The organism is Streptosporangium sp. NPDC020145 (assembly GCF_040631275.1).
Classification (GTDB): domain Bacteria; phylum Actinomycetota; class Actinomycetes; order Streptosporangiales; family Streptosporangiaceae; genus Streptosporangium.
This window is the reverse complement of record NZ_JBEXZT010000001.1, coordinates 457234-514904: the sequence shown is the minus strand read 5'-3', so window position 1 is coordinate 514904 and position 57671 is coordinate 457234. Positions and strand designations below refer to the sequence as shown.

41 protein-coding genes, 1 tRNA gene and 1 pseudogene (2 of these 43 only partly in view) are annotated in these 57671 nt (G+C 70.3%); 8 read left to right on the top strand and 35 right to left on the bottom strand.

Annotated features, from left to right (window positions below; genetic code table 11):
- The 3 genes from ABZ463_RS02075 to ABZ463_RS02065 form a co-directional block, all read left to right on the top strand.
- Positions 1 to 1360: the 3' end of a polymorphic toxin-type HINT domain-containing protein gene (locus tag ABZ463_RS02075; protein WP_362772042.1), read on the top strand. It extends 5528 nt beyond the left edge of the window; the window shows 1360 of its 6888 coding nt (coding positions 5529-6888); its start codon lies off the left edge, out of view; its stop codon occupies positions 1358 to 1360.
- A 5-nt stretch (positions 1361 to 1365) separates the two neighbouring features.
- Positions 1366 to 1752, top strand: a complete 387-nt coding sequence (locus ABZ463_RS02070; protein WP_352012689.1) for a hypothetical protein — start codon at positions 1366 to 1368, stop codon at positions 1750 to 1752.
- Positions 1753 to 2189: 437 nt separating this feature from the next.
- Positions 2190 to 2774, top strand: a complete 585-nt coding sequence (locus ABZ463_RS02065; protein WP_362772040.1) for a hypothetical protein — start codon at positions 2190 to 2192, stop codon at positions 2772 to 2774.
- Between the two features lie 157 nt (positions 2775 to 2931).
- Here ABZ463_RS02065 and ABZ463_RS02060 read toward each other — a convergent pair whose 3' ends face one another.
- The 3 genes from ABZ463_RS02060 to ABZ463_RS02050 all read right to left on the bottom strand — a co-directional run bounded on the left by ABZ463_RS02060 (position 2932) and on the right by ABZ463_RS02050 (position 4199).
- Positions 2932 to 3435, bottom strand: coding sequence for a DUF6653 family protein (locus tag ABZ463_RS02060; RefSeq protein WP_362772038.1), 504 nt, complete (start codon positions 3433 to 3435; stop codon positions 2932 to 2934).
- The gene (locus ABZ463_RS02055; protein ID WP_352012692.1) at positions 3432 to 4028 is read right to left on the bottom strand and encodes a TetR/AcrR family transcriptional regulator; all 597 of its coding nucleotides are present in this window, start codon (positions 4026 to 4028) and stop codon (positions 3432 to 3434) included. The genes ABZ463_RS02060 and ABZ463_RS02055 overlap by 4 nt, the downstream gene beginning before the upstream one ends.
- A gap of 78 nt (positions 4029 to 4106) precedes the next feature.
- Positions 4107 to 4199, bottom strand: a tRNA-Sec gene (locus ABZ463_RS02050).
- Between the two features lie 116 nt (positions 4200 to 4315).
- Here ABZ463_RS02050 and selD point away from each other — a divergent pair.
- Positions 4316 to 5353: a selenide, water dikinase SelD gene (selD, locus tag ABZ463_RS02045; RefSeq protein ID WP_362772036.1), complete on the top strand. Its 1038-nt coding sequence runs from the start codon at positions 4316 to 4318 to the stop codon at positions 5351 to 5353.
- A 117-nt stretch (positions 5354 to 5470) separates the two neighbouring features.
- On the opposite strand, the gene nrfD is transcribed toward selD, so the two are convergent.
- The 7 genes and pseudogenes from nrfD to ABZ463_RS02010 all read right to left on the bottom strand — a co-directional run bounded on the left by nrfD (position 5471) and on the right by ABZ463_RS02010 (position 13809).
- The gene (gene nrfD, locus ABZ463_RS02040) at positions 5471 to 6466 is read right to left on the bottom strand and encodes an NrfD/PsrC family molybdoenzyme membrane anchor subunit (RefSeq protein ID WP_362772034.1); all 996 of its coding nucleotides are present in this window, start codon (positions 6464 to 6466) and stop codon (positions 5471 to 5473) included.
- Complete coding sequence (locus tag ABZ463_RS02035) at positions 6463 to 7380, bottom strand: 4Fe-4S dicluster domain-containing protein (protein ID WP_362772032.1); 918 nt, start codon at positions 7378 to 7380, stop codon at positions 6463 to 6465. Before ABZ463_RS02035 ends, nrfD begins: the two co-directional genes overlap by 4 nt.
- A 194-nt stretch (positions 7381 to 7574) precedes the next feature.
- A complete protein-coding gene (locus tag ABZ463_RS02030) occupies positions 7575 to 9704 on the bottom strand; it encodes an MMPL family transporter (protein ID WP_352012696.1) in 2130 nt (709 codons plus the stop codon).
- Positions 9705 to 9767: 63 nt separating this feature from the next.
- Positions 9768 to 11411 (bottom strand): BTAD domain-containing putative transcriptional regulator, encoded by a 1644-nt coding sequence (locus tag ABZ463_RS02025; protein WP_352012715.1) that lies wholly within the window; start codon positions 11409 to 11411, stop codon positions 9768 to 9770.
- A gap of 18 nt (positions 11412 to 11429) precedes the next feature.
- Positions 11430 to 11570, bottom strand: a pseudogene (locus ABZ463_RS02020) (winged helix-turn-helix domain-containing protein); the annotation flags it as partial.
- Positions 11571 to 11792: 222 nt separating this feature from the next.
- Entirely contained in the window at positions 11793 to 13088 is a 1296-nt protein-coding gene (locus ABZ463_RS02015; RefSeq protein WP_362772030.1) for a sensor histidine kinase, read from the bottom strand.
- Positions 13078 to 13809, bottom strand: a complete 732-nt coding sequence (locus tag ABZ463_RS02010) for a DUF4097 family beta strand repeat-containing protein (RefSeq protein ID WP_362772028.1) — start codon at positions 13807 to 13809, stop codon at positions 13078 to 13080. The genes ABZ463_RS02015 and ABZ463_RS02010 overlap by 11 nt, the downstream gene beginning before the upstream one ends.
- 241 nt (positions 13810 to 14050) lie before the next feature.
- On the opposite strand from ABZ463_RS02010, the gene ABZ463_RS02005 reads away from it, so the two are divergent.
- Complete coding sequence (locus tag ABZ463_RS02005) at positions 14051 to 14719, top strand: response regulator transcription factor (RefSeq protein WP_362772026.1); 669 nt, start codon at positions 14051 to 14053, stop codon at positions 14717 to 14719.
- 326 nt (positions 14720 to 15045) lie between these two features.
- On the opposite strand, the gene ABZ463_RS02000 is transcribed toward ABZ463_RS02005, so the two are convergent.
- The 8 genes from ABZ463_RS02000 to ABZ463_RS01965 form a co-directional block, all read right to left on the bottom strand.
- Positions 15046 to 16707 carry an acyl-CoA dehydrogenase gene (locus ABZ463_RS02000; protein ID WP_362772024.1) on the bottom strand — a complete coding sequence of 554 codons (1662 nt, stop codon included), beginning with the start codon at positions 16705 to 16707 and terminating at the stop codon, positions 15046 to 15048.
- Complete coding sequence (locus tag ABZ463_RS01995) at positions 16704 to 17621, bottom strand: ornithine carbamoyltransferase (RefSeq protein ID WP_362772022.1); 918 nt, start codon at positions 17619 to 17621, stop codon at positions 16704 to 16706. Before ABZ463_RS01995 ends, ABZ463_RS02000 begins: the two co-directional genes overlap by 4 nt.
- Positions 17618 to 22420: an amino acid adenylation domain-containing protein gene (locus ABZ463_RS01990; RefSeq protein ID WP_362772020.1), complete on the bottom strand. Its 4803-nt coding sequence runs from the start codon at positions 22418 to 22420 to the stop codon at positions 17618 to 17620. Before ABZ463_RS01990 ends, ABZ463_RS01995 begins: the two co-directional genes overlap by 4 nt.
- Complete coding sequence (locus ABZ463_RS01985; RefSeq protein WP_352012703.1) at positions 22417 to 22590, bottom strand: MbtH family protein; 174 nt, start codon at positions 22588 to 22590, stop codon at positions 22417 to 22419. Before ABZ463_RS01985 ends, ABZ463_RS01990 begins: the two co-directional genes overlap by 4 nt.
- A 44-nt stretch (positions 22591 to 22634) precedes the next feature.
- Positions 22635 to 23651 (bottom strand): 2,3-diaminopropionate biosynthesis protein SbnB, encoded by a 1017-nt coding sequence (gene sbnB, locus ABZ463_RS01980; protein WP_362772018.1) that lies wholly within the window; start codon positions 23649 to 23651, stop codon positions 22635 to 22637.
- Between the two features lie 2 nt (positions 23652 to 23653).
- The gene (gene sbnA / locus ABZ463_RS01975; RefSeq protein WP_352012705.1) at positions 23654 to 24646 is read right to left on the bottom strand and encodes a 2,3-diaminopropionate biosynthesis protein SbnA; all 993 of its coding nucleotides are present in this window, start codon (positions 24644 to 24646) and stop codon (positions 23654 to 23656) included.
- A 134-nt stretch (positions 24647 to 24780) separates the two neighbouring features.
- A complete protein-coding gene (locus tag ABZ463_RS01970; RefSeq protein WP_362772016.1) occupies positions 24781 to 26073 on the bottom strand; it encodes an MFS transporter in 1293 nt (430 codons plus the stop codon).
- Positions 26074 to 26090: 17 nt separating this feature from the next.
- Positions 26091 to 37943, bottom strand: coding sequence for an amino acid adenylation domain-containing protein (locus ABZ463_RS01965; protein ID WP_362772014.1), 11853 nt, complete (start codon positions 37941 to 37943; stop codon positions 26091 to 26093).
- 246 nt (positions 37944 to 38189) lie between these two features.
- Between ABZ463_RS01965 and ABZ463_RS01960 the strand changes: the two genes are divergently transcribed.
- From ABZ463_RS01960 to ABZ463_RS01950, 3 genes are all read left to right on the top strand, one after another.
- Positions 38190 to 39167: a hypothetical protein gene (locus tag ABZ463_RS01960; RefSeq protein WP_352015724.1), complete on the top strand. Its 978-nt coding sequence runs from the start codon at positions 38190 to 38192 to the stop codon at positions 39165 to 39167.
- Positions 39168 to 39316: 149 nt separating this feature from the next.
- A complete protein-coding gene (locus ABZ463_RS01955) occupies positions 39317 to 41107 on the top strand; it encodes an FtsX-like permease family protein (protein ID WP_362772011.1) in 1791 nt (596 codons plus the stop codon).
- Positions 41108 to 41127: 20 nt separating this feature from the next.
- Positions 41128 to 41856 (top strand): ABC transporter ATP-binding protein, encoded by a 729-nt coding sequence (locus ABZ463_RS01950; protein ID WP_362772009.1) that lies wholly within the window; start codon positions 41128 to 41130, stop codon positions 41854 to 41856.
- Positions 41857 to 41980: 124 nt separating this feature from the next.
- Here the strand turns inward: ABZ463_RS01950 and ABZ463_RS01945 are convergent, their stop codons facing one another.
- From ABZ463_RS01945 to ABZ463_RS01865, 17 genes are all read right to left on the bottom strand, one after another.
- Positions 41981 to 43750, bottom strand: a complete 1770-nt coding sequence (locus ABZ463_RS01945) for an AMP-binding protein (RefSeq protein WP_352015726.1) — start codon at positions 43748 to 43750, stop codon at positions 41981 to 41983.
- Between the two features lie 305 nt (positions 43751 to 44055).
- Complete coding sequence (locus tag ABZ463_RS01940) at positions 44056 to 45417, bottom strand: condensation domain-containing protein (protein ID WP_362772007.1); 1362 nt, start codon at positions 45415 to 45417, stop codon at positions 44056 to 44058.
- The gene (locus ABZ463_RS01935) at positions 45417 to 45662 is read right to left on the bottom strand and encodes an acyl carrier protein (RefSeq protein WP_352015728.1); all 246 of its coding nucleotides are present in this window, start codon (positions 45660 to 45662) and stop codon (positions 45417 to 45419) included. The genes ABZ463_RS01940 and ABZ463_RS01935 overlap by 1 nt, the downstream gene beginning before the upstream one ends.
- Before the next feature lie 12 nt (positions 45663 to 45674).
- Positions 45675 to 47312, bottom strand: a complete 1638-nt coding sequence (locus ABZ463_RS01930; RefSeq protein ID WP_362772005.1) for an acyl-CoA dehydrogenase family protein — start codon at positions 47310 to 47312, stop codon at positions 45675 to 45677.
- Positions 47309 to 49033, bottom strand: coding sequence for a fatty acyl-AMP ligase (locus tag ABZ463_RS01925; protein ID WP_362772003.1), 1725 nt, complete (start codon positions 49031 to 49033; stop codon positions 47309 to 47311). Before ABZ463_RS01925 ends, ABZ463_RS01930 begins: the two co-directional genes overlap by 4 nt.
- A 54-nt stretch (positions 49034 to 49087) precedes the next feature.
- Entirely contained in the window at positions 49088 to 49735 is a 648-nt protein-coding gene (locus ABZ463_RS01920; protein WP_362772001.1) for a DsbA family protein, read from the bottom strand.
- A gap of 22 nt (positions 49736 to 49757) precedes the next feature.
- A complete protein-coding gene (gene fabG / locus ABZ463_RS01915) occupies positions 49758 to 50498 on the bottom strand; it encodes a 3-oxoacyl-[acyl-carrier-protein] reductase (protein ID WP_362771999.1) in 741 nt (246 codons plus the stop codon).
- Entirely contained in the window at positions 50495 to 50986 is a 492-nt protein-coding gene (locus ABZ463_RS01910; protein ID WP_362771997.1) for a hypothetical protein, read from the bottom strand. The genes fabG and ABZ463_RS01910 overlap by 4 nt, the downstream gene beginning before the upstream one ends.
- Positions 50983 to 51339 carry a hypothetical protein gene (locus tag ABZ463_RS01905; protein WP_352015734.1) on the bottom strand — a complete coding sequence of 119 codons (357 nt, stop codon included), beginning with the start codon at positions 51337 to 51339 and terminating at the stop codon, positions 50983 to 50985. The genes ABZ463_RS01910 and ABZ463_RS01905 overlap by 4 nt, the downstream gene beginning before the upstream one ends.
- A complete protein-coding gene (locus ABZ463_RS01900; RefSeq protein ID WP_352015735.1) occupies positions 51336 to 51602 on the bottom strand; it encodes an acyl carrier protein in 267 nt (88 codons plus the stop codon). The genes ABZ463_RS01905 and ABZ463_RS01900 overlap by 4 nt, the downstream gene beginning before the upstream one ends.
- A 66-nt stretch (positions 51603 to 51668) precedes the next feature.
- Positions 51669 to 52733 (bottom strand): beta-ketoacyl synthase N-terminal-like domain-containing protein, encoded by a 1065-nt coding sequence (locus ABZ463_RS01895; RefSeq protein WP_352015736.1) that lies wholly within the window; start codon positions 52731 to 52733, stop codon positions 51669 to 51671.
- A 9-nt stretch (positions 52734 to 52742) separates the two neighbouring features.
- Entirely contained in the window at positions 52743 to 53573 is an 831-nt protein-coding gene (locus ABZ463_RS01890; RefSeq protein ID WP_352015737.1) for an SDR family oxidoreductase, read from the bottom strand.
- Positions 53567 to 54553: a beta-ketoacyl synthase N-terminal-like domain-containing protein gene (locus tag ABZ463_RS01885; RefSeq protein WP_362771994.1), complete on the bottom strand. Its 987-nt coding sequence runs from the start codon at positions 54551 to 54553 to the stop codon at positions 53567 to 53569. Before ABZ463_RS01885 ends, ABZ463_RS01890 begins: the two co-directional genes overlap by 7 nt.
- Positions 54550 to 55689 carry a beta-ketoacyl synthase N-terminal-like domain-containing protein gene (locus ABZ463_RS01880; protein ID WP_352015739.1) on the bottom strand — a complete coding sequence of 380 codons (1140 nt, stop codon included), beginning with the start codon at positions 55687 to 55689 and terminating at the stop codon, positions 54550 to 54552. Before ABZ463_RS01880 ends, ABZ463_RS01885 begins: the two co-directional genes overlap by 4 nt.
- Positions 55686 to 56591, bottom strand: a complete 906-nt coding sequence (locus tag ABZ463_RS01875) for a thioesterase family protein (protein WP_352015740.1) — start codon at positions 56589 to 56591, stop codon at positions 55686 to 55688. Before ABZ463_RS01875 ends, ABZ463_RS01880 begins: the two co-directional genes overlap by 4 nt.
- The gene (locus ABZ463_RS01870; protein ID WP_362771991.1) at positions 56588 to 57343 is read right to left on the bottom strand and encodes an alpha/beta hydrolase; all 756 of its coding nucleotides are present in this window, start codon (positions 57341 to 57343) and stop codon (positions 56588 to 56590) included. Before ABZ463_RS01870 ends, ABZ463_RS01875 begins: the two co-directional genes overlap by 4 nt.
- Positions 57340 to 57671, bottom strand: the end of a protein-coding gene (locus ABZ463_RS01865; protein WP_362771989.1) for a beta-ketoacyl synthase N-terminal-like domain-containing protein. Its footprint extends 598 nt past the window's final position; the window shows 332 of its 930 coding nt (coding positions 599-930); its start codon lies off the right edge, out of view — the gene reads right to left on this strand; its stop codon occupies positions 57340 to 57342. The genes ABZ463_RS01870 and ABZ463_RS01865 overlap by 4 nt, the downstream gene beginning before the upstream one ends.

Here is a 57671-nt window from a genome sequence, read left to right as displayed (position 1 = left end):
CGGCGCACAGCCCTGCCCGTCCTGCCGTGTCACCCCCATCAAGAACCCGGGTGGCAGCGGTGGCGGCATCTACGTCTGGTACACCCCGCCGCCCCCGCCGAGCAACCCGCCGCACTGCGGCCGCTGGAGCTTCGGCTGCAAGACGAAGCACTTCTGGACCAAGCACAAGGCGACCATCGTCAACGTCACCGTCACGGTCGTCGTCACGGTCGGATGCGAGGTCGCCACAGGAGGCGCGGGCAGTATCGGCTGCGTCGCCGCGGGCGGCGCGGCAGGAGGTCTGGCGGGCCACCTCGTCTCGACGCCACGCGACGAGTGGAGCGTCGGCGGCGCGTTCAAGGCCGCGGCGGTCGGCGCCATCACGGAGGTCGCGGGGTACGGCCTGGGCAAGGGAGCCGGCCTGGTCCTCGGCAAGCTCGCCACCACCGCGGCGGGCAGGGTCGTCGCGGAGGCGGCGAGCAAGGCGTCGGGCAAGGTCAGGAACGCCCTCGGCCGGGGCGGTGGCGCGGCGGCCAGAAACGCCGACTCACCGGCCGGTGCGGCCCGTCCTCGTGGCGAGACGGGAAACCCCAAGGCGGAGCCCGGAGGCGGTTCGCCCTGCAACAGCTTCGTCGCGGGCACCCTGGTCAAACTGGCCGACGGCACCTCAAAGGCCATCGAGAAGATCAAGGCGGGCGACAAGGTCCTCGCCACCGACCCGAGAACGGGCAAGACGGAGGCCAAAACCGTCCTGGCCGCCTTCTCCGGCCTCTCCTACCTCGGCCTCGTCCAGATCACCGTGGACACCGACGGCGTCCGGGGAAACGCCACAGGAACCGTCACCGCCACCGAACACCACCTGTTCTGGGACGAGATCACCCACACCTGGATCAGGGCCGACCGGCTTCAGCGGAACGACCACCTCAGAACCCCCAATGGCAAAACCGCAAACGTCCTCACCACGACCTCCGGGCGAACCCACCCCACCGTCTACGACCTGACCGTCGCCGACGTCCACACGTACTACGTGCTGGCGGGACAGAACCCCGTCCTGGTGCACAACTGTGGACCTGAGGCGGAGGTCATCAACCTTCCGGAGGTCACAGCCCCCAAACCCCTCAAGCCATCACAGGCATATGAGGCATGGACTGATTTCCTGGGACCTGGACCGTACACAAACATCCACCCGCGAACCGGGAAGGTGGATCCCAACCGTCTCGTATCCTCCGATGGGCGCCGTAGCATCCGCATGGGGGATCACGAGATGAACAGCAAGCCTACGAAATTCCACTTCCACATGGAGACGTGGGATTGGAACTCCGTGACAAACACATGGACGATCGGCAACACCATGCAGCGAGTTCCCTTGGGGGTGAAATGATGCGAGTGGAAATCCTGCAGGTCCTGGACCCAGCGCAGGGAATCGTACAATTCAGATGCGAGTCCGGCACCGCGTCCGGCCGATGGATGGGAAAGCGCCCTGCAAAACCAGGGCACTTCGATATAGAGATCGAAGTACCAGAAGAGGTCACAGAATGGACTTTCGCCTCTTCAGGCACCACTTCCCTTTCGGAGGCCACCGGAGCAGGGACTGCCACCATAATTGTGGGTTCGGTTATCCGATTCGACGACGGCGATGATTCAACAGTAGAGATCGGAGTGGGGAAGGACATCCTTCTGATCGAAATCACGAATCGCAGGTCGGAGCTTCCCGTGGAAGGTCAGATTTCCTTCTGCGCCCCCGAAATCCAGCTCTATCCGTACGATCTTTAACCGACCCGTCGAATGACACAAGGACGGATTCCGGCAGATTCACCCCGGATGGCCCCGTACGAACTCTCACCCGAACGGCCGACGACCACGACGTGGCGAGCGACTGGAAAATTTCCACCGCAAAGGACAACGAATCGGAACCTGTGATAAACGTCTCAACCGTGCCGGGAGATGACGACCCCTCCACGCCACCGCACCGGAAAGCCGCCTCCGGACACCGCCGACGAAACCGGTCAGCGTGAGTGGTTCTCCGGCTCGATCCGCCGCGGCGGGGGATGCACACGGACGACAGCCGAGGCTCCGACTCAAGCGGGTGACCTGAACCGGCCATTTCCCTACCGTAATCACGCGACTACCTTCCGTGGCGATAGGTTGCCGTCGCCCCCACGACACCGCATCCCGGCGGCTGGGGGCACGTCCGTTCAAAGGAGCTTCCTATGCGCCATCTGTCTGTTCTGTCGCTGGCCACCACCCTCGTCGCACTGGCCGGTACGCCCGCTCTCATATCGCCCGCCCAGGCCGCCGTCCTTCCCGCCGTCACGAAGGCGCCCTTCAGTACCGCCCAGGCGGCCGGTGAGGGCCCCGGCTGTGGTGGCCACCAGGCCGACTGGCGTTCGGCCGCCCTCACCTCGGGCTTCTCCGGCTCGGCGCGGGCCACGTTCTGGAACGGCAACAGCGGCACCTCCGTCAAGCGCCGGGTCTCCGTCGTGCCCGGCGGCGTGGTCCCCCTGCTGCCCAAGGGGGGCCTGGCGGTCATCGGCGGCAACGTCGACGACATCTACGCCGGACAGCCGAAGGCCTTCGCCGGCACCGGCACCGCCTCCAAGCGCGGCTACACCTGGACCGTGGCCCCCAGCTCCGGCGACGCCCCCCGCCCCGGCGGGACCGCCACCCTGCTCAACCCCCGATGCGCCGCGGGCAGCACCACCGTCACCAGCGCCACCTACCACTACCAGTCCAGGACCGCCTCCGGCGCCTACATCCGCACCCTCGTCGGAACCCTGAGCCGCAAGGCGTCGTGACGAGGGACCGGCGCGACCACGGCGTGACCGGCGAAACCCCGCCCGCGTCGCCCCCGGCTCGGTAGACCCGGCCACGCCAGAACTCACGACCGGCGCCAAACCGGTCCGCCGCCGGGAGATCGGCCCGTTGACCGTCCGATCTCCCGGCGAACGTCGGTTACGCGGTTCCCGTGGCCTCGCCCGCCTCGGAGGGGCGCGTCTGGTTGTAGAGGACGCCCAGCCGGTCGATGCGCCAGAGCTGGCCGTACACGATGAGGGCCAGGCCGAACACGGTCGGCCAGATCTCCAGGGCGATCAGCCCCCACACCAGCAGGGCGAGTCCGGCGAGACCGCCGACGGTCCAGACCCGCTGGGCGACCGCGAACCCGGAGGGCGTGCGGGAGCGGTCCCGCATCCACAGGTGTTCGCCGTAGATGCCCATGGAGGACCAGGCGGTCGGCCTGGTGATCGGCGGGAAGGCGTGCGGGTTGGCCCACAGCCACAGGACGACCAGCGCCAGCGGCGCCAGCGACCACCAGCCGATCCAGGTACGGCTCCAGATCGCCGTGATCGCCAGCGGCATGGCGGCGAACCGGGTCCAGACGCTCCACGGATTGGCGTGACGCTTCCACGCCTCGTCGGTCATTCCGGCCATATTCGCGTATTTGTCCAGAACGCTCATGTCAGCATTCCCCTTGCCAGAGTCCTGATGGTGGCTTCGAGCACCGCCTCGTAGGCGGGGCCGAACCGGTCGCGGTTGAGAACGATGAGACCGACGCCGCGGATCACTCCGACGAGCGTCTCCGGCGGAATGTCCGCGACCACGACACCCGAGCGCTGTCCCGCGGCCAGGTAGTCGAGCAGCGGCGTGACGACCTGTGGGGCGACGCGGGCGATCTGCTCGGGGCCGACACGCCGGGTCACCGTCTCCAGTTCGTCCGGCCGGGTGAGGAGCCGCCGGTAGAGGGGGTCTCCGGTGAGCACGCCAGTGATGGCGCGCATGACGGCGACCAGGCTCTCCTCTCCCGGCGGGTCGTCGAGGGCCGCCGAGATGTGGGCGGCCACCGTCGGGGCGCGACGGAGCATGATCTCCAGGTACAGCGACTCCTTGGAGTCGAAGAAGGAGTAGAAACTGCCCTTGGCGATGCCCGCCGGGGCGACGAGCTCCTCCAGCGAGGTCTTCTTCAGGCCTTGCGTGGTGAACAGCTCCTCACCGGCGTCGAGCAGCACGCGGGTGATGCGCGCCTTCTCCTCGGTGGTGAACGCGATTGCCAAAGCTATGACTCCTTCGGTCATTTGGTCATAGCGTACGCGCAAAAGGCACGAGCGGCCAGACGGGGCGGGACGGAGGAGCGGAGGCGGACGGGAATCGAACCCGCCAGGCCGAGAACCTCGGCCTCACCGGTTTTGAAGACCGGGGGGTCCACCAGGCACCCAGACGCCTCCAAGGGAGAACATACCCGCGGACGGGTAGGACCGCCGGGAGGCGAGCGGACACGAAGGGTCATGAAGGTTCACGGTGTCCCCTCGCGACCGTCGGCGGCCGACCGGAGGAGACGTAGATGGCAGCGGGACCCGGCATCCTCCCGGAAACGGGAGCGGAGACATCGGACACGGGCAGGCCCCGGCTTACGGGGTACGCCCACGGAGGCGGCTGCGCCTGCAAGATCCCGCCAGGCGAGCTTGAGGCCGTGGTCGCCGGGCTGTTGTCCGGCGACCGGCCGGACGACCTGCTCATCGGGCTCGACGACGGCGACGACGCCGCCGTGGTCCGCGTCGAGGGCGGCCGGGCGGTCGTGGCGACCGCCGACTTCTTCACCCCCGTGGTCGACGACCCCTACGACTGGGGGCGGATCGCCGCGACCAACGCCCTGTCGGACGTCTACGCGGTCGGCGGAGACCCGCTGGTGGCCGTCAACCTGCTGTGCTGGCCCAGGGACGTGCTGCCGATGGACCTGGCCAAGGAGGTCCTGCGCGGCGGCCTGGACGTGGCACGGGCGGCGGGCTGCCACGTGGCGGGCGGCCACAGCGTGGACGACCCGGAGCCCAAGTACGGCATGGCCGTCACCGGCCTGGCCGACCCCGCGCGGCTGCTGCGCATCGACGCCGGACGGCCGGGCCTGCCGCTGTCGCTGACCAAACCGCTCGGGGTCGGCGTGCTCAACAGCAGGCACAAGGCGACCGGTGAGGTCTTCCCGCAGGCCGTCGCGGCGATGACGACGCTCAACCGGGACGCCTCACGGGCGGCGCTCGCCGCGGGCGTCGAGTGCGCGACCGACGTGACCGGCTTCGGCCTGCTGGGGCACCTGTACAAGCTGGCCAGGGCGAGCGGTGTGACGGCCGTGATCGACGCGGCGGCGGTGCCGTACCTGGAGGGGGCGCGTCAGGCGGTGCGGGACGGTTACGTCAGCGGTGGCACCCGCCGCAACCTGGCGTGGGTGGAACCGCACCTGGACCCCGGAGGCCTGGACGAGGAGGACGTGCTGCTGCTGGCCGACGCCCAGACCTCCGGCGGCCTGCTCGTCGCCGGGGAGGTGCCGGGCGCGCCGGTCGTGGGTGAGCTGACGGTCTTCGACGGCGTGGCCGTACGGCTGCGCTGAACACGCGGACGGTTCCGGGTCTCCCGGCACCCGAAGGCGTGCAGGTCTCAGGGAATCAGAGGACCCGCCCGGCTTCGAAGGGCCAGGCGGGCTTCGACCCCACGGATCCGAACGGGCTCAGGAACCGGCGGGGACGGAGGCCGCCTGGCCCGCCTCCAGGCGCAGGCGCTGGGGGACGACGGTGTACCTGGGGTCGGCGGCCGAGGCCCGGCCCGCCGCGAGCAGGCCGAAACGGGTGTACAGCGCGCCCGCGGTGAGGGCGGCGCCGGACAGCGCGGTCAGGACACGGCTGCGTCCCGCCACGACGGCCAGCAGCCCGCCGCCGACCGTCAGGGCGCGGGCCACGCGCATCCTGCGCCCCGCCTCCCCCGTCCGGTACGGCTCGCCGACCAGCCCGAGCCGCCGCTCCATCAGCGCGCCCGCGGCCGTCTCGACGGCGGCCCCGAGTGCGCCCATGGCCCTGGCCGGGGCCGCGGCCGCCCTCGGAGTGGTCAGCATGCCCGCGGCTCCCGCGCTGGCCAGCGCGCTCCCGGCGAACAGGAACGGCAGTTCCCTACGCGCCTCGTGCCAGGCGGGTACGGCGGTGTCGGCGAGCAGGACGGCGGTGTAGGTCGCCATCAGCGGGCCGGTGATCACCGCGGCGGCGGCGGCGGAGGCGTCGCCCGCGACGGGCAGTACGGCCGCGACGGCGGGGGCGCGCAGAAAGGCGGGGGTCCGCCGGGCGGGCAGCAGGGGGGCCAGCGCCGAGGCGGCGGCCAGCCCGGTCGCCCCGCTGTGCGCGGCCAGGATCCACGAGCCCATGCTCATCGGGGAGGTCGGCTTGAACACGCGCAGCATGTTGAGGAAGCGCTCCGGCCTGCCCAGCTCGGCGACCAGGAACCCGGCGCCCGCGGCGGCGCCGAGCGCGGCGGTCACCCTGGCGGTGAGGGCGAGCCGGGGGGTTCCCGCGAGCCCGGCGACGGCGGCCATCGTGGCGGCGGCGCCGGACAGGCCGCCGAGGTACAGGTAGACCGGCATGTGCGGTTCGTGCCAGACGGGGGCTTTGATGATGGGCTGCCCGTAGTAGGACCGGAACCCGGCCTCGGGCACCATCGGCTCCTCCCCGCGCCTCACCTGCCCCTCCCCCGCTCCAGGGGGCCCCACGCCAGGAGACTCCGGCCCGGGAGGCCCCGGCTCAGGAGCCCTCGGTCCGAGGGGCCCCGGCCCTGGAGGCCCCGGCCTGCGCGGGCGCCCAGGAAGGACAGGGCGACGACGCCGGTGAGGGAAAGCGCGGCGCCCGCCGCCCACCGCCACATCTGCGGCAGGTCCCTCGTCGTGACCACCGGGTCCGGTGGCAGGCCGTACACCTCGGGCTCGTCGAGCAGCAGGAAGAAGGCGCCGTCACCGCCGACACCGTCGTCGGGGCTGGCACCGTACAGGCGGGCCTCCGTCCTGCCCTGCTCGTGCAGGCTCCTCACGCGTTCCTCGGCCCTGGCCCGTAGCTCGTCGAGCGGCCCGAACTGGATGGAGTCGGTCGGGCAGGCCTTGGCGCAGGCGGGTTCCAGGCCGCCGAGCTGGCGGTCGTAGCACATCGTGCACTTGAAGGCCCTGCCGTCGGGTTCGCGCCGGGCGATCACACCGTACGGGCAGGCGGGCACGCAGTAGCCGCAGCCGTTGCACACGTCCGCCTGCACGACGACCGTCTCGAACTCGGTGCGGAACAGCGCCCCGGTCGGGCAGACGTCCAGGCAGGCGGCGTGCGTGCAGTGCTTGCACACGTCGGACGACATCAGCCAGCCCTCAAGGCCGTCACCGTCACCGTCGCCGTCACCGTCCTCAGAGGCCGGGCGAGGACGTTCGATGAACGCCACATGACGCCAGGTGTCGGCGCCCAGGCTGCCGGTGTTGTCGTAGGAGGTCGCCCTGAAGACGAACCCGTCGTCGGGCACGTCGTTCCACTCCTTGCAGGCCACCTCACAGGCCTTGCAGCCGATACAGATGCTCGTGTCGGTGAAGAAGCCGGTCCTATGTGGTGTCACGTCCGTCACGGGAAGTCCTCGAATGATGAGTATCCAAGTTTCTGCCCTGACCTGGGAGAACGCCGAGGCTCTCTGAGCGGCTTGCCCGGGTCGGAGCAGGACAAACCTCTCAACGAACGTCGTGACGGACTCGGACCCGGATCCTTGTCACGCCACCGTGCGCCGGCGACCGCTCCGGGGTGCCGGCGCACGATGGCGTGTCCTCACCTCCGGACCGGCGACCGGTGAAGATCCTCGGGCCTCGGGGCGAGGGCCTCGGTCTCGCGCAGGCCGAAACGGGCGTGGAACCGGCGCAGCGGGCGGGGAGCCCACCAGTTGGCCGAGCCGAACAGGGTCATCACCGCCGGCACGAGCAGGCATCGGACCACGGTGGCGTCGATGAGCACCGCGACGAACAGGCCGATTCCCAGCTGCTCGATGTCGCTGAGCTCGGCGGTGCCGAAGCTGGCGAACACGATCAGCATCAGCAGCGCGGCGCAGGTGATGACGCGGCCGTTGACCTGCAGGCCGCGCCGTACCGCGGTGTCGTTGTCCAGGCCGTCGTCGACGTTCTCCTTGATCCGGCCCAGCAGGAACACCTCGTAGTCCGTGGAGAAGGCGAACGCGAAGACGAAGACCACGAGGAACACGTACGGGCTCAGTCCCGGCAGGGTCAGCGTGTTCAGCGGATCGGCCAGCACGCCGTGCTGGAACAGCAGGGTCATCACCCCGAAGGTGGCCGCCAGCGACAACAGGGTCATCACCAGCGCGCTCAGGGGGATCAGCAGCGATCCGGTCATCAGGAACAGCAGCAGGAGCACCGACCCGACCAGGATGAGGACGGCCTGCGGCAGGTCGTCGAGGGTCTCGCGGACCAGGTCGATCAGTACGGCGGCCTCACCCGCGACCCACGACTCGGCCCCCGGCGGCCGGTCCGCGCGGATCCGCCGTACCAGGTCCTGCGCCGCCTCGCTCTGCGAGTCCGCGCGCGTGTCGACGACCACGGAAGTCAGTCCCGGCCCCTCCGTCACGACCGGCCGGACGGCGGACACGGCGGGATCCCCGCGCCACTTGGCCGCCCACTCGGTGAGGGTCGCCTTGTCGGCGCGGGAGACCACCATGACCGACGGGTTCACGCTCTGCCTGTAGCGGTCGGCCAGCTCGTCGGCGACCCGCACCGCCTCCACGCTGCGGGGCAGACCGGCCAGGTTGGGCTGGGCCACCCTGACGGTGAGCAGGGGGGCGGCGGCGGCCAGCAGGACCGTCAGGGCACCCAGGATGACCAGGGCGGGCCTGCGCTGTGTGAAGTGGCCGAGTCTGGCGAAGGGTCCTCGCTCGGCGCCGTCAGCGGGCTTGGCCTTCGCCGGCTTGATCCGCCTGCCAAGGAGGCCGAGCAGCGCGCCCGTCAGCGTCAGCGCGGCCAGCAGCGCGATCAGGGTGGAGGTCAGGCCCGCGACGCTGAGGGTCTGGAGCCGGGGAACGTCGAAGACCAGCAGACCGCTCAGGGTGGCGACGACCGTCAGGCCGCTGAAGACGATGGTCCGGCCTGCCGTGGCCCAGGTCCGTCTGACCGCCTCGGCCGGCACGTGACCGTCGGCCAGTTCCTGCCGGTACCTGGCCACCAGCAGCAGGCCGTAGTCGATGGACAGGCCGAGGCCCATCAGCGTGACCACGCTGATGACGGTGGTGTCCATCGCGATGAAGGAGGTGAAGGCCAGCACACCGGCGAACGCCCCGAAGATGGTGACCACCGCGCCGAGCACGGGCAGCATCGCCGCGGCGACGCCGCCGAACACGAAGACCAGCACCACCAGCGTGAGCGGCAACGCCAGCATCTCGGCCCAGTTCAGATCGGCCTGGGAGGTCTCGTCGGTGCCCCTGTCGATCATGTCCTGGCCACCGATGCCGACCTTCGCCCCCGGCAGCTCCTTCGTCATGGCCCGCAGGCGTTCGGCCGCCTTGTCCATCAGGGGGTCGCCCCGCTGGTAGTCCATCTTCTCCAGGGTGACGGTGATGGCCATGCCACGGCCGTCGGGGGCGATGAGCGGCTTTCCCACCTCCCTGACACCGGCGAGGCCGCGGATGTCGTCGGAGGCCCGCCGAACGGCCTCCCCGGCCCGCGAGGTGCCGGGGTCGACGCCGTCCAGCAGTGCCACGAGCTGACCGCCCCGGTCCCGTCCGTCGGCCAGTGTCTGAAGCGCCACATCGGACTCGGTGCCCTGCGGTGCCCGGTTCGCCGCCAGGGAAGCGAACAGCGGCCCCACCGAGCCGAAACCCACACCCACGACGAGCAGCCAGAGGACCAGCGTCCACCAGCGGAACCGGAAACAGAAACTTCCTAGCCGAGCAATCATGTGACCAGGCTCGCAACAGACGAGTGCCCGGTCACGGAAGGCAGTGCCCGACTTTTGGTGGCATTAGGTACAGGGAACTCCGACCCAGTTCGGCCAGGGGGACACACCCGTGACCCGGGTGAGCGCGGCGCGCCGCTCACGCGGGGGTTCCTCCATCGCGGCGCGCTCCAGGGCGAACGCGCGGACCAGGTCGTGGAAGTGGTACTGGGCCGACATCTCCCCGGAGGTCGGGACGCTGTCGAGCAGCCTGGCGTCGACCAGCTGCTCGACCAGGCTCCGTGCCTCGGCCACCTTCGCGTCGAGGACGACCGCGGCCGTCCACAGCGCGAAGTGCGACACGTCGGGCAGCGCCAGGAGGTGGAAGGCTCGTCTGACCGGAGAGGAGAGGCCCTGATAACTCTGGAGCAGGCTGGCCCTGACGTTCGTGTCGGCTATCCGCAGCTCGTCCAGGCGGCGATGCTGGACGTCGAGCAGCCTGGCCAGCTGGGCCAGCTTCCAGTGGGGTTTGGTCGCCAGCCGGGCGCCGGCGATCCTGATGCTCAGCGGCAGGTAACCGCACAGCTCGACGATCCGGCCGGCCTTCTCCAGCTCGGACCTCATGCGGTCCTCGCCGACGATGCGGCCGAGCATGGTCATCGCCTCGCAGGGGTCCAGCACGACCAGGTCGAGCAGCGGCACACCCTCAAGGGCCGCCAGCCGCGCCCGTCCCGTCACCAGGACCCCGCACCCACGGCCGGTGGGCAGCAGCGGACGGACCTGTTCCTCACTGAAGGCGTTGTCCAGCACCACGAGCACCCGCTGGCGGATCAGCCTGCTGCGGTAGAGCTTCACCCGTTCGTCGAGGTTCGGCGGGATCGCGGCGCCGTCCACGCCGAGGGACTGGAGCATGCCGCCGAGCGCGTCGAACGGAGTGACCGCGGGCGAGGAGAGTCCGCGCAGGTCGACGTAGAGCTGGCCGTCCGGATAGCTGTCCTGGCACAGGTGCGCGACGTGTACGGCGAGCGCGGTCTTGCCGACCCCGGCCATCCCGCTGATGACGCATCCGGTGATCGACGAGTTCGACCCGCACCGCTGCAGGATCGTGGACAGGTAGGTGATCTCGTGGGAACGGCCCGTGAAGTCCGCGACGTCCGGCGGCAGCTGGGCGGGACGCACCGCGGTGACGACGGCCGGGCGTGCGGAGGCCTCGTCTGCGGCGGGCGGCGGGTTGAGGGCGGGATCGGCGGCCAGCACCCGCATGAACAGTTCCTGCAGGTCGTTGCTGGGGTCGATGGACAGGTCGTCGGCGAGCAGCCGCCGGAGCTCCTGGTAGGAGGTCATCGCCTCGGCCTGTCGGCCGCTCCGGTACAGGGCGAGCATGAGCTGGCCGCGCAGGCGCTCCCGCCACGGGTTGAGCGCGACGAGACCGGTCAGCTCGGAGCTCAGCTCGGCGTGCCTGCCGGCGGCCAGATCGGCGTCGATCCGGTCCTCCAGTGTGGCGAGCCTGGCCTCTTCGAGCTGTGGGCGTTCCGCGTTGGTCAGGAGGTCGGTCGCACCGGCCAGCGCGGGGCCCCGCCAGAGGGCGAGTGCCCGGGTCAGGGCGGCGGCCGCCTCGTGCGGCACGCCGACGTCGAGAAGCCTTCTGCCTTCTTTGGCCAGTCGCTCGAACTCCATCAGGTCGACCCGGGCGGGGTCGGCCTCAAGAATGTATCCGGGCCGCTGGCGCATAATCTGAATGCCAAGCTTCTGACGGAGCCTTGACACATAGATCTGAATCTGCGCCTCCGAGGTCGCGGGTGGATGCTCTCCCCACAGCATCGCCGCGATTCGCGAGTCTGAGACTATTCGCGACCTTGCCAGTAAAAGCGTGGCCAGGAGCGTCCGCATCTTCGACGCGCTGAGCTTGACGGGACCCGATTCATCGCATACCTCTATCGGTCCGAGCAGATGAAACCGCAGATTTTGAGCAGGACTGATCAACGCCATTCTGTGCCCCCACAGTCGAAGCGTTTACCCCGTTTGTGTGCCATGCCTCCATATCTCGACCCACTTTGGGTAGTTTGCCATGAATTACAAGCCCATGTCGCGCAAGTCAGTAATAGTTATTGTTCAGTAAGAAACCTCGCACGGCAGATCGACCTTGATCGTCGTTCCCGCCCCGGCCGGGCTGTCGATGGCGAACGCCCCGTCCGCGGACGCGACCCGCTGGCCGAGCCCACGCAGCCCACTGCCGGTGCCCACGACGGCACCCCCGCGCCCGTTGTCGGCGATGCGCACGTGCAGCCAGTCACCGTGTTTGTTGACGGCCACCTCGACCCTGTCGGCTCCCGAATGCTTGGACACGTTCGTCAGGGCCTCCGACACCACGAAGTACGCGATCGACTCGATGGGCGGCGGTAACCGGCCGGGCAGGTCGACGGTGAGCTCGACCGGGATGGGTGAGCGGCCGACCACACCGGACAGCGCCGCGTTGAGGCCGAGGTCGTCCAACACCGCCGGATGCAGGCCGCGGATGAGGTCACGCAGTTCGGCCAGCGCCTGCGTGGCCTCCTCCTGCGCCTCGTTGATCGCGCGCAGCGCCGGTTCGGGAAGGTCGGTCAGTGTCTGCCCGGCGATGGCCAGCTTCACGGCCATCGCGGTCAGCCTCTGCTGGGTGCCGTCGTGCAGGTCCCGCTCGATCCTGCGGCGTTCGGCCTCGATCGCCGCCAGCAGCCCCGCCCTGCTCTCCACCAGTTCCTTCTCCCGCGCGCTGCCCAGCAGCGCCATCGCGGCGCTCACGTCGATGGCGACGGCCGCGCGGGCGACCCAGGGCGCGGCGAAGAGCGCGGCCGCCCCTCCCGCCGTCAGCCCGAGCAGGGTGAGCGGTTCGCCGAGGTGCCAGCCGAACCCGCTCTCGGCGAACCAGGCCCACAGCGGCGCCGTGGTGAAGGTCAGCGCGGCCGCCACGGTCACGGCCGTCGCGGCGAAACCGACACCGCCGATCAGCGGGGCGATCAGGTGGTAGCAGAGCTGCCGCCAGGTCGACTCCCTGCGCGCCTCGCTCATCACCCGGCCGAACCAGCCTCCGGCGACGGGCCGCCGCGTGAACGGGATGTCCACCCCGAGCAGCGCGGTGAACCGGGAACGCTGGATCGTGCTGCAGGCACGGACGCATGCCAGCAGCGCGGCCTGCGCCACAACCGCCAGCACCGCCAGCACGATGGACAGCGACAGGCTCATGGTGAGCACGCAGAGCACACCGAGGACGAAGAAGCCGAGCAGCCCGACGGGCAGCCCCGCCGCCAGGTGCAGTACCGCCATCCAGGTCCTGGCCGTCAGAGGTGCCCGCAGAACCGCGCGTGACAGGCGCGCGAGACCGTGGCGCTCGAAGGTGGCGTTCTCGCCACGGTCCTGCTCAGGGGACATCGGAGGCGTTCCTGACGGTGACGTCGGCATAGGCGGTACTCGCCTCGATCGTGGTCGGCGCACCGGGATCCTGACGGACCCCGATGTTCCTGTGTCCCTCGACGGCCGTGGCACGCACGTTGTAGGCGCGCCCCCTGGGCAGCCCGATCGTGACGTCGCCGTAGGACATCCGCGCCACGACGTGACGGGGCACCCCGGTGAAGCCCAGTCGCAGATCGCCGGATCCGCCGGTCACGGTGACGTCGGCGGCCCCGAGACCGGTGCCCTCCACGTTGCCCGAGTCCGTGTCGACCCGGATCGTGCCGCTCAGGTTCTCCAGCCTCACCTCCCCCGACGACGTGGTCACCGCCAGGGAGAGGTCTGCGGGCACCCAGATGTGGTAGGCCGTCGAGCACCCGGGCAGGTGCGGCGTGGACGGGCAGTCCAGGCTCAGCCGCAGCGTGTCGCCCTGCCACACCTCGTCGGCGACGGGCTTGCCGGAGGACCACGCCAGCCACCGCTCGACCTCCACGGTGCCGGAGTAGGACGCGTGCAGGACGACCTGCGTGTCGGCCACGTCGATCTGCAGCCGGGCCGGCCGGCGATACTCCTGCCGTTGCGTCTCCGACTGCCTGCCGAGCCAGGACAGCAGGGTCACCACGCACGCCAGGACGGTGAAGGCGAACACGGTCCCGCCGACGGCCAGCCAGAGCGGGCGCGATCCCCGTCGTTCACGAGTCACGTGCACGGACTCCTCCTGCCCGCGACCGTCGAAGGACGCGAGCGTCGAACGCCTTGTGTGCCGGACAGTGCCTGGATGCCGGATGCGGGTCTCAGCGTACTGCGACCGGTACAGGAGCGACAGATCACTTTCCCCGTGCGGGAGGGACAACTTGCGGATCATGATCTGATGGAGGAGGCCGTGGCGCGTTAGAGTGGGTCGGCTCGTGTACTGCTGGCGCAGCGTGATGTGGGGAGAAACCGTGCGCGTGGCAATCGCCGAGGACTCCGTACTGCTGCGGGAGGGCATCACCCGGATACTTGAGGCCGGCGGGATCGAGGTCGTCGCGGCGGTCGGTGACGCGCACCAGCTGATGGAGGCGGTCGAGCGGTCGTCACCCGACCTGGTGATCATCGATGTGCGGATGCCGCCTACCCACACCACCGAGGGACTGCGGGCCGCGCTCACCCTTCGCAGGGAGCGGCCCGGGCTCGCGCTGCTGGTGCTGTCCCAGGTCGTGGAGGAGCGCTACGCCACCGACCTGCTGTCCGGGGACATGGCGGGCATCGGTTACCTGCTCAAGGACCGGATCGTCGACATCAACGGGTTCGTGCAGGCCGTACGGCAGGTGGCGGAGGGCGGAGCGGTCCTCGACCCCGAGGTGGTCTCCCAGGTGCTCGCGCGCCGCCGCAACCGCGACCCGCTGAAGACACTGACGCCACGCGAGCTGGAGGTGCTCGGGCAGATGGCGCAGGGCAGGTCCAACTCCGGGATCGCCGCCGCGCTCACGGTCAGCGAGAGCGCGATAGCGAAGCACGTCAACAACGTCTTCACCAAGCTCGGGCTGGCCCCGGCCGACACCGACCACCGGCGGGTGATCGCCGTTGTGCGCTTCCTGCAGGCGACGGAGGCACCCGGCGGAACCTCGTAACGGTCCCCGCCGGGACGCCCGGCAGCCGAATGACGGCAGAGGACGAAGTCCCTGGTGACAGCCGCCGCACAAGCACCGAGCCCGGCCGGGAGGTGGTCGACCGGGCCCTTGGACCCATGGGAGAAGTGCAGCCAGCTACCGGCAGGAGAGTGGTACAGGCCGCAGAGACAGCGCGTGGAGGGATCGAGATGATGGACAACATGACGAGGGCGCCGAGTACCGACGAAGTAGCGGACGCGCGGGGTTGGTGCCCCGTGTTGCTCCGTGCGAAGCCAGCCGGTGGCTGCGGCCACAGCTGCCCGCGGAGGGGGCAGCTCACGTCGGCGTCAGCCGCCGTGCCGGGAAAGCGGATGTCCGGAGAGGTCGAACGTCAGTGACCGCTCGTGCCGGCGTACCAGTTCGGCGAACAGCACCCGCCCGGCGTCCGCGGGCGGCGGCGAGTGCGGCAGGCCGAGCCGGTCGGCCAGCCGGCCGAGCGCCACGACCAGCCAGGCCGTGGTGACCGGATCACGTCGGGCGGCCCACACTCCGGCGCACGCGGCGGCGGCGAGCACCAGGCTGTAACGTTCGGCCAGCGCGAAGGTGCCCGCCGACGCCGACACCGTACGCTCCCCCGGCGGCAGGTCGACGCAGCTCGCGCGCAGCGCGGTGAGCTCGGCGAGGAAGAGCGCCCGCAGCTCCGCCAGTTCCGGCGCGTCGGCCAGGACCAGCGCGGCGCTGAGGGAGTCCGTGCCCCTGGCGTCGACGACGAGCCGGCCGAAGTCGAGTTCGGGCAACTCCCCCTCGAACTCGAACAGCTCCGGTGGGGCGGGCTCGGCCCGCAGCCAGCTCCGCCGGGCGAGCCGCGGCAGCTGCGGAATGATCGTGGACAGGCAGGCCGCCTCGCTGGCGTGCGCGAGGGAGGTCACCGACAGGTCACGCTGGTACTTCTGGAACAGCCCGTAGGGACCCTCCCGGAGGTAGGAGCGCGCTCCCAGCAGAACCGACAGGTCGTAGGCCGCCGCCTCGATCAGGGTGGACACCACGTACTTGCTCGCCGCGGCGGCCACGCTGGTCTGCTCCGGCAGCAGGTGCAGGGCCCGGCCGACGACGGCGCTGAAGGCGTCGCAGACCAGCAGGTCGACGAAGGCGCCGGTCAGGCCGTCCCGCACCTGGGGGATGTCGGCCACCGGCCGTCCGTAGAGCACCCGTTCACCGGCGAAGCCGGTCACCAGGCGCAGTTGCGTGTCGAGGACGCCGACGACGATCGCGGGCAGTGCCGTACGTGTCACCTGGAAGGCGCGCAGCGAGGTCTCCAGGCCCGCGCCGAGCCTGCCCAGCAGGCTCGGCGCGGGAACCGGGCAGTCCGTGAACTCCACGCCGGCGAGCAGGCTCGCCCTGAGTCCCGAAATGGGAAAGCGCGGCAGGACACGAACGGTCTCGGGCGGCAGGGTGGCCATGTCCAGCAGCAGCGTGGAGTGACTGCGGCTGCCGGGCTGGTCGTCGGTGCGGGCGAACAGGGTGACCGCGCGTGCGCGCCCGATATTGTTGATCAGCTGTTTCGCGCCGTTGACCAGGAACCCGTCCGGCCGGGGCTCGGCCCGCAGCGCGACCCTGGTGAAGTCCGCGCCGTGGGCGAGCTCGGTGAACGCCGCCGCCGCGCGTTCCCCGCGCAGCAGCAGATCGGCCAGCCAGCGCCGCTGCCCGTCGTCGCCGTCCGTCCAGACGGGAACGGCGGCGATGAAACTGGTGATGCCGTAGCCGAGCCCCAGCGTCGGGTCACGCCTGAAGATCGCCCGCATCGGCTGGACCAGCCCGTTCACCTGGACCAGCCGGCCGCCCAGCGACCTCGGCACGAACTCCGCGGCGAGCCGGACGTCGTCCAGCGCGGCCTCACCGGGGGTGAGCAGCTCCCCCCGCTCGTCGGCGTCGAGCACCGCGGCGAAACCGAGCGGATTGGCCTCGTCCCACGGATCGCCGAGGACGGCGTCCAGCGTCTGCGCGGTCATCGGCCGCCGTCCTCCACGCGGCACCACTCCAGTACGGCCATGGCGCTGTGCAGCTTGTTCTCCGCCTGGTCGAAGGCGATGCTGTGCTTGCCGTCGATCACCTCGGGGGTGACCTCCTCGCCCCGGTGCGCGGGCAGGTCGTGCATGAACACGGCCTGCGGGCTGTCCTCCCACAGGGCGGTGGTGACCTGGAACGGCGCGAAGATCTCCCGCCAGTTCGCGTCCGGCTTGGTGGTGCCCGTGGTCTGCCAGCGCGTGGTGTAGACGACGTTCACCCCCTTGGGCAGGTCGTCCATGTCGTGCCGTTCGGTGACCACCTCGGGATCGACGCGGGCGAGGATGTCGTCAGCCAGGCCGTAGCCCGGCGGGGTGCGCAGTTCGAGCCGGACCGAGGGGTACCTGCTCAGCGCCAGTGCAAGTGCGGAGGCGGTGTTGTTGCCCTCGCCGACGTACAGGATGCGCAGCCCCTCGACACCGCCGAAGCGCCACAGGAGCGTGGTGATGTCGGTCAGGGCCTGGGTCGGATGTTCGGTGGCGCTCATCGCGTTGATCACCGCCATGCGGTCCTCCTCGGCGAACGTCCGCATCTCGGCGGGATCGCCCGCGGTGCGCATGACGAAGACGTCCAGCATCCTGCCCAGCACCCGCGCGGTGTCCTCGATCGACTCGCCCGTGTTGGTCTGCAGGTCGCCCGGGCCGAGGGGGATGACCTGCCCGCCGAGCCGCAGCGTGCCGGCGGTGAACGCGGTCCTGGTCCGCGTCGAGGTCTTGCCGAAGTAGATCCCGGCGATCCTTCCGGCCAGCGGCCGGTCCGCTCCGGCGCCCCTCTCGCGGAACTCGACGCCCCGGGCCACGATCTTCCTGATGTCGCCGTCGGACAGATCGTCGACCGAGATCAGGTGCCGCACTGTCATCGTGTCTCCATCTCGAAGTTCGCTGAACCGGACATCTCCGCGAGCACCCTGGCCTCCACCAGCCCGGCGAGCCGCACCAGGCCGGGGTTTTCGAAGACCTCCCGCGCGCCGAGTTCGACGTCGAACTCCTCCTGGACCCGGGCGATCATCCGCAGTACCAGGATGGAGTTGCCGCCGAGGGCGAAGAAGTCGTCACCCACGCCGACCTTGTCGATCTCCAGAAGGTCCTGCCACACCTTGGCGATCCACGTCTCGACCGCCGTACGCGGGGCGACGAACTCGGCGGCGCCCACCTCGTCGCGACCCGGCGCGGGCAGCGCCGCGCGGTCGAGCTTGCCGTTGGCCGTCAGCGGGATCCGGTCCAGCGGCACGATCGCGCTCGGCACCATGTAGTCGGGCAGGCGGCGGGCCAGCGCGACCTTCAGCTCGCCCGGATCGATCTCCTCGCCCTCCGGTTCGACGTAGCCGACCAGCGTGTTCTCGCCCAGCACCACCACGGCGTCGCGGACGCCCGGCTGGTCGAGGAGCGCGGCCTGGATCTCGCCGAGTTCGACCCGGTAGCCGCGGATCTTCACCTGTTCGTCGGCCCGGCCGAGGAACTCCAGGCCGCCGTCGCGGTTGCGCCTGGCCAGGTCGCCGCTGCGGTACAGGCGTGATCCCGGAGGGCCGAACGGGTCGGGAATGAACCTGGCGGCGGTCAGCGCGGGCCGGTCGAGATACCCGCGGGCCACGCCGGGCCCTCCGACGTACATCTCCCCGGGTACGCCGTCGGGGGCCACGCCGCCGTACTCGTCGAGCAGGTGGACGCGCAGGTCGTCCAGGGGCAGGCCGATCGGGCTTCCGGTGTCGGCCGTGCCGATCGGCCGGTGGGTGGTGTGGACGCTGGTCTCGGTGATGCCGTACATGTTGACCAGACGTGGGCGGTCGACGCCGAGCCTGCGGATCCACGGCCCCAGCTCGCCGACCTCCAGTTTCTCGCCGCCGAAGACGACCGAGCGCAGGGCGAGCCGGTCGACGCGCGGGTCCTCCGCCGCCGCGAACGCCACGAGCCGCCGGAACGCCGACGGGGTCTGGTTGAGGACCGTGACCCCCCGTTCGGCGAGGAGGGTGAGGAAGCGGTCCGGATCGCGGACGGTCTCGCGGGGCACGACCTCCAGACGGCCGCCGTGCAGCAGGGCGCCCCACATCTCCCAGACCGAGAAGTCGAAGGCGTAGGAGTGGAAGAGGGTCCACACGTCGTCTGCGCCGAAGTCCTGGTAGCGTCCCGCGGCGGTGAACAGGCGAAGCACGTTGGCGTGCGTCACCACCACACCTTTGGGCCTGCCGGTCGAGCCGGAGGTGTAGATCACGTAGATCACGTTGTCCGGGCGTACGACGACGCCGAGGTCGGCTGGGGAGCCGTCCGGGTCGATCTCGTCGAGCAGCACGAGGTCGCCGGTCACCTTCGCCGCCAGGTCCGACGTGGTCACCACCGTCTCGGCTCCCGCGTCGGCCACGATGAAGGCGATCCTGTCCGCCGGCTGCCCCGGGTCGAGCGGCAGGTACCCGGCCCCGGTCTTCAGCACCGCGAGCAGGGTGGGCAGCAGGTCGGGGCCTCGTTCGAGGCACACGCCGACCAGCTTCTCCGGCCCCGCGCCGCGCCCGGCCAGGTGGCGGGCCAGCCGGTTGGCGCGGGCGTTGAGCTCGGCGTAGGTCAGCGAGGTGTCCTCGAACACCACCGCGGTGGCCTCGGGCGTCCGCCCGGCCATCTCCTCGAACACCTCGTGGACGCACCGGGTGACGGGGAGCGGCTCGGCGGTGGGGACCGGACGCCGTCGTTCCTCCTCCTCGCGCAGGTCGACGGCCGACAGCCGGACGCCCGGTTCGGCCGTGACACTCGACAGCAGGCGCAGGAAGCGCTCGGCCATCCGTTCCGCGGTGTGCCTGTCGAACAGGGCGGTGGCGTACTCGATCGAAGCGAGCACCGAGCCGTCGGGACGGTGCTGGGCGAGGAGGCTGAGGTCGGTCTTGGCGATCAGCCACGCCGCGCCGAGCGGGGCGGCGTCGTCCTGGTGCAGCTCGGTGTCGGTGTGGCCGACCTCGTGCAGGTCGAAGGCGGCCTGGTAGATGGGGGTGCGGGAGAGGTGGCGCTCCGGCTGCAGTTCCTCGACCAGGCGGTCGAAGGGCACCACCTGGTGCGCGAATCCGGCCCGGCTGACCTCGCCGACGCGCCGCAACGCCTCCTCGAAGGAGGGGTTGCCCGTCAGGTCCATCCGCAGCGCCAGGGTGTTGAGGAAGAACCCGACCACGTCTCCGAACTCGGGGCGTTCCCGCCCGCTGACGGGCAGGCCGACGGCGAAGTCGCGCTGCCCGCTGTACCTGGACAGCAGCGCGGCCCAGGCCGTGAGCAGGGCGACCGACAGGGTCGTGCCGTGCCGCCGGCCCAGTTCGGTCAGGTCCCCGGCCAGTTCCGCCGGAACCTCGAACACGACCATCGCGCCGCGGTGGTCGCGGTGCGGCGGGCGCGGGTGGTCGGTCGGCAGATCGAGCGCGGGCACGCCGGCCAGGTGGCCGCGCCAGTGGTCCAGGTGCCCGGCGAGCACGTCATCGGTCAGCGTACGGCGCTGCCAGGCCGCGTAGTCGGCGTACCGCAGCCCCGTCGCGGGGAGTTCGCGCCCGGCGCACAGCGCGCGGAGTTCTGCGTCGAGCAGCACCGAGGACCAGCCGTCGCAGGCGATGTGGTGAACAGTGATCATGAGCACCTGTTCGCCGTCCGCCCTGGCCAGCATCGCCCGCCAGACCGGTCCGGTCTCCAGGTCGAAGCCGCGCGCGAGTTGCTCGGCGAACAGGGTGCCGAGATCGCCGTCGGCGATCCTGAGCTCGACGTCGACGTGCTCGTCGACGACCTGACGCGGTTCGCCGTCGTGCGCGACGTAGCGGGTGCGCAGCACCTCGTGCCGTCGGCCGAGTTCCTCCAGGGCCCTCGCGACGGTGGCGGCCTCCACCTCGGCGGGCAGCCGGATGAACAGCGGGGCGATCCATTCCGGGCTGCCCGGCTGGATGCGGTCGAGCAGCCACAGGCGCCGCTGCCCGAAGGAGACCTCCATGGTCGGCGTCCGCTCGGCGGGACGGACCGGTTCGACGCCGGCACGTTCGTCGAGCAGCTTGGCCTGCCCGGCCACGGTGGACGTCTCGTACAGCTCCGGCAGCGGGATGTCCAGGAGGTTGGCGAGCCTGGTGAGCAGCAGCGACGACCCGCCGAGCTGGAAGAAGTCGTCGTCCACGCCGACCCCGCCGACCCCGCCGTCCATGTCGAGCAGTTCCGCCCACACGTCCGCGACCCTCCGCTCGGCCGCGGTGCGCGGCGGCCGGGGCTCCTTCCGCTCCTCGGCGGCCGGCACCGTCAGGGCCGCGCGGTTCACCTTGCCGCTGGGCAGCGTCGGCAGTTCGTCGAGCATGACGAACCTGGTCGGGACGTGGGTGTCGGGCAGGCTCTCGCGGGCGAAGAGGCGCAGCCGTATCGGGCTGATCTCCTCCTCGGTCGTGACATGGGCGACCAGGGCGTTGTCGGTGGCGGTCACCACGGCCGCGCTGACCGCCGGATGCCGTTCCAGTACGGCCTCGATCTCGGCCGGTTCGATCCTGACGCCGTTGACCTTGATCTGGTCGTCGAGCCGTCCCAGGTAGTGCAGGGTGCCGCTCTGGTCCCAGCGGACCAGGTCTCCGGTGCGGTAGAGCCGCCCGCCGGCCGGGCCATACGGGTCGGGCACGAACCGCTCGGCGGTGAGCCCGGGCCGGCCGAGGTATCCCCGGGCGACGCCGGGGCCGCCGACGTGCAGTTCGCCGGGCATTCCGATCGGGGCCAGGCCTCCTGAGGGGTCGAGCACCACCACCCGCATGGCGGTGATCGGCCGCCCGATCGGGATCTGGCCCGTCGTCTGCTCCGGGTCGACGGGCTGCGCCGTCACGTCGATCGCGCACTCCGTCGGCCCGTAGGTGTTCCACACCTCGACCCCGGGCAGCCGGACCCGGCGGCACAGCTCCGCGTGCAGGGGCTCGCCGGCGGAGAACAGCAGCCGCAGCGCGCCGAGATCCGTCCAGCCGGGCTCGCGGACCAGCCGTCTGAGCAGCGAGGGGACGACCTGGAGCACGGTGACCCGGTGGCTTCGGGCCAGCCGGACGATCGCCTCGGGGTCGCCTTCCGCGCCCGGCGGCGCGACGACGACGGTGCCGCCGGAGACCAGCGGGCCCACCATCTCCCAGCCCGCCGCGTCGAACGTCACCGACGTCTTGTGCAGCAGCCGGTCGCCGGGGCCGAGCCGGTGGGTCTCGACCGTCCACAGCACCCGGTTGGCGATGCCCTCGTGGGTGACCACGACGCCCTTGGGCCGTCCTGTCGAACCCGAGGTGTAGATCACGTACGCGGCGTCCGTCCCGGACACCGCCGCCGGCTCCGCCTCCGGGGGCTCCGCCTCCGCGTCGAACAGGCCGGGGGTCAGCACGATCGACGGCGCCGCGTCCCGGTGGATCCATTCTCGCCGCTCACGCGGGTGGCCGGGGTCGATCGGCAGGTAGGCCGCCCCGCTGCGCCACGTCGCCAGGACCGCCACGATGAAGTCGGCGCCGCGGGGCAGGGCGATCCCGACGATGTGGCCGCGGCCGATCCCCCTGTCCTGGAGCCGGTGGGACAGACGGACGGCCAGGCGGGTCAGCTGCGCGTAAGTGAACGCGGTGTCTCCGTCGACGACCGCGACCGCGTCCGGGGTGGCCGCGGCCTGCCGCCACACCAGATCGCCGAGGAACCGCACCGCCGCGCTCACCTCAGGCTCAGCGGGCGCATGTCGGTCCAGACCTCTTCGATGCGCGCCAGGCATTCCTCCCTGGTGCCCTCGGTCCCCTCGGCGCGCCACCCGGCGGGCAGGTCCCGGTCGGCCCACCAGATCGAATACTGTTCCTCGTCGTTGAGCACCACGAGGTATCGGTCGTTCATGTCGTCTCTCTCCCGTCCCAGTCCTATCTCGAATTCCGGAATCACTACAGGCCCGTTTTCTCCGGCCTCGGCAGGAAGTCCTTGACGGTCACGCCGTACCCGCGTCTGCGGGCCTCCGCCGCGACGAAGCGGGCGACCGCGATGTCGAGGGCGCCGAGCCCGAACGGCGAGAAGATCACCGGGGACCGCTCGTCCTCCGGGACCCTCGCGGTGGCGCGCAGCAGGCCGCCGAGGGTGGCGTGCACGAAGGAGCGTCCGCCGACGCTCAGCTCGGCCAGGTGCAGCGAGGTGCGCTCACGGACCGCGTGGTCGACGTCGTCGACCACGTTGCGCGCCGACAGGATCGTCTCGGGGACGATGTCGCGCAGCGATATGTGCAGGACCACCGCGCCCGGCCGGATGCCCGCCAGGGTCAGGTGCGGTTCGATCGCGGTGGTCGCGATGGACAGCAGGTCGGCGGCCGCCACCGTCTCGCCGACGTGTGCGGCGAGCGTCACCTCGGCGTCCGGCAGCAGCGATCCGACCCGCTCGCCGAACTCCTTCGCGCGCTGTGGGGAGGCGTCGAAGAGCGTCACCTCGGAGATGTCCGGGAAGACGGCGGCGAGGAAGCGCAGCGTCTCGAAGTTGATCACGCCGCAGCCGATCAGGGACACGCCGTCGAGCCGTGGGGGGGCGAGCAGCTCCGCCGCCGCCGCGGCGGAGGCCGCCGTGCGCGTCGCGGAGATCGCCGTGGCCTCGACGAACGCCTCAGGCCTGCCGGTCTCCATCGAGTTCAGGATGATCGTCGCGTTCGCGCGCGGGAGCCCCGCCTCCAGGTTGGCGGGGAAGGACGACACCCATTTGATGCCCGCCACGTGATCTTCGCCGTTTTCGCCGCCGACGTAGGCCGGCAGGCCGATGATGCGGTTGGTCCTGTCACCGGGAAAGCGCAGGAAGGTCGAGTGCGGCACCACCGTGGCGCCCTCGTCGTGTCTGCGGTAGGTGTCCCGCACGATCTCCAGCAGTGCGGTCTCGGCGCCCCGCAGGATGTCGCACACCTCGTCGTGTCGGATGATCAGCACGTTCACACCCCGTCCTTCCACAGATGGGAGACCTCTCCGAAGGTGCTGCGCACCCAGGCGTCGGAGTAGATGGTGTTCAGGTAGCGGTCGCCCCCGTCGGGGAACACCAGCACGCAGGTGGAGCCCGGCGGGATCTCCGCCTGGAGCGCGTGCAGCGCCGCGACCGTGGCGCCCGACGAGCCGCCGGCGAGGATCGCCTCGCGGCTCGACAACTTGCGGCATCCGACCACGCAGTCCAGGTCGGACACGTGGACGACCCGGTCGGCGGCGTCCTCGCGGTAGAGGCCGGGCCGGACGGCCGCGCCGTGCCCCGGCAGCAGCCGCGGGCCGCGCCGCTGACCGTCGAAGATCATGCTGCCGACGGCGTCCACCGCGGTGATGGTGATCGGCAGGCCGTGGCCTCCGACGTAGTCGGCGCAGCCGATCAGGGTGCCGCACGAGCTGACGGAGCAGAACAGGTGGTCGACCTCGCCGTCGAGGGCCTCCACGATCTCCCGCATCGTCTCGTAGTGCGCGTATGAGTTGAGCGGGTTGCCGTACTGGTCCGGGTTGAAGGCGTGCGGGATGCTCTCCACCAGTTCGCGCACCCGCTGGATCCTGCGCGGCAGGTACTCGCCGGTTTCCGGGTCGGGCGCGTCGACCACCTCGACCTTGGCCTGGAAGGCTTTCAGTATCGCGATGTTCTGCTCAGTGGTCTTGGCGTCGACGACGCAGATGAACCGTAATCCGAAGTAGCGGCAGAGCTGCGCCATCCCGACGGCGAGATTGCCGGAACTGGACTCAACCACCGTCGACCTGCCGGGCTCCAGCTCGCCCGAGCGAATCGCGGCCGACAACATGCTCAGCGCACTGCGGTCCTTGATGCTGCCGCCGGGGTTGAAACGCTCCAGCTTGGCGAACACCCGGGAGGGGAATTCGGGAAACAGGCGGTCGAGTTGAACGAGCGGCGTTTGTCCAATAGTCGCAAGAATGCCATTCGAGGTGGATATCGGCACAGCGCTTGCTCCATCCAGGTAATTTTACCGGCCCCGCCACATGAGAGCCGGACACAACCGTCCGGGAGGCCGCTATACGCCTTCTATATCCCGTGGGAAAACACGGGGGCGCCGTACTCGAAACGGGAAAGAGCTCAGTCGAGCGCGGCGGCGTCCTCGGCGCTCAGCCGGCCGCCCTCCCGGGTGCGGGCGGCCGCCCGCACCGACGGGCTGAGCAGGGCCACCAGAGCCAGGCTCCCCATCAGGACGGTCATGACGAGCACGGTACGGCCGACACCGGCCGCGTCGAGGACGAACCCTCCGGCGAACGCGCCGAGGAAGCTCGCGCCCGCGCCGAGCAGCATGGCGACGCTGATGGCCCGGCTCAGGATGTGGTCCTGCGCCAGGCCGACCAGGTACACGCCCCCGGCGACGTTGAAGACACCGCCGATGTATCCGCAGAACGCGAACACGACGCCCAGCAGGACCGGATCACTGAAGAACGCCAGGGACGGCACGCACAGGGTCCACACCAGCAGACCCGCCACGATCAGTGCGGGCAGGCTCAGCCTGCGCCGCCACCAGATGCTGGTCATCGCGCCGAGCAGGCCGCCGACACCGCTGATGGCGACCACGACGCCGATGCTGGACGGCGATCCGCCGGAGCCTCGGACGATCACCATGAGAGAGAGGCTCATGCCCTCGAAGACCAGGTTGCTGACCGAGACCAGGAGCATCACGTTGCGCAGGAAGGACTGCCGCCACAGCCACGTGACGCCCTCGGCCACGTCGGCGGCCAGCCTGCCGGAGGGCTGTTCCGCCCGGTCGGTCTGGAACTTCCTCCGGATGGCCAGCAGCATCAGCAGTGAGGCCAGGTGCGCGACCGCGGTGAACAGGAACGGCACCCAGCGCACCAGGCTCAGCAGGAACCCACCGAGCGGCTGGCCAAGCATGATCATGGCTCGGTGACGGGCCTCGTTCTGGCTCAGCGCGCCCGGAACCTGGTCCTCACGGACCAGGTTCTTGACGGCCGAGCGTTCCGCCAGGTCGTAGAAGATCGCCAGGCTGCCCTGGACGAAGGCCGCCACCATCAGATGCGGCAGCCAGATCCGGTCGAGGAAGACCGCCAGCATCACGCTTGAGGCCGCCAGCAGGCACCCGACGTCCGAGATGATCATCAGGCGCCTGCGATCGTACCGGTCGGCGACGGCCCCGGCGGGCAGCTGAACGAGCAGGTAGGGCAGGAGCGCGGCGCCCGAGACCAACCCCGCGGCGGAGGTCGTGCCGCCTCCCCACAGGACGAGCATCGGATAGGCCAGGATGGTGATCTGCGCGCCGAGCGTCGTGAACGCCGCGCCGCCCCACAGCAGGGTGAAGTCCCTGTTCCTGAACAGCGGGCGCTTGTCCCTGGCCTCGCCGGCCTCGATCGCCGCTTCGCCTGTGTTCACGTCGAGCCCTTCCGGTGTCATCGGTAACCCGCCTCTGTACGGCCCTGGCCCTGGCCGTACCGCATGCCTTCCTGCTCGCCTATGGCCGCCGCCACGTGCTTGTGCAGTTCCTTGCCGGATTCGGAGTTGGTCAGGACGACGAACCCCGTGGCCCGGTTGATCCGGCTGAGCATCATGGACCGGTATCCGGCGGACTCTCCGACGTGACCGAACTCGATGTCACCGCCGGTGTCGTCGACCGAGGTGCCCAGCCCGTACAGGGCCTCCCGGTGGGCGACGGTGAGCAGCTCCGCCGCCAGGGCGCGCGGCAGGACGGCGCCGGAGTGCCCCAGATGGGCACGCCGTACCGCGATGGCGACCTTGGCAAGGTCCGGCGCGGTCGACCAGAGGCTGCCCGCGGCCAGCGCGGGCCGGTTCAGCCAGCCGTCGGGCACCGTCCTGCCGTGTTCGTCGTGGCCGTGGGCGACAGGCAGGCCCGAGGTCTCCGGGAAGGTCAGGTCGTAGCTGGTGGCCCTCATGTCCAGGGGCTCGAAGACCAGCTCGCGCATCAGTTCCTGGTACGGCTCGCCCGCCACGTCGCTCATCAGCTGTTCGAGCACCCAGTAGTGGCCGTTGCTCTTGCGGAAGTGCTCACCAGGCGTCAGCTCCATCGCGACGGCGGGCAGCAGGTCGAGCAGGGTCGGCATGGGTTCGCCGCGCCGGAAGTCGTCCTCGTCGGTCCGGGTGAGCCCGGCCTGGTGACTCAGCAGCCACCTGGCGGTCACCGTCCCGGGGATCGTCTTCGGCAGTTTCCAGGAGACCAGGTGGTCGTTGACGTCGGCGTCGAGGTCGAGCAGCCCGGCCTCGACCAGCCGCAGCACGCCGATGGCCGTCAGGTGCTTGCCGATCGACCCCACCTGGAACAGGGTGTCCGGCGTGACCTCCCGGCTCTGGCCGGCGGCGAGGACGCCGTGGGCGTGGACCTCGACGGACTGGCCCCGGATCACCGCGACCGCGACCCCCGGCACGTTGTGCCGTCTCATCGCGGGCAGCGGGGAGGGGATCGCGACCGGCCGCGCGGGTTCGAGCAGCGCCGTCAGCCGGGCCAGGCAGTCGTCGGCGACCCGGCGGACCGTCTCCTCGTCGTGCAGGGCGGCGGAGTACGTCCAGTGCATGTACAGCCGGTCCCGGTGCACTCCGGCGTTGACCTCCAGCAGGTGGCTGCGGGGCCTGCCGGATCCCTCGACGCTGCCGAGTCCTTCCGGCGAGAGCGCGAACCTGGTCCGGCCCCGGGTGCCCACCGAGCCCTGGCCCGTGTAGTTGAACAGCACGGCGGGCCGCTGCTGCGCGGCCAGGGCCTCGACCAGGTCCTCGTCCGGCGACAGCCACCTGGACACGCCGTGGCCGATGCCCCGGCCGGGGACGGCCCTGAACTGGTCGCGTACCGACCTGAGCACCGCCTGGGGTTTACGGCCCGGCGGCAACCAGGCCGCGAACGGATACACGCTGGTGAACCAGCCGACGGTGCGGGACAGGTCCACGCCGTCGAACAGTTCCTCCTGCCGGCCGTGACCCTCCAGCTCGACCAGGAACCCGTCGCCGCCGGTCCAGCCGGTCAGCGCCAGACCGAGGGCGGCGAGCACGGTCTCCTCCGCCGTCGCGGTGTCACCGGCCCGGTGCAGCAGGGTCGAGGTCAGGTTCTCCGGCAGGCCGACCAAGAGCGTCCGGGCGTCGGCGGTGCGGTTGGGGCCGGGCCTGTCCACCGGGATGTCCGGTAGCGGCGCGCGGCTCAGCCAGTGGTGCGTCTGGGCCGCGAGCTCGGTCGATCCGGCGTACTCGGCCAGCTCTCGTGCCCACTGCCGGACGGAGGTGGTCTTGGCCGGCAGCTCCACCGGCCGGCCCGCCTCAAGCTGGCTGTAGACGGTGTTCAGATCCTCCAGCAGGATCGCCCAGGACACGATGTCCACGGCCAGGTGGTGGATGCTCAGCAGCAGCTGGGAGCCCGACCGCGACAGCGCCGCGCTCAGCACCCTGCCGGCGGCGAGGTCGTGGTCCGCGGGCTCGGACCCGGGCTCGGTCAGGTCGTCGACGACCCTGAGCAGTCCTGCCGGTGCCTCCTCGGCCAGGTGTCCGCGGCCGTCCTCGACGCGCAGGCGCAGCACGTCGTGGTGCCGCGTCAGCTCACGCAGGGCGCGTCCGAGCAGGTCGGGATCGGCGGCCGGTTCCACGGTCAGCAGTGCCCGCTGGGCGAAGGGCTCCTCGTGCCCCTCCTCGGCGAGGAACCAGTGCTGGATCGGGGTGAGCGTGAGCTCGCCCGTCACCGGACCCTGTTCCGCGCCGGTCGCGCCGCGCGCGCCGCCCGGGGCGGCGTCGATGGCCGCGGCCAGGTCGGCGACGGTCTCGTGCTGGTACATCATCAGCAGGGAGATGGGGAGCCCGGCCTGCTTGACCTCGCGGATCGCCTGGATCATGAGGATCGAGTGGCCGCCGAGCCCGAAGAAGGTGTCACGCGCCCCGACCTCCGGGACGTCGAGCACCCGTGCCCAGATCTCCGCCAGCGTGCGCTCAGTCGGGGTACTCGGCGCGACGTGGTCGCCGCCGGTGGCCAGGGCCACGCGGTCCGGGACGGGCAGGGCGCGGTGGTCGAGCTTGCCGTTGTGGTTCAGCGGGATCTCGGCCATCCGGACGTAGGCGTAGGGCACCATGTGGTCGGGCAGGGATCGGGACAGCGCCGCCCTGAGCCGCGCGGGATCGACCTCGTCCCCGACGACGTATCCGACGAGGCGCCTGTCGCCGGGGGTGTCCTCGCGGACCACCACGACGGCGTGCCGTACGCCCGGCTGTTCCTGCAGCAGCGCGGCGATCTCGCCCGGCTCGATCCGGTGTCCGCGGATCTTGACCTGGTCGTCCACTCTGCCGAGGAACTCCATGGTGCCGTCGGGCCTGCGCAGCCCCAGGTCACCGGTGCGGTATCGGCGCGATCCCGGGGGCCCCTGCGGATCGGGCACGTACCGCTCCGCCGTCAGGCCCGGACGGCCCAGGTAGCCGAGGGACACCCCCGCGCCACCGATGTGGATCTCGCCGGGCACGCCCGCGGGCACCTGGTGGCCTTCGCGGTCGAGCAGCTGGATCCGCACGCCGGGCATGGGGACGCCGATCGGGCTGCCGCCACCGGCCAGGGTGCCGGCGGTGATGCGCTGGAAGGTGGAGTTGGACGTCGCCTCGGTGTTGCCGTAGACGTTGACCAGTATCGGGCGCTCGACGCCGAACCGGTCGATCCAGGCGGCCACGTCCCCCGCCTCCAGTTTCTCTCCGCCGATCAGGACGACGCGCAGGGCGAGCCGGTCCGTTCTGGGATCGCCGTCCTGGGCCAGCCGTACCAGGCCCCGCAGGGACGACGGGGTCTGGTCGATGACCGTGACGCGGTGGCGGACCAGGAGGTCGAGGAAGTCCTCGGGAGAACGGGTGACCTCCTGCGGGACGACGACGAGCCTTCCGCCGTTGAGCAGCGCGCCGAACATCTCGCCGACCGCCACGTCGTTGGCGAACGAGGCGAACAGCGTGAAGACGTCGTCGTCGTCGATCGACAGGTACGTCCTGGTCTCGTCGAGCAGCCACATCGCGTTGGCGTGACTGACGCAGACCCCCTTGGGGCGGCCGGTCGAGCCCGAGGTGTAGATCACGTACATGATGTCGCCGGCGGTGGACGACGGAGGCGGGGGCGTGCCGGGCAGGGCCCCGATCTCGGCGCTCCGCTCGTCGATCGACACGATCCGGCCGGTGAACACCTCGCGGATCATCGGTGCCAGGTCGGCGGTGGTGACCACGACGGAGACGTCGCTGTCGGACAGCATCCGCCCAAGCCGCTCGGCGGGGACGGCCGGGTCGAGCGGCACGTAGCCCGCACCCGACTTCAGCACGCCCAGCAGGGCGGGTGTCAGTTCGGCGCCGCGGTCGAGGCACACGCCCACCAGCGGCCCGGTCTCCAGAGCGCGCAGGTGGTGCGCGAGCCGGTTGGCCCGGGTGTCGAGCTCCCGGTAGGTCAGCCGTTCCTGTCCGCTGACGACGGCGACGGCGTCCGGGCAGGTGCGCACGCGCGCCTCGAACGCCTCGTGCACGGTGGGATAGGGGCCCATCTCGGCGACCGTGTCCGGTTCGCCCTCGCCGGGCGGCAGGTGGACGGCCCTGGCGTCCCCGAGGGGGTCAGCCGCCATGGCCTCCAGCACGGCCCGGTACATCGCGGCCAGGCGTCCGGCGTCGGTGCGGCTGAGCACGGTGGTGTCGGCGGTGATGCCCAGGTTGCCGGCGATCACGCCAACCGCGAGGGGGAACTCGGTGCCGCCGCCGGCCAACGCGCCGCCCACCTCCACCAGTTCGGTGTCGACCTGCTCGAAGTCGAGGAAGGTGAAGATCGTGTCGATCAGCCGCCCGCCGTCTCCGGCCTCCCGCTGGATCGCGGGCATCGGGAACCGGCGGTGCCGCCACATGGCCGTCTCGGTGGTGAACACCTGGTACACCAGGTCACACCAGGTGCGGGCGCCCCTGGTGTGGGGGAACGGGAGCGTGTTGAGGAACAGGCCGTAGAGCCGGTCGGCGCCGTCGACCTCGGGCCGCGCCTGCAGGACGAGACCGCTGTGGAAGGACTCCTGGTCGGTGATCTGGCTCAGCACCTTCAGGTGCGCGGCAAGCAACACGCTCTTCAGCGAGGTTCCCGACGTCCTGGCCAGGGCGCGCAGACCGTCGTCGAGATCCGCGATGGAGATCGTGAGTTCGTAGGTCTCGGCCGGTCCCGGGTCGCCCCAGGTCCCTGGGAGCGCCAGTTTGGGGTGGTCGGTGACGACGCCGCGCCAGAAGGCCCTGTCGTCCTCGGACTCAAGCGACCGCTGTTCGGCGGCCACGAAGTCGGCGTAGCGCAGGGCGGGCAGCGGGGCCGGGTCGGGCACGGCACCGTCCCTGATCGTCTGGTAGTACTCCAGCAGCTCCATCAGCATGGAGTAGTGGCTCCAGCCCTCCAGGATCGCGTGGTTCTCACTGACGGACAGCCACCAGGCGTCGTCCTGCGCCACATGTACGGTGACCCGCATGAGGGGCGCGGTGTCCAGTGGGAGCCGTGCCCGCTGCTCGGCCTCGGTGTGCCGGCGGACGAGCTCGGCCACGGCCTCCGGCGTCAGCTCACGGCAGTCGCGTACGTCGAGGGGGACCTCGGCGTCGGTGTGCACGAGTTGCAGGGGGACGGAGTAGCCGTCCAGGTCGAAGGAGGTGCGCAGCACCTCGTGCCGACGGGTCACCAGCCGGGCGGCGGCACGGAAGGCCTCCCGGTCGAAGGGCCGCTCGTCCCGGACGCGGAAGGAGGTGACGTTCTGGTAGAGGTGCTGGTCCTGGTTGGCGAGCATCTCCAGGAGGATGCCGAGCTGGGCCTGGGCCAGGGGGTAGGCGTCCACGACGTCGGCGGCCAGACGTTGTCTGTCGTGGGCGGAGACGAGGGCGAAGGGTTCGATCGGGGTGACCTCCTCGACCGCCCGGTCCCGGCCGGCGAGTCTCTCACTCAGCCGCGCCACGGTGGCGTGTTCGAAGACGTCGCGTGCCTCGACATCGAAGCCGTTCTTGCGGAGGGCGCCCACCAAAGCGACCGCCCGGATCGAATGCCCACCCAACTCGAAGAAATTGTCATGCACCCCGACCCGCTCCACCCCCAAAACATCCCGCCAAATCCCCGCCACCAACTCCTCCACCACCGACCGAGGCGCCACGAAATCCACCCCCGCCGCCAACGCCCCCCGACCAGGAACCGGCAACGCCCGCCGATCCAACTTCCCGTTGTTGTTCAACGGAATCGCCGCCACCCCCACAAACGCCGACGGCACCATGTACTCCGGCAACGACCGAGACAACTCCTCCCTCAACCGAACCGGATCAACCCCCTCCCCCACCACATAACCCACCAACCGCCGATCACCAGGAACGTCCTCACGCACCACCACAACCGCATCAACCACCCCCTCCACCCGCCGCAACACCGCGACGATCTCCCCCAACTCGATCCGGAACCCCCGAACCTTCACCTGATCATCAACACGCCCCAGGAAATCCAAACTCCCATCCGCACGCCGACACGCCAGATCCCCACTCCGATACAACCGCCCACCCGCCGGACCAAACGGATCAGGCACAAACCGCTCAGCCGTCAAAGACGGCCGATTCAAATACCCCCGCGCCACCCCCGGACCACCCACATAAATCTCCCCCGCCACCCCAACCGGCACCGGACACCCAAACGCGTCCAACAAATACACCCGAAGATCAGCCAACGGACGCCCCACCGGATTACCCCCACCCGGCAGCAAATCCCCCGCCACCAACCGGTGATACGTCGTATGCACCGTCGTCTCGGTAATCCCATACATGTTCACCAACGCCGGCCGCTCCAACCCGAACCGCTCCACCCACGGCGCCAGCTCCGCCAACTCCAACTTCTCCCCCGCGAACACCACCACCCGCAACCGATCCAGACACACCCTCCCCTCCCCCGCCAAACCCACCAAACCCCGAAACGCCGACGGCGTCTGATTCAACACCGTCACCCCATGCCGAACCAAAACCCCCAACAAATCCTCCGGCGACCGCGTCACCTCCCGCGGCACCACCACCAAAACACCGCCATACAACAACGACCCCCACAACTCCCACACCGAAACATCAAACGCAAACGAATGACACAACACCCACACATCATCCGAAGAAAAACCATAATGACGCTCCGCGACCTCCAACAAACGCACCACATTCCGATGCTCCAGCACCACACCCTTCGGCCGCCCCGTCGAACCCGACGTATAAATCACATACACCACACCACCCGGCGAACACACCACACCAGGATTCACATCAGAAAAACCCGAAAAATCCACCTCATCCACAACCACCACACGACCCGAGAAAACCCCACCCACCAAACCCGCCAAATCCGACGACGTCACCACCACCGACACCCCACTGTCGGCCAACATCCCCCCCAACCGCTCAGCCGGCACCGCCGGATCCAACGGCACATAACCCGCCCCAGCCTTCAACACCCCCAACAACACCGGAACCAAATCCACCCCACGCCCCAAACACACCCCCACCAACGACCCCACACCCAACCCCAACAAACAATGCGCCAACCGATTCGCCCGCGCATTCACCTCCCCATACGACAACCGCACCTCACCACACACCACCGCCACCGCATCCGGACACACCACCACCCGCTCCTCAAACACCTCATGCACACACCGCGAAACACCCCCCACCTCAGCGGTCAGGCCGTCGAGAAGGGCGCGGTCGGAGGCCGGCAGGAAGACGGTGCGGGCGTCGCCGTACGGATCGGCGGCCATCGCGACCAGGACCTGCCGGTACATCTCCGCCAGGCGGTCGGCGTTCCTCTCGCCGATCACGTGGGTGTCCACGGCGATGGCGACGTGGCCGACCCGGACGGACACGTGCAGCGGGAACTCGGTCGGGCTGTCGTCGATGCTGGCCAGGTAGTCGACCAGCTCGGTGTCGACCTGGTCGAAGTCGAGGTAGATGAACATGCCGTCGAGCAGCCGCCCGCCGGTCTCGTGCTGGATCGCCCCCAGGGGGAACCGGCGGTGCCGCCACATGGCCGTCTCGGTGGTGAACACCTCGTTCACCAGGTCACGCCAGGTGCGGGCGCCCCTGGTGTAGGGGAACGGAAGCGTGTTCAGGTACAGACCGTAGACACGGTCGGCGCCGTCGGCCTCCGGCCTGCCGTGCAGGACCAGTCCGGTGTGGAAGGACTCCTGGTCGGTGATCTGGCTCAGCACCTTCATGTACGCGGCAAGCAGCACGCTCTTCAACGGCACCCCGGCGACGGCGGCCAGGGCGCGCAGGCCGTCCTCAAGGTCGGTGAAGGAGACCACCGCCTGCCGGACGGCGCGCGGCGTGTCCGGCCGGTCGCCCCAGGTCTCCGGAAGTGCCAGCTTGGGGTGGTCGGTGACGACGCCGTGCCAGAAGGCCCTGTCGTCCTCGGACTCAAGCGACCGCTGTTCGGCGGCCACGAAGTCGGCGTAACGCAGGGCGGGCAGCGGAGCCGGGTCGGGCACGGCACCGTCCCTGATCACCCGGTAGTACTCCAGCAGCTCCATCAGCATGGAGTGGTGGCTCCAGCCCTCCAGGATCGCGTGGCACTCGGTGACCGACAGCCACCAGGACCGGTCGTCGCAGACGTGCGCGAACAGGCGGATCAGCCCCGGCCTGGTCAGGTCGAACAACCGGGCGCGCTCGTCGGCGGTGAACCGCCGTAGTGATCGGTCGACCTCCGCCTCGTCGAGGCCGCTCAGGTCGCGCACCTCGACGTGGAGTTCGGTTTCTGTGTGCACGAGCTGCAGGGGGACGGAGTAGCCGTCCAGGTCGAAGGAGGTGCGCAGCACCTCGTGCCGACGGGTCACCAGCCGTGCGGCGGCACGGAAGGCCTCCGGATCGAAGGGCCGCTCGTCCCGGACGCGGAAGGAGGTGACGTTGTGGTAGGGGTTCCGCTCGTCGCCGGCCATGAGCTCCAGCAGCATGCCCGCCTGCACGTACGCGAGGGGGTAGGCGTCGGAGACACCGCTGGGCATCGCCGCCCGGTCCTCTTCGGCGAGCAGTTCGAAGGGCCGGACCAGGGGGGTCTCGGTCAGCGGGGACCCGAGACCGGGCAGACGGTCCATGAGTTCGGCGATGGTGCGGTGTTCGAAGACGTCACGGACCGAGATGTCGAAGCCGTTCTTGCGGAGGGCGCCCACCAAAGCGACCGCCCGGATCGAATGCCCACCCAACTCGAAGAAATTGTCATGCACCCCGACCCGCTCCACCCCCAAAACATCCCGCCAAATCCCCGCCACCAACTCCTCCACCACCGACCGAGGCGCCACGAAATCCACCCCCGCCGCCAACGCCCCCCGACCAGGAACCGGCAACGCCCGCCGATCCAACTTCCCGTTGTTGTTCAACGGAATCGCCGCCACCCCCACAAACGCCGACGGCACCATGTACTCCGGCAACGACCGAGACAACTCCTCCCTCAACCGAACCGGATCAACCCCCTCCCCCACCACATCACCCCCCAACCGCCGATCACCAGCAACGTCCTCACGCACCACCACACCCGCATCAACCACCCCCTCCACCCGCCGCAACACCGCGACGATCTCCCCCAACTCGATCCGGAACCCCCGAACCTTCACCTGATCATCAACACGCCCCAGGAAATCCAAACTCCCATCCGCACGCCGACACGCCAGATCCCCACTCCGATACAACCGCCCACCCGCCGGACCAAACGGATCAGGCACAAACCGCTCAGCCGTCAAAGACGGCCGATTCAAATACCCCCGCGCCACCCCCGGACCACCCACATAAATCTCCCCCGCCACCCCAACCGGCACCGGACACCCAAACGCGTCCAACAAATACACCCGAAGATCAGCCAACGGACGCCCCACCGGATTACCCCCACCCGGCAGCAAATCCCCCGCCACCAACCGGTGATACGTCGTATGCACCGTCGTCTCGGTAATCCCATACATGTTCACCAACGCCGGCCGCTCCAACCCGAACCGCTCCACCCACGGCGCCAGCTCCGCCAACTCCAACTTCTCCCCCGCGAACACCACCACCCGCAACCGATCCAGACACACCCTCCCCTCCCCCGCCAAACCCACCAAACCCCGAAACGCCGACGGCGTCTGATTCAACACCGTCACCCCATGCCGAACCAAAACCCCCAACAAATCCTCCGGCGACCGCGTCACCTCCCGCGGCACCACCACCAAAACACCGCCATACAACAACGACCCCCACAACTCCCACACCGAAACATCAAACGCAAACGAATGACACAACACCCACACATCATCCGAAGAAAAACCATAATGACGCTCCGCGACCTCCAACAAACGCACCACATTCCGATGCTCCAGCACCACACCCTTCGGCCGCCCCGTCGAACCCGACGTATAAATCACATACACCACACCACCCGGCGAACACACCACACCAGGATTCACATCAGAAAAACCCGAAAAATCCACCTCATCCACAACCACCACACGACCCGAGAAAACCCCACCCACCAAACCCGCCAAATCCGACGACGTCACCACCACCGACACCCCACTGTCGGCCAACATCCCCCCCAACCGCTCAGCCGGCACCGCCGGATCCAACGGCACATAACCCGCCCCAGCCTTCAACACCCCCAACAACACCGGAACCAAATCCACCCCACGCCCCAAACACACCCCCACCAACGACCCCACACCCAACCCCAACAAACAATGCGCCAACCGATTCGCCCGCGCATTCACCTCCCCATACGACAACCGCACCTCACCACACACCACCGCCACCGCATCCGGACACACCACCACCCGCTCCTCAAACACCTCATGCACACACCGCGAAACACCCCCCACCTCAGCGGTGGGCAGCACCACGGCGAGTTCGTCGGCGCCGAGCAGTTCCAGGTGTGAGACCCGCGCACCGGGGTCGTCGGCCACGCCGTCGAGCAGGCGGAGGAGGTGGCCACCCATCCGGGTCACCCGGGCCCGGTCGAACAGGTCGGGCACGTACTCGATCGTCGCGCTCAGCGAGCCGTCCGGCGCCTCCTTGACGAGGAGGGTGAGGTCGAAGCGCGACACACGGGAGCGGCCGGGCAGCGGGGCGACCTCAAGCCCGGTCCAGGCCGGTCCGTCCGAGGCCGGCTCGAAGGTGAAGGCGACCTGGAACAGCGGCGTGCGGGACAGGTCGCGCTCCGGCTGCAGTTCGTCCACCAGCTGGGCGAAGGGCACGTCCTGGTGGTCGAACGCCTCCAGCACCGTGTTCCTGACCTGGGCGAGCAGGTCGGCGAAGGCCGGGTCCCCCTCCCAGCGGGAGCGCACGACGAGGCTGTTGATGCAGTATCCGACGAGCCCCTGCAGCTCGGGCCGGGTGCGGCCGGAGACCATGGTGCCGACGGGGATGTCGTTCAGGCCGGTGTGACGCGACAGCAGCAGCTTGAAGGCGGTCAGCAGCACGGTGAAGAGAGTCGAACCGTGCCGCCGGGCCACCTCCCGCAGCCGCTCGGCGAGCGGGGCCGGAATCTCGAACGTGTCGACGTCGCCGGTCCAGACCCTGGTGGCGGGCCGGGGGCGGTCGGTGGGCAGGTCGAGCGGGCGCAGGTCGGCGAGCCGCTCGCGCCAGTAGGCGAGCGAACGGTCGAAGGAGCGACCGCTCTCCCAGGCGGCGTAGTCGGCGTACTGCGTCTCAAGCGGTGCGAGCGGGGAGGGCGACCCCTCGGTGAAGGCGCTGTAGAGCTCGGCCAGTTCCCCGACGACGACGGCGAGGGACCACGCGTCACAGGCGATGTGGTGGAGCACCAGGACGAGCACGTGGTCGTCGTCGGCCAGCCGGAGCAGGCGGGCCCGCGCGGGCCACTCCGCGGCCAGGTCGAACGAGGTCGCCACCACGGCCCCGACGGCCTCCAGCATCCCCTCCCCGTCCACGCCGTGCAGGTCGTCGACGGGCAGGCGCACGGCGTACGGCTCGTCGATCACCTGGGTCGGGTCCTCCCCGACGAGCACGTAACGGGTACGCAGGCTCTCGTGCCTGGCGATGACCTCCCGCCAGGCACGCTCCAGCGAGCCGTGGTCGAGCCGGCCGCGCAGCCGCAACGCCAGCGGAACCAGGTACTCCGGGCTGCCCGGGTCGAGGCGGTTGAGGAACCACATCTGCTGCTGCCCGGAGGAGAGCCCGATCGGCCCCTCTCGGTCGGCCCGGGGGATGCGGCCTCCCCGCGTCCCCTTCTTCTCGGCCAGACGCAACCGGATGAGCTCGTCCCGTCGCGCGCTGAAGTCCGACGCTTCCGTGCTCATGTCGCTCTCCTCCACCGGAATACAGGGGTCACGGAGAATCAGTGCCGTCCGCCCGGAAATGAAGCACCGGACACCGGCACGGCGGCCGATTCCACCGACGAGCGTTCCGTGCGCGACTATAGTTCTTCTATATTCAGCGGAAACATTGAAATTGGATCCTCCCGCAGGCAGCATTCACTCGCATATCGCCCGTTGAAAGGCAACAGCCCGGGCGCGGCCATACGGCGACCCATCGGGAGGACCAGCGTGGAGAATTTCCTTTTGACGGCGCAGGAACGGGCGCAGGTCGACAGGCTCGTCGACGACGTGCTGGCGGACTGGACGTCGTGGGACCCCCTGCGGTTCGCCGAGCAGGCGGGCTCCGTCGCGCACGGCCTGCCGCTGCGGCTGCGCCGGTTCCTGGCCGACGTGCGCGCGGCGGAGGCGGACGTGGCGCTCGTGTCCGGCCTGCCGGTCGACCCCGCTCTCGCGCCGACCCCGGCGGGCTGGGACATGGCCGCCAAGAACGGCGCGGGGCGGCGGGAGGAGCTCGTGCTGCTGCTGGTCGGAGCCGTGCTCGGCGAGCCGTTCGGCTGGGCCAACCAGCAGGACGGGCGCCTGGTGCACGACGTGGTCCCCACTCCGGGCATGGAGCGGTCGCTGACCAGCGCCAGCAGCACGGAGCCCCTGACGCTGCACACCGAGGACGTCTTCCACCCCTTCCGCTGCGACTACGTGTCGCTGTTCTGCCTGCGCAACCCCGACGAGGTGGGCACCACCATCACCCGGTTCGACGCGCTGGACTTCCCCGGTGAGCTGCGCGAGGCGCTGTCCGAGGAGTCCTTCAGGTTCTATCCGGACGACTCCCACACCGGGGAGATCCTCAACGTGGTCGACGGCGGCGGGCTCGCCGGCCGCCGCAGCACCGTCGGCCCGGTGGTCTTCGGTCCGGCCGAGCGTTCCTACCTGCGCTTCGACAGGGACTTCATGACGGCCGACCAGGAGGCCGGGCGGGCGGCGGAGGCGATCACGGTGATGCACGGCCTGCTCTGCGAGGCGGTGGAGAGAATCGTGCTGCGACCGGGGGAGGCGATATTCGTCGACAACTACCGGATCGTTCACGGCCGCGAGCCGTTCTCCGCCAGATACGATGGAAACGATCGTTGGCTCAAGAGGCTCAATCTGATTCGCGACGTGCGGCGCATATACGCCGGCAGTGGTGCACGATCCAGAATCATCACCTGACGGATCCGCCACCCCCTGGCGTCGACAATGGAGGTTCGCGAGTGATAAGCGTCGCACTGAGCACGCTTCGTGCACGATGGATCACATTCTCGGGAACCTTTCTCTCGCTTTCTCTCGGCGTCGGGATCATCGCCACCATCGCGTTGGTGATGAGTTCCGCCCTCGCGAATTACGAGCGGGCGCGCGCCGTCCTGACGGGGACCGTGGTGCTCCTGAGCGTCTCGGCGGGCGTGGCGGGGTTCGTCACCGTCTTCGTGGTGGCCTCCACGTTCGCCTTCGCGGTGATCCAGCGCACGCGCGAGCTGGCCCTGCTACGCCTGGTCGGGGCCACCCCGCGCCAGGTTCGCCGGATGATCCTGGCCGAGGCGCTGCTGCTCGGCACGGTCGCCTGCGTCGTCGGCTGCCTGCTCAGCCTGGCCGGTGCCCCGGCGCTGGCCGCCACGCTGGTGGCGGGGGGCATCGCGCCGTCCTGGTTCCAGGTCGCCGTCTCGCCCGTGCCGCTCCTGCTCTCGTGCCTGATGGGTCTCGGGGTCGCGACGCTGGGCGTCTCGGCCGCCTCCCGCCGCGCGGCCACCGTACGGCCGACCGAGACTCTGCGCGAGTCCGCCATGGACACGCCGCTCTCACGCGGCCTCCGCTCGCCGCGCACGCTGTTCGGCCTGGGCTTCCTGGCCATCGCGATCCTGGGGATGGCCGTCATCACGGTCGCCATGCCGGGCATATCCGGTGTTCCCGTGGTGTACCTCTGGGTGCTGCTGATGCCGATCGCGGCGGCCGCCCTGCTGGCCCCGGCCCTCATCCCTCCGGTGATCCGGCTGTTGACCTGGCCGTGGGCTCGCGGCGGCAGCGCGGTCGGCCTCCTGGTGCGGGAGAACGCCCTCACCATGGTCCGGCGCACGGCCGCGACGGCCATCCCGATCCTCCTCACCGTCGGGCTGTCGATCACCCTGCTCGGCGCGCTTGAGACGATCGGCCAGGCCCGGTCGGCCGAGACGGCCGCCCAGCTCCGCGCCGACCACGTGCTCGTTCCCGACGGCTCCACCGGTATCCGCCCGGAGGCGCTGGAGCGGGCGCGCTCCGTCGCGGGTGCCCAGATCGCCGCGCTCACGCCGGTGACCGTCAGCGCGGCAGACGAGTTCGGCACCGTCGAGGAGTTGTCGGGCTACGCCGCCGCTCCCGCCATGCTCGCCGCGACGACGGACCTCCCGGTGGTCGCCGGATCGCTGAAGAACCTGGGCCAGGACACCATCGTGGTGACCGAGGACTGGGAGCGCCGCGTCGGCCAGCGCGTCGAGATCACGCCGGCCGGCGGGAAGCCGGTCCGGCTGAAGGTCGCCGCGGTGCTGAGGAGCGGGATCGGCGGCGCCGACTTCTACCTGGACGCCTCCCACGCCGGACGGAGCACGCCGGAGGTGGCCTACGTGAAGACCTCCCCCGGTGGAGCCGGACCGTTGCGCGAGAAGACCGCCGGGCAGGGCGTGCAGGTGCTGACCAGGGCCGAATGGGTCGCCGTCTCCCGGAACAGCGACCAGGGCACCAGCGTGATCGGCATGATGGTGACGCTCGGCATCTCCGTGGTCTACAGCTGCATCTCGATCGTCAACACGATGGTGATGGCGGCGTCCGGCCGTAGACGGGATCTGGTCATGCTGCGCCTGGCCGGGGCCACCTCGCGGCAGGCGGTGCTCTCACTGCTGGCCGAGTCGGTCCTGGTGGTGGCGGTCGGGACGGTGCTGGCCGTGGCGGCCTCCTCGCTCAACTTCGCCGGGCTGCTCAGCGCGCTGACCCAGCTGGAGCCCGCCGCCTCGCTGGCGATCCCGTGGGCGCCGGTGGGTGCGCTCACCGCCACCAGCGCCCTGCTCGCGGTGGCCGCCACCACCCTGACGGCCAGGGCGACCCTGAAAACCTCCGCCATCGGCCGCGCCGTGGCAGCCGAGTGACCACGAGAAAGGTGATTGCCATGGATCTGGCCGTCGATCTGCGGTCCGTGACCAAGGTGTACGGTTCCGGCGCGGCCCGGGTGACCGCGCTGGCCGATCTGAGCTTCCCCTTCCCCGCCGGGAGCTTCACCGCCGTGATGGGCCCGTCGGGGTCGGGTAAGTCCACGCTGCTGCAGTGCGCCGCGGGACTGGACCGGCCGGACTCGGGGCAGGTCATGCTCACCGACGTCGATCTGGCCACGCTGAACGAGGACCAGCTCACCCTGCTGCGCAGGGAGCGGATCGGCTTCGTGTTCCAGGCCTTCAACCTGATCAGCGCGCTGACCGCGGCGCAGAACGTACGGCTTCCGCTGCTGCTCGGCGGGCGCACCCCCAGCGACGCGGAGGTCGACTGGGCCCTGACCTCGGTCGGACTCGCCGAGCGCGCCGCGCACCGGCCCGGGGAGTTGTCCGGCGGCCAGCAGCAACGGGTCGCGATCGCCCGCGCGCTGATCACCAAGCCCGACGTGCTGTTCGCCGACGAACCCACCGGCGCGCTGGACACCAGCAGCGGCCGGGAGGTGCTCGAACTGCTGCGTGGCGTGGTGGACCAGCACCACCGCACGGTGATCATGGTGACGCACGACCCCGTCGCCGCCTCCTACGCCGACGTCGTGATGTTCCTGGCCGACGGGCGGGTGGTCGACGTGATGCGTGATCCCGCCGCCGACCGGATCGCCACCCGCATGACCAATCTGGAGCGCCGGTGACGTCCCGCCACGGAGGGCGGCGGATGGATCGGCCGCTCTCCGGCGGCGGGCGACGGCGCCTCGGCCCGTCGGCCCTCCTGACCCCGCTCGCCGGCTGTCCGGTTGTCCGGAGCCGTCCGCGCGGTCAGGTCAGAGCCGAGCCCTCCGCCTCGCGGGTCCCGGGAAGGGCCGCGACCTCCTCGAAGAAGAACTCCCTGGCGACATCGGCGTAGACGATGTCCAGCGCGTTGGCGACGAACAGCTCCCTCGTCAGCTGCCGGTTGACCTCCCCGTCCGGCATCACCTGCACCTGCCCCGGTTTGACGAGCACCACCTTTGTGCGGTGGACACCGAAACGCAGCGCGAGAATGTCCCGCACCTCGCGGATCAGCGGCGACGAGCCCTCGTCCGTTTCCGCGCGGGCCGGTTGCGCGACCACGATGATCTCGTCGCGGTCCGCCGGCGCCGGGAAGGCGCTGCAGGCCACGATGGAGCCGCCGCCGACGATCGCGCGCTCCACCCTGCCGAGGTCGAGGTAGCGGCCGCCGTACCTCGACACATCCCGCATCAGCCCCGTCACGTACAGCTCGCCGCGGACGATCGCCCCCAGGTTCCCGCTCCGCACGAAGCCTTTCTCCCCGTCCGCGGTGACCTGGTCGAACCGTTCCCCGGTGAGACGTTCCTTGCGCCAGTAACCTGGCACGACGCGCGGTCCGCGCACCCAGATCTCGCCGATCCTGCCTTCGGGAAGCGCGCCGGCGGTGACCGGGTCGACGATCCGCAGGTCGGGCTCGGGGACCACGCCGAGGCCCAGCAGCCGCGGTCCCTGCGTGTCCGAGGTGGGGATGAGGAGATTCCTGTCGAGCGCCCGGGAGTCGAAGCACCTGGCCTCGACCGCCCCTCCGGGGGCGCCGACGGCGGTCAGCAGGGTGGCCTCCGCCAGGCCGTACGAGGTTCGCAGCGCCTCGGCACGCAGGCCCGCGGTGCGCAGGCGCTCGGCGAAGAGCTCGACGGTGCGCGCCTCGGCCGGGGAGGCGCCCGTCATCTCCACCAGCAGCGCGTGCCGCCACCGTGACAGGTCCAGCCCCGCGAGCTGGTCGTCGGTGATCTCGCTGACGCACAGTCCGTAGCCGAAGGTGGGTGAGACGCTGAACCTCACGTCGTGCCGGTCGATCAGCCGCAACCATCTGATCGGGTCGGCGCAGAAGGTCTCGGGGGGCATCAGCACCGCGGTGCCGCCGCTGATCAGCGGTGCCAGGAGCAGGGCGATCAGGCCCATCGAGTGGTGCAGGGGCAGCCAGCCGCCGGAGCGCACACCGGAGCCGAGCCCGTAGGCCGCGGCGATCAGGGCGCAGTTGTGCAGGACGTTGGCGTGCGAGACCGTGATGCCGATCGGGCCGCCTCCGGGGCCGACGGTGTACTGCAGCAGCGCCTGGTCCTCGCCCTTCCTGAGCGGCTCCACCCAGTCCGAGGCGTCCTCGAACTCGATGACGTCGGTGGCGACGCACTCGTGGATGCCGAGATCGTCGTGGGTCAGCCAGACGTACACCTCGTCGGAGTGCGCGGCGTCGGTCAGGACCAGGCACGCCTCGGCGTCGAGCGCGATCCCGGTGATCGTGCTGAGGTGGTGGTCGGTCCGGCCGGGAAGCGGTACGGGCACGGGGACGACGTCCGCGTAGAGGCACGCCAGCAGGCTCCTGGTGAACTCGATCCCCGTCGGATAGCACAGCAGGACCCGGTCCCCGGGCCGGCACACGCTCTGCAACCAGGCCGCCAGTGACGTGGCCAGCAGATGCAGTTCGAGGTAGCCGATGTGGTGCTCGCGGCCGTCTCCGTCCTCCAGGACAACGGCGTTCTGACAGGGCCTTTCTTCCACCTGCTCCACGATGGCGTCGAAAATCGATTCATTTCGCACGCGGACTCCTCCGGCTACCTTCCAGACATACCAGCAGGTAATATATTTCGGTCATGACCTGGAATCTTGGACGCCGAAGTCAAACGTCAAGCAGACACATGTTTCCGAAACTTAACGCAATCACATATGAGCCGGGCTCAGATTTTCCCGAACTATATTCCGGTAATAAGTCAGGGCCCTTATATTACCATTGTGCAGCGTGACTGGAAATGGGCATCCGTTAAAGTCCACCGATCGCCCACCCGGCCGCCACCAGGCCGGGGAGGCAGTTGAATTCATTAATGACGGCCTGCCTCCGGGGGGTCTTATGCCGTGCCCAGCGCGAGCAGAAGCCGCGCCTCACTTTCGTCCACCAGCGAGAGACGGCCGACGGGAAGGTTTGGAACGTTTGATTCCACCGCCCGGCGGAAGTGCGCGGCGAATCGTTCGACCGTCGGGACGTCGAACAGGTCGGTGTCGTATTTGACGACCGCCGTGAAAACGGAGGCCGCCTTACGAACATCCACCGTCAGATCGAACTGACCTTCCATCTGGGATACGTCGTAGGCGGCCAGCCGCAGGCCGCGGAAGGTCGTCTCCGGCCCCTCGACCGAACCGTCGACGGCCAGCGGGAGCGCGGGGTCCATCGCGTCCATCGACAGCAGGTTGACCGCGACGTGGAACAGCGGTGCCCGGTTCGGCGACAGGTCGCCGATGAGCGCGGAGGGCAGCGCGGCGTTCGCCATGGCGCGGACCATCCCCTGGTGCGCCGCGACCGCCGCCTGGCCGAACGTCGTCTCCGGGGTGAGGTTCGCCCGGATCGGGAGCGTGTTGGCGAAGTAACCGACCACGTTGCGCATGCCGCCGCCGAAACGTGTGCTGGCGGGGCAGCCGACGAGGAAGTCGCCGGTTCCGACGTACCGGTGGAGCACCGCCTGCAGCGCCGCGAACACCGTGGCGAACGGCGTGACCCCCGCCGCGCGCGAGTCCTCGATCAGCCGCGCGCCCGTCCGTTCGGAGAACGACACGACGGTCGCCGCCCCCCGCAACGACGGCCTGGCCGGGCGCGGGCGGTCGGTGGGCAGCCGCGCCGCGGTCGCCCCTGCGCACACCTCACGCCAGTGACGCTCCAGACGCGGTCTTCTGGGAGAGGCCAGCAGGTCCTGTTCGGCGCGCACGTAGTCGTCGAACGTGCGGGTGAGCTCCGGCCAGCCGGGGTCGTCCCCTTCCTCGTAGGCCCACAGCAGGTCACGCAGGACCAGCCACTGGGACATCGCGTCGCTCACGATGTGGTGCGCCACGAGCATCAGCACGGCGTCGTCCGGGGTCCGGCGCACCAGCGTGACGCGGAATGCCCCGGTCCGGCCCAGGTCGAACGGGGCCTTGCCGGCCCGCGTCACCCGCTCGTGGAGCACCTCCTCCTCCACCGGGCCCACGTCGATCACCGCCAGCGGCGACGGCAGGTCCGCGACCTCCCGGTACGGCACCCCGTCGACCTCGGCGAACACCGAGCGAAGCATCTCGTGCCTGGCCACGACGGCGTCCGTCGCACGGCGCAGGCGCGCCACGTCCAGCGGGCCGCGGACGCGGACCGCCACCATCATCGTGTAGGCGGTGCTGCCGGGGGCGAGCCGCTGCAGGAACCACATCGCCTGCTGGCCGACCGAAAGCTCGCGGAGGCCGTCCATCAGATGGTCACGACCACATCGTGCAGGTAACCGGTCAGCGCGTTGACCGTGGGATGGTCCCAGGCGACCGTCGGCTCGACGAAGACCCCGAACTCGTCCTCGATGTCACCGCTGAGGCTCATCGCGAAGACCGAGTCGAGCCCGATCTCGACGAGCTCGACATCGGGGTCGATCTCCTCGGGATCGCGCTCCACGTAGAAGGCGACGCGCTCGCGTAACCACATGCGAATGGTGTCAGGCGACATAGATGGCAGCTCCTAATGAGTCGATCGGTACGCCAGCAGCGAGAGCGGCCGCCTGTCGTCGAGCCGTTCCCGCAGGACGGGCAGCAGCCGGTCCACGGCCTCGTCCCTCCCGCCCAGCACGCGGGCCAGGCACACCCGCAGCCACAGCGTGTCCAGGCCGTTGTCGGCCCACATCCGCAGGCAGGCCGCCGCGGCGTAGCCCGCCGCGTATCTCCTGGCCAGGTCGAACATCTCCGGCGGGACGTCCCGGGCGACCGGACGGCAGCGGGCGAGCTCGGCGTGCAGCCCGTCCGCGTAGCGGCGCAGCCTGCCCAGGTGTTCCGGGGCCGCGTCCATCGCGGCGCCGGTGCGCGCGGGCAGGTCCTGCACCAGGCTGCAGCCGCCGCGAGACAGCAGGCTCAGCCTGTCCGGCTCGAACGCGGGCACCGCCAGGTCGAGCCCGGCCGCGACGTCCAGGCCGTCGTGGTCGACCCGTTCCCGCCGGTATCCCCGCACCAGGCCGGAGAACTGGTTGACCACCGCGTTGAGGTTGACGAGCGTGTTGCCGTCGAAGATGCCGACGATCCGGTGGTCCCGCTGAAGCTTCTGGAAGGGTCCGTCGGTCAGCAGGGCTCGCGCGCCGAGCACCTTGGCCAGCCGGTTGACGGCACGGTCGACGATCGTGGGCACGTAGTACTTGACGACCGCGGAGATCACACTCTGCTCCGCGGTCAGCGTGTGGATCGCCCGCGTCGACACCAGGGTCATCGCCTCGGCGACCATCAGGTCCGCGTAGGACTCCGCCAGCACACGCGCGGTCTGCGGCAGCTCGATCAGCGGGCGGCCGAACATCCGGTGCCGCTCGGCGAAACCGGCGACGAAACGTAGCGCGTGCTCGCCCATCCCCAGCGACATCCCCCCGCACAGCGTGCGGGTGATCTGCAGTCCCTTCAGCAGGATCTCCAGCCCGGCGCCCGGTTCTCCGATCATCGCGTCCGCGGGGATCTCCGCCCCGGTGAAGTGGATGCCGCTGATGTCGGCGCCCCGTACCCCGTGGGTCCTGACCTTGGGCAGGTGGTGGTAGCCGCCGGAGGGCAGACGGTGCTTGTCGACGAGGAAGAGGCTGTGGCAGCGTGCCTCGCTCCGGGGACTGGTCCTGGCCAGCACGCAGACCAGATCGCCGCGGGTGGCGTTGTTGATCAGCCACTTCTCGCCGTCGATCCGGTACCCGGCGCCGCTCGGGGTGGCCGAGACCCGCCCCGCCAGCACGTCGCTGCCGTGGTCGCGCTCGGTGAGCGCCAGGGAGACCACCTCGCCGCGCAGTACCCGCCGGGCCAGGCCCTCCGCCTGGCCGGGCGTGCCCGCGACCCAGGTGGCGACCGAGCCGAGGTAGGTCTTGCAGTGGGCCAGGGCGACGGTGAAGTCACGCCGGGACAGCGTCCGGATCACCTGGAGCAGGTTCTCGTAGGTGTCCAGGTCACCGCCGTGTTCGACGGGCACGTAGAACCGTGGCAGGCCCAGCTTGTCCAGGTGCGCGCAGATGTCCTCGGGGAACTCCTCGCGCCCGTCCAGCTCCAGGCAGCGGGAGACGGAGAAGACGTTCCCCTCGTCGGCGGGGTCGCCGAGCGCGTCCTCGATGCGCTCGGCCAGCGCGAACGGCCGGTAGGTCATGACACGCCACCGCGGTGGTGGCCGATCACTCCCGCGGACAGGTCCTCGTGGCGCGCGTCGAGCCTCCCCGAGACGAACAGCTCGCGCGCCGTACCCCGCCGGATCTTGCCGCTGGTGGTCTTGGGGATGGTGCCCGGGCGGACGAACGAGACGTTGGCCACCGTCACCCCGAGCCGCCGGCCCAGCGCCGACCTGATCTCGCCGGCCAGCCGGGTCAGCGTCTCCTCCGTCACGGCGCGGGTCCTGATCTCCTGCACGATCACGATCTCCTCGTGTGGCACGGTGACGGAGAACACGCAGGACGGCAGGTTCTCCATGGCCGGGACCAGGCCGGCCACCGCCCGCTCGATGTCGTGCGGATAGAGGTTGCGCCCGTTGACGATGACCATGTCCTTGATCCGGCCGGTGACGTACAGCTCGCCGTCGGCGAGCACGCCCAGGTCACCGGTGCGCAGGAAGCCGCTCTCCCCGGATCCGGTCGTCGCGCCGAAACAGTGCCGCGTCTCCTCCTCCTTGCGCCAGTACCCGGACGCGACGCCGTCACCGCGGACCCAGATCTCGCCGACCCGCCCGTCTGGAAGCTCCGCGTGGGTGTCCGGATCCACGATGCGCACATCCATCACCCCCGGGCGGCCGCAGCTGACCAGCGGCCTGCCCGCGTCGTCGGGCAGCAGCGTGTCGCGGGCGAGCGCGCCGGGGTCGGCCCTGGTCACGACCGGTGGGCGTCCGGAAGCGGTGCCGGAGATGAACAGCGTGGCCTCGGCCATGCCGTACCCGGCCGTCAGGGCCTCCGGTTTCAGACCGGCCACCGCGAAGCGGTCGGCGAACCTGGCCAGGGTGCCGGCGTCGATGGGTTCCGCGCCGTTGCACGCGTGCCGCCAGCTCGACAGGTCCATGCCGCGCACCTGCTGGTCGGTGACCCGGCGGGCGCACAGGTCGTAGGCGAAGTTGGGGGCGGCGCTCACCTCCGCGCCGTACTTGCCGATCAGGTCGAGCCAGACCCACGGACGGCGCAGGAAGTCGGTGGGCGACATGAGCACCGTGGTCCCGCCGAGGTACAGCGGGAGCAGGATCATCGCCACCAGGCCCATGTCGTGGTAGACGGGCAGCCAGCTGCAAAAGCGCGGGCCCTCGGTGAGGTCGAGCAGCCGGCTGCCCACCAGGATGTTGTCCACGAGGTCGCCGTGCCTGACCATCACGCCCTTGGCCTCGCTGGTCGAGCCTGAGGTGTACTGCAGGAACGCCAGCGCGTCCCGGGAGAGCTCGGCTCGCCGCCCCGGCTCACCGCGCCCCACGACGGCGACCTCGACGCCCAGCCCGCTGTGGCTGATCCAGGCGGACACCGCCTCGGCACGGTCGGCGTCGGTCAGCACGAGAGCCGGTTCCGCGTCACGGCAGACCGCCGTGACGCGGTCGTACTGCCGCCGGTAGGTGTCGGGTACGGGGACGGGTACGGCGACCGCGCCCGCGTGCAGGCATCCCAGGAACGCCGTGACGAAGCCCAGGCCGGAGGGGTAGGACAGCAGCACCCGCTCTCCCGGTGTGACCTTCGTGGCCAACCAGGCGCCCACGGACCGCGCGGCCAGATCGAGGCTCCGGTACGTGTGCACCTCCTCCTCGCCGCCGTCGCGGCAGAACACCAGCGCGCGCCGGTCGGGAAAGCGCTCGGCGTTGTCGCCCAGCCGGGCCATGAAGCCCTCGAATCCCGTCACCCCGTTCATCCCGCTCACCTCTCCTGCATGCTCCGCCGGAGCCCTATACTCCGGCCATACTGTTCAGCCACAGCCGCCGGCGTGTTCCTCGGCCGGGTTGAGGGAGGCGGCGGGCCGCAGCCCGAGCGAGCCCGCGAAGGCGTCCAGCCTGTCGACTCCCCAGTACTTGTCGTAGCGACGGACGAAGAACGGGACTCCGAACACGCCGTCGCGGTAGGCGGACAGCAGCGCCTGTACGGCCTGCTCGCGAACCGGGAGCCGGTCCGCGGCCCCCGCCAGTTCGCCGGCCGGCAGGTCGAGCGCGGTGGCGATCTCCGCGACCACCTCGGGGGCGCAGATGTCGAGCCCCCGCTCCCAGCGCATCTCCGAGGCCAGCATGACGAACTCCCGGCCCCGGCCCTTGTCCGCGGCCACCAGGTAGGCCAGGTGCGGCACCTCCCAGCGCGGCTCCCGGTCCAGCGGCCAGCGCGTCCGCAGTCCCCTGTCACGGGCGAGCCTGCGCACGTCCTGCAGGATGTACAGGTGCTTGGCCTTGGGCATGGTCGCGTAGCCGAACTCACCACCGGCCTCGGTCAGTTCCCTGAGCATGGACTCCTCCGGGTCCCAGAACGGAATCCATTCGAGCCGTTCGGCCAGGCCGGGGTAGTCGTTCAGCAGGTCGTGCAGTGCCAGCCAGGAGTACGGACTCCGCAGGCTGAAGTAGAACCTCACCCTCGCTCCCTTCCCGAACCCCTCACAGGGCGATGCCTCCGTCGACGCGGATCACCTGGCCGGTGATGTAGGCGGCACGGCCGGAGGCGAGGAAGGAGACCAGGTCGGCGACCTCGCCGGGCGTGCCGAAACGGGCCAGGGAGATCCGTTCGCCCATCTGCTGGACGACCTTCTCGGACAGGCCGGCGGTCATGTCGGTCTCGACGAATCCGGGCGCCACCACGTTCGCGGTGATCCCGTAACGGCCGACCTCCTTGGCCAGCGCCTTGGTGAAGCCGATGATGCCCGCCTTGGAGGCGGAGTAGTTGGTCTGGCCGGAGTTCCCCGCGACGCCGGCCACCGACGACAGCGTGACGACCGCGCCCCGCTTGCGTTTCATCATCCGGAAGATCGCGGCCCGCACCACGTTGTGCGTACCGCCGAGGTTGACGGTGAGCACCCGGTCCCAGTCCTCATCCGTCAGCAGCGCCAGCGGCCTGTCCCTGGTGATCCCCGCGGAGGTGACCACGGCGTGCACCGGGCCGAACTCCTCCTCGACGTCACCGACGAACGCGCGCACCTGGGAGCGGTCGGTCACGTCCACCTGACGGGCCAGCACCCCCGCTCCCGCCTCGACCGCCTCCTTCGCCACCTCGTCCGCGGCCTCGGCGTTGGACTGGTAGCAGAAAGCCACGTCGTAGCCGTCGGCGGCGAGCCTGGTCACCACGGCCCTGCCGATGCCCCGCGATCCGCCGGTGACCAGCGCGACCGGACGGCCGGTCACGACGCGCCTCCCACCGGTGCCGCCTGACGCAGGACCTCGGCCGGCCGCAGCGACACCACCGCGCCGGCCTCGTGCACCACCTCGGAGCCGACCAGGGTCTCCCCCTCCACGATCGAGCTGTCCTCGACCTGGCGGACCAGGCGCACCCGGTGTGAGAGCACCTCGCCGGGCAGTACGGGGCGCAGGAAGCGCACGTTCTTCATCACCCCGCCGAGCACGACCTTGCCGGACAGCACGTCCGGGTTGGGCTGCTCCCACAGGACGAGCAGCGAGGCGGCCTGCGCCCACGACTCCAGGAGCAGCAACGACGGGTAGTGGTGGCCCCTGGGGCCCGCGTCGGCGCCGACGTGCCGGTAGTACGGCTCGTTGCAGGTGACCGCCTTGATCGCGGTCAGGCTCCGGCCCGGTGAGACCTCGGTGACCCGGTCGAGCAGCAGGATCGGGTACCGGTGCGGAATGAACCGTTTGATCTCGTCTACCCCGATCACGCCCCCTCCCGGTACCGCAGCCGGAGCCGGGCGGACTCGCCGCGCTCGGTGCCGACCACCACGGTGTAGTCGCCGTCGCGTGGCGTGGCCCGCACGGTGAGCTCGTCCCCTGGAAGCACCGGGCTGAGGAAGCGGGCGCTCACGATCTCGCTCAGCGTCAGGTCCGCGCCGAACGACGCGCGCAGGGCGCGGTCGACGAACTCCAGCATGCCGACGGCCGGGAACACGGGGAAGCCGGGATAGTGGCCGGCGAACATCGGCTCGTCCGGATCGACGACCACCGTGGCGGTGATCGTGTCCCCATCGGCACCGACCCGTACGGCCGACGTCGTGAGCGCGGCGGGCCGGCTCATCCGGCGGCCTTCCGCAACAGCTCTCCCAGCAGGGCGTACGTGCTCTCCAAGGTGGTCACTCCGGCGACCTCGGATTCGTCGATCCTCACCTGGTACTTCTTCTCCAGGTTGACCGTGATCTCCAGCGCCATCAGCGAGTCCACCCCGAGATCCTCGACGAAGTGCGCCTCGTCGGTGACCTCGGCCACGTCGACGTCGAGCGTCGCCGCGATCAGCGTGCGCAGCTCTTCCTTGTCCACCGCGGTGATGATCTGTTCGGTCATGTTCCGTCCCTCTCATAAGCACGGGATTAGGCGGCTCCGAACCGGAGCCGCAGGTCACGGGCAGGGTCACGGGCAGGGTTCCAGGCGCAGCGCCGTGCAACCGACAACGCCGCCACAGTCAACGGACGTCACCAGGGCGAGGCTCCCGGCCGGCTCGTCCCGCCCGGCGGCCAGCGTGGCGGCGAGCTGGAACGCCGCGGACGCGGCGGCCGTGTCGCCGAGTGCCTCCCGGCAGCGCAGCCGTACGGCGGCGCCCCCGATCGCGTCGGTGACGCCCGCGCTCTCCTGCTCGCCGAGCGTTCCCGTCGTCTCCGAGGTGGCCACCAGGCGCACGTCGGCGGGGTCGAGATCGCAACGCGTCAGCAGTCCCGTGACGCACTCCGACAGCCGCCGCCCCGCCTCCTCCTGGTGGCCGAACGCGGCGAACCGCGACCCGAGCACGGTGGCCAGCGGGGTCCGCCCGGATCGGACGGCGTTCTCCCGGGACTCCAGCAGGAAGATCGCGCAGCCCTCGCCCAGCGGCTCGCTCCGCTGACCGGAGTGCCACGCCAGCCAGCCCCGGTGTTCGGAGAACTCCTCGACCGCGCCGCACAGGATCGTCTCGCATCGGCCCCGCCGCAGCAGTCTGGAGGCGTAGTTGAGGGCGAGCAGGCCGGTGACGGCTCCACCGGCGACGGTGGCGTTCGGCCCCTTCAGCCCGTACCAGATGGCGCTCTGCCCGGCGGCACGGTTCATCACCGTGTTGGGGAAGCGGGCCGGGTCGACGTCGTACGGCCGCTCACCGACCATCGAGTCCCTGGTGAAGTCGACGATGCTCTGGACGCTCCCCGACCCGGTGCCGAGCACGAGCCCGACGCGCTCGGGGTGGTCGCCGGGCCCGCCGCCGTACTCCTCCAGCAGCATGCCGACACCTGTCACCGCGATGCCGGTCGCCCGGTCCATCCCCCGGGTGCTCTTTCCGCCGAGTTTGGGGGGAATGTCAAAGCCGGGGATGACATACGCCCGGTCGAACGGCCCGCCGTCCGTGACGGGCGACGGCTGCCGTCCCGTGCCGATTCCGGCCGCGAACGGACCGGCCCCGAGTCCGAACGGCGAGGCCACGGACCACCCCGACATGACCAACTCATCCATGTTCTCTCCTCAGCTCCCGGATTCGCCGCCGGCCCACGAACTGCCCGCGGCCAGCAGTTCGGCCCCGTCAACGCCGATGGTGTTGCCGGTGATCCACGAGGTGGTGGTGCTCGACAGCAACACCACCGCCTCGGCGACGTCCTCCGGGACGGTCAGCCGGTGGTGCGGGTTGTTCCGCGCGCTGTTCCGGCTGAACTCGTGGTGTTCCGGGATCCGCCGGAGCGCGGGCGTCAGCGTGACGCCGGCGCGCAGCGCGTTCACCGCGACGCCTCTCGGCGCCAGTTCGCAGGCCAGCTGACGCACGTGCGCCTCCAGCGCGCACTTGGCCGCCGAAACCGCGCCGTAGCTGGGCAGGTGCTGGACCGCCCCGGCGCTGGTCATCGCGAACACCTTGGCGCCGGGGGGAAGCAGATCGGCGGCGGCCAGGTCCTGGACCCAGTACACGAGGCTGTTCGCCATCACGTCCATGGTCATCTCAAGCTGCGGTCCGCTGATCCCGGCCGCGCCCTCCTCGGCGGGCAGGTAACGCACCAGCGTGCCGAAGGCCAGCGAGTGCAGCAGGACTCTCAGCCCGGCGCCGTCGGTCAGCTCCGCGAGCCCGGCGACGATCTCCTGCCGCACGGTCTTACGGGCCGCGTTGGCGTTGTGGAAGTGGACCCGCACCCCGTAGGAGGACAGCTTCTCCCTCAGCTGGGTGACGGACTCGTCCATCGCGGCGGTGTCGAAGTGCACCCCGACGACGTTCATGCCCTGCTGGGCCATGGCCAGCGCGCAGGCCCGGCCGATTCCGCTGGAGACGCCGAGGACCAGGCCCCAGCTCTTGTCGAGTGACGTCAACATTGCCGACTCCCGGTTGGCTGGGCCGAATGGACGGGACGCATCCCGCCGAAGGCGAAGTTGCCCTCGGCGGTCGCGGTGATCACCAGGCTGGGCCGCCTCTCGGCCGCGCCGAACAGCCGGGCGAGCAGCAGAAGGGGGGCGAGGCAGCCGCCGTCGGCGGTGAGCGCGGGACGCACCGTCAGGCCGGTGGCGGCGAGGACACCGGCCAGGGCCCGGCTCACCGCCGAGTCGTCGAGGACCGGGCGGACCACGACGTCACCGGTGCCCAGCCGGGACACCGCGGTCTCGATCTGCGCGGCCAGCTGGCGCCGCCCGGCGGAGGTGGTCATCAGAGCGGGGGGCGCGAACGCGGTCCTGGCGAAGCAGGATCCGAGGATGGGCGCGCCGCGTTCCTCGGCCAGCGCGCGCGGTTCCATGGTCATGGCCACCGCTCCCTGCTCGGCCGCCAGTCCCGGCGCGTGGTGCGGCAGGCCGTGTTCCATGGCGGCGGCGATCAGCACGTCGGCCCGGCCCGCAGCCAGCGCCCTCAACCCGATCTCGACGGCCTCGAACCCGGCCACCCGCGGCGAGGTGAGCGTCAGGCTGAACGCCTTGATCTGGTGGTCGCTGGCCAGGCGGCCGCTGAGCACGTTGATCGCGAAGTAGGGGGCTCCCGCCGGGCTGAGGTCGTCGGAGTGTCCCGTGGTGACCACGCGGTCGACGTCGTCGAAGTAGGCGCGCAGTGCGCCGTTCGTGCCGACCGCCGCGCCGCGCCGGTGCGCGGGCACGTGTTCGAGGCCGCCTCCGCCGGTCACGGCGCGCCGCGCGGCGGCGAGCAGGTACTGCGAGGCCGGCGGCAGGTATTTGTACCCGCGCGGCCCGAGCTCCGTGGTCACGTCGAACCAGGGGCCGTGACGCTCGGGCACGACCGTCCCGACACCGGTGACGACGATGTCCCCCATGTCCCCTATGCCCCTGATGTCCCTGATCTCCCCGGTCATGCCGCCTCCTCCAGGACGAAGGAGGCGTTGTTGCCGCCGAAGGCGTACGCGTTGACCATGATCCGCGGCGTCCTGAGGCGGACCGGGCCGTCGACCGGCAGGTACACCTCGCACTCCGGGTCCTGCTCCCCGATCGCGACGTTCGGCGGCACCGTGCCGGAGCGGAGGATGAGGGCGGCCGCCACCGCACCGAGCGCGGCCGCCGCCCCGCCGGTGTGCCCGAGGAGCGCCTTGATGCTGTACAGGGGGACCTTGTCGGCCCGCTCGCCCAGGACGGTCCGCAGCGCGCGGCTCTCGACCAGGTCGTTGAGCCGCGTGCCGGTGCCGTGCGGGATGACGCATCCCAGGCGTCCTGACTCGCCCAGCGCCTCCCGCATCGCGCGGACGATCTGCTCCCCGCTGGGTTCCGGCGCGGTGAGGTGGTGCGCGTCGCAGCTCCAGCCGGCCCCGGCCACCCTGCCGTACACGGCCGCCCCGCGCCCGTAGGCGTGCTCGGCCGATTCGAGGACCAGGATTCCCGCGCCCTCGGCGAGCACGGTCCCCCGGCGGTCCCGGTCGAAGGGACGGCACCGGACCGGATCGATCGCGCCGAGGCGGTCGAACGACGCCCAGCCGACCCTGGAGTAGGCGTCCACCCCGCCCGCGATCACCACGTCCGCCTCGCCGCCGCGAACCATGTCGGCGGCGACGCTCAGCGCGAACCCGCCCGCGGCGCAGGCGTTGCTGATGCTCACGTTGACACCGAACGCGCCGAGCCGCTCGCCCACCTCCGAGGCGAGCCTGAACGTCGGGTTCCAGCCGGTGCCCGGCTCCCGGCTCCTGCCGCTCTCGTGCAGCATGGCCTCGCCCATGCACGAGCCGATGACCACGCCGATCCGCATGGGCCAGTCGCGCCGTTCCAGGCCCGCGTCCCTGAGCGCCTCGCTCACCGCCGAGTTCAGCAGCCGGCCGGCCCGCCCGTCGCCGAACGCCGCGTCGGGCACCCGATGCATCAGCGGGTGGCGCAGGTTCGCCCCCGGGTCGGGGATGCGCTCGGGAACCGGGGGCAGGGCTCCGGCCATCGCCGCCCGCAGCACCGCGGCACCGTACCCCTGGCAGGTGACCGCGCCGACGCCGGTGACCAGGACGTCCGTCATCGCGACGCGCCGGAGAGCGCGGCCGAGAGGCGGTCGTCGAAGGACACCAGGCCCCATTCGGACCGGCCGGAGAGTTCGGCGTATCCGTGGGTGATCCGGCCGGTGGCGGTGGGGACGAGCAGGCCGTCGCGGAGCACGTAGCAGTCCATCCGCGAGGTGTAGGTCAACCGTTTGAAGACGTCCTCGACGGTCAGGACCGTGTAGAGCTCCTCCTCCATCAGCGCCTCGTCCAGCAGCGTGATCCTGGAGTGCGGCACGGCGGGGATCCATCCCTGCTCGTCGAGCAGTCGTTTGACCGACACACCGCGGTCGGCGAGGAAGAGGTCCACAACCTCCTCCATAATTCGCAAATATCCGGACATCTGCATGCGCTCGGTGAAGTGGCAGTAGAAGTAGGGAATCCGCCATTTCCAGGCGAAGGCGTTGCGACCGCCGGTCAGGACGTCGAGCGGGTCGGCGCCGTCGGGCACCTGCACACTCTTGTCCTGCTCCCCGAGCCGAGCCACCGTGTACGGGCGCAGTTCGGCCGGGATCTCGCCCGCGCCGCCGCGAGGGTCGTGCCGTAGCGACACCTTGACCTTGGCGCTGACGGCCTTCGGCGCGCCGGGGTCCGCGTTGGGCCGGATGACGACGGTGAAGGTGAGCGTCCCGGGCTCGGCCACGGTGACCTCGGCGGTCGCCAGGTCGTCGATGCGCAGCGCGCTCAGGATCCTGGTGTCGATGTCGACCAGGTCGACGCACAGCCCGTGATCGTGGTAGAGATCGGTGGCCCTTATCCCCGACCGGCGCAGGTGTTCGAGCACCGCCTCCTCGACCAGGTAGTTCAGATGCTTGAAGCCGATCCAGGTGCCGACGTTCGCACCTTCGTACCGGGGCCGGATCTCCAGGCGGGTGACGGTCACGTGCTCTCCAGATGGTGTGTCGCGGCGAACTCACCGATCAGCTCGGCGAATCGGTGCGCCTGTTCGATCATCGGCAGGTGCCCTGCGGGCAGGATCTCGAAGCGGGCGTGTGGCAGCGCCTCGGCCAGCGTCCGCCCGTCCCGCGGCGGGGCCGCGGGGTCGTCGGCGCCGCTGATCACCAGGCAGGGTACGGTGACGGCGGCGGTGTCCAGCATGGGTGAGCGCAGGTAGGCGTCGAAGAACCGCATCCACCCGTACGGGCCGAGCCGCTCGCGCAGTTTCAGCGCCATGTCGTGGCGGACGCCGGCGGCCAGCCGGCCCTCCGAGCTGACCCGCAGACCCTCGTCGAGGATGCCGTGGAAACCATGGAGGTAGCTCTCGATGGTCGCCCAGTCGAACTCGGCCGGGCTGGCCCGGTAGAACGGCGACACGAGCACGGCGGCCGGTCCGCCGTCGCGCGCGAGCACCTCCAGCAGCACGTTGGCCGCGAAGGAGTGCGCGACGACCAGGTCGACGGCGCCGGCCTCGTCGATGGCCGCCCTGACCCACGAGGTGGCGTCGCCCCGCCTGCTCCACTCTCCGGTGTCGCCCGCCGACCACGGCAGGGCGGCCTCCCACAGCTCCAGGTCCGGGCCTGCCAGCTCCGCGAACCGGTTCCACGTCGAGGGGCCACCGCCGAGCCCGTACAGCATCAGCACACGCACCGGTCGTTCGACGGTGGCGGGGCGGCGGCACCTGACCCGGGGGGTCATCGGCCGGTCCCAGCCGTGGTGGGCGCCGGAGTGAGCACGGTGGCCGCCGCGGCGTCGGAGGCGTTCACGCTCGCCAGTACGGCGCCTTCGCCACCCGCGCTCAGCCAGGAGGCCCCGGCGACACACTGCACGACGCCGAGCGCGCCCGAGCAGCGCCCGAGCAGCGCGGTCAGGTCATGGGTCGCGGCTCCGGCCGTCTCCTCCGCCGTGGGCGGCTGTTCGGGCAGGCACCACAGACCGACGGGTCCGGCCTGCTCCAGTACGTGACCGACCGCCTCGTCGTGCGTCTCCCGCCTGGCGTAGCGGCCCAGCCGGGCCAGCGACCCGG

Bases quoted from the DNA above. Each gene is read 5' to 3' on its own strand.
- ABZ463_RS02065 (WP_362772040.1), top strand. From the start codon at position 2,190: ATGCGCCATCTGTCTGTTCTGTCGCTGGCCACCACCCTCGTCGCACTG.
- ABZ463_RS02060 (WP_362772038.1), bottom strand. From the start codon at position 3,435: ATGAGCGTTCTGGACAAATACGCGAATATGGCCGGAATGACCGACGAG.
- selD (WP_362772036.1), top strand. From the start codon at position 4,316: ATGGCAGCGGGACCCGGCATCCTCCCGGAAACGGGAGCGGAGACATCG.
- ABZ463_RS02030 (WP_352012696.1), bottom strand. From the start codon at position 9,704: ATGATTGCTCGGCTAGGAAGTTTCTGTTTCCGGTTCCGCTGGTGGACG.
- ABZ463_RS02025 (WP_352012715.1), bottom strand. From the start codon at position 11,411: ATGCGCCAGCGGCCCGGATACATTCTTGAGGCCGACCCCGCCCGGGTC.
- ABZ463_RS02015 (WP_362772030.1), bottom strand. From the start codon at position 13,088: ATGTCCCCTGAGCAGGACCGTGGCGAGAACGCCACCTTCGAGCGCCAC.
- ABZ463_RS02000 (WP_362772024.1), bottom strand. From the start codon at position 16,707: ATGACCGCGCAGACGCTGGACGCCGTCCTCGGCGATCCGTGGGACGAG.
- ABZ463_RS01995 (WP_362772022.1), bottom strand. From the start codon at position 17,621: ATGACAGTGCGGCACCTGATCTCGGTCGACGATCTGTCCGACGGCGAC.
- ABZ463_RS01985 (WP_352012703.1), bottom strand. From the start codon at position 22,590: ATGAACGACCGATACCTCGTGGTGCTCAACGACGAGGAACAGTATTCG.
- ABZ463_RS01965 (WP_362772014.1), bottom strand. From the start codon at position 37,943: ATGAGCACGGAAGCGTCGGACTTCAGCGCGCGACGGGACGAGCTCATC.
- ABZ463_RS01955 (WP_362772011.1), top strand. From the start codon at position 39,317: ATGAGTTCCGCCCTCGCGAATTACGAGCGGGCGCGCGCCGTCCTGACG.
- ABZ463_RS01950 (WP_362772009.1), top strand. From the start codon at position 41,128: ATGGATCTGGCCGTCGATCTGCGGTCCGTGACCAAGGTGTACGGTTCC.
- ABZ463_RS01940 (WP_362772007.1), bottom strand. From the start codon at position 45,417: ATGGACGGCCTCCGCGAGCTTTCGGTCGGCCAGCAGGCGATGTGGTTC.
- ABZ463_RS01935 (WP_352015728.1), bottom strand. From the start codon at position 45,662: ATGTCGCCTGACACCATTCGCATGTGGTTACGCGAGCGCGTCGCCTTC.
- ABZ463_RS01930 (WP_362772005.1), bottom strand. From the start codon at position 47,312: ATGACCTACCGGCCGTTCGCGCTGGCCGAGCGCATCGAGGACGCGCTC.
- ABZ463_RS01925 (WP_362772003.1), bottom strand. From the start codon at position 49,033: ATGAACGGGGTGACGGGATTCGAGGGCTTCATGGCCCGGCTGGGCGAC.
- ABZ463_RS01905 (WP_352015734.1), bottom strand. From the start codon at position 51,339: ATGAGCCGGCCCGCCGCGCTCACGACGTCGGCCGTACGGGTCGGTGCC.
- ABZ463_RS01900 (WP_352015735.1), bottom strand. From the start codon at position 51,602: ATGACCGAACAGATCATCACCGCGGTGGACAAGGAAGAGCTGCGCACG.
- ABZ463_RS01895 (WP_352015736.1), bottom strand. From the start codon at position 52,733: ATGGATGAGTTGGTCATGTCGGGGTGGTCCGTGGCCTCGCCGTTCGGA.
- ABZ463_RS01890 (WP_352015737.1), bottom strand. From the start codon at position 53,573: ATGTTGACGTCACTCGACAAGAGCTGGGGCCTGGTCCTCGGCGTCTCC.
- ABZ463_RS01885 (WP_362771994.1), bottom strand. From the start codon at position 54,553: ATGACCGGGGAGATCAGGGACATCAGGGGCATAGGGGACATGGGGGAC.
- ABZ463_RS01880 (WP_352015739.1), bottom strand. From the start codon at position 55,689: ATGACGGACGTCCTGGTCACCGGCGTCGGCGCGGTCACCTGCCAGGGG.
- ABZ463_RS01870 (WP_362771991.1), bottom strand. From the start codon at position 57,343: ATGACCCCCCGGGTCAGGTGCCGCCGCCCCGCCACCGTCGAACGACCG.